Origin of the sequence: Colwellia sp. 12G3, from assembly GCF_002836775.1 — a bacterium.
Lineage (GTDB): Bacteria > Pseudomonadota > Gammaproteobacteria > Enterobacterales > Alteromonadaceae > Colwellia.
On record NZ_PJAQ01000017.1, the window covers coordinates 115,344 to 173,014 of the forward strand.

General features: G+C 38.0%; 48 protein-coding genes and 8 tRNA genes (2 of these 56 cut by a window edge). 25 read left to right on the forward strand and 31 right to left on the reverse strand.

Features of this window, described 5'->3' with window-relative positions; translation table 11 throughout:
- From CXF71_RS05935 to CXF71_RS05945, 3 genes are all read left to right on the forward strand, one after another.
- Nucleotides 1-521 carry the 3' portion of an ATP-binding protein gene (locus tag CXF71_RS05935; protein WP_101232047.1) on the forward strand. Its footprint begins 949 nt before the window's first position, so the window shows 521 of its 1,470 coding nt (coding positions 950-1,470); its start codon lies off the left edge, out of view; the stop codon is at nucleotides 519-521.
- 73 nt (nucleotides 522-594) lie between these two features.
- Nucleotides 595-1,272 (forward strand): response regulator, encoded by a 678-nt coding sequence (locus CXF71_RS05940; RefSeq protein WP_101232048.1) that lies wholly within the window; start codon nucleotides 595-597, stop codon nucleotides 1,270-1,272.
- A gap of 501 nt (nucleotides 1,273-1,773) precedes the next feature.
- A complete protein-coding gene (locus CXF71_RS05945) occupies nucleotides 1,774-2,721 on the forward strand; it encodes an ABC transporter substrate-binding protein (RefSeq protein WP_101232049.1) in 948 nt (315 codons plus the stop codon).
- 260 nt (nucleotides 2,722-2,981) lie between these two features.
- On the opposite strand, the gene CXF71_RS05950 is transcribed toward CXF71_RS05945, so the two are convergent.
- The gene (locus CXF71_RS05950) at nucleotides 2,982-3,968 is read right to left on the reverse strand and encodes an MBL fold metallo-hydrolase (protein WP_101232050.1); all 987 of its coding nucleotides are present in this window, start codon (nucleotides 3,966-3,968) and stop codon (nucleotides 2,982-2,984) included.
- A gap of 375 nt (nucleotides 3,969-4,343) precedes the next feature.
- Here CXF71_RS05950 and CXF71_RS05955 point away from each other — a divergent pair, with 375 nt between their 5' ends.
- A complete protein-coding gene (locus CXF71_RS05955) occupies nucleotides 4,344-5,615 on the forward strand; it encodes a YHYH protein (RefSeq protein ID WP_232771397.1) in 1,272 nt (423 codons plus the stop codon).
- Nucleotides 5,616-5,846: 231 nt separating this feature from the next.
- Entirely contained in the window at nucleotides 5,847-6,290 is a 444-nt protein-coding gene (locus CXF71_RS05960; protein ID WP_101232051.1) for a hypothetical protein, read from the forward strand.
- Nucleotides 6,291-6,610: 320 nt separating this feature from the next.
- Here the strand turns inward: CXF71_RS05960 and CXF71_RS05965 are convergent, their stop codons facing one another.
- Nucleotides 6,611-8,797, reverse strand: coding sequence for an OsmC domain/YcaO domain-containing protein (locus tag CXF71_RS05965; protein ID WP_101232052.1), 2,187 nt, complete (start codon nucleotides 8,795-8,797; stop codon nucleotides 6,611-6,613).
- A gap of 246 nt (nucleotides 8,798-9,043) precedes the next feature.
- Nucleotides 9,044-10,654, reverse strand: a complete 1,611-nt coding sequence (locus tag CXF71_RS05970; protein ID WP_101232053.1) for a SulP family inorganic anion transporter — start codon at nucleotides 10,652-10,654, stop codon at nucleotides 9,044-9,046.
- Nucleotides 10,655-11,337: 683 nt separating this feature from the next.
- Between CXF71_RS05970 and CXF71_RS05975 the strand changes: the two genes are divergently transcribed.
- Together CXF71_RS05975 and hpt are read left to right on the forward strand one after the other, a co-directional pair.
- Nucleotides 11,338-12,786, forward strand: a complete 1,449-nt coding sequence (locus CXF71_RS05975) for an NCS2 family permease (protein ID WP_101232054.1) — start codon at nucleotides 11,338-11,340, stop codon at nucleotides 12,784-12,786.
- Nucleotides 12,787-13,154: 368 nt separating this feature from the next.
- On the forward strand, nucleotides 13,155-13,685 hold the full coding sequence (hpt, locus tag CXF71_RS05980; protein WP_101232055.1) for a hypoxanthine phosphoribosyltransferase: 531 nt from the start codon (nucleotides 13,155-13,157) through the stop codon (nucleotides 13,683-13,685).
- Nucleotides 13,686-13,791: 106 nt separating this feature from the next.
- Here hpt and CXF71_RS05985 read toward each other — a convergent pair whose 3' ends face one another.
- Complete coding sequence (locus CXF71_RS05985; RefSeq protein WP_101232056.1) at nucleotides 13,792-14,250, reverse strand: Spy/CpxP family protein refolding chaperone; 459 nt, start codon at nucleotides 14,248-14,250, stop codon at nucleotides 13,792-13,794.
- 220 nt (nucleotides 14,251-14,470) lie between these two features.
- On the opposite strand from CXF71_RS05985, the gene CXF71_RS05990 reads away from it, so the two are divergent.
- The 3 genes from CXF71_RS05990 (at nucleotide 14,471) to CXF71_RS06000 (ending at nucleotide 18,171) form a co-directional block, all read left to right on the forward strand.
- A complete protein-coding gene (locus CXF71_RS05990; protein WP_101232057.1) occupies nucleotides 14,471-15,199 on the forward strand; it encodes a response regulator transcription factor in 729 nt (242 codons plus the stop codon).
- A gap of 2 nt (nucleotides 15,200-15,201) precedes the next feature.
- Nucleotides 15,202-16,620 carry an ATP-binding protein gene (locus CXF71_RS05995; protein WP_101232058.1) on the forward strand — a complete coding sequence of 473 codons (1,419 nt, stop codon included), beginning with the start codon at nucleotides 15,202-15,204 and terminating at the stop codon, nucleotides 16,618-16,620.
- A 177-nt stretch (nucleotides 16,621-16,797) separates the two neighbouring features.
- Complete coding sequence (locus tag CXF71_RS06000; protein WP_101232059.1) at nucleotides 16,798-18,171, forward strand: serine hydrolase domain-containing protein; 1,374 nt, start codon at nucleotides 16,798-16,800, stop codon at nucleotides 18,169-18,171.
- A 123-nt stretch (nucleotides 18,172-18,294) separates the two neighbouring features.
- On the opposite strand, the gene CXF71_RS06005 is transcribed toward CXF71_RS06000, so the two are convergent.
- The gene (locus CXF71_RS06005; RefSeq protein WP_101232060.1) at nucleotides 18,295-19,098 is read right to left on the reverse strand and encodes a nuclear transport factor 2 family protein; all 804 of its coding nucleotides are present in this window, start codon (nucleotides 19,096-19,098) and stop codon (nucleotides 18,295-18,297) included.
- 227 nt (nucleotides 19,099-19,325) lie between these two features.
- Between CXF71_RS06005 and CXF71_RS06010 the strand changes: the two genes are divergently transcribed.
- Complete coding sequence (locus CXF71_RS06010) at nucleotides 19,326-21,452, forward strand: winged helix-turn-helix domain-containing protein (RefSeq protein WP_101232061.1); 2,127 nt, start codon at nucleotides 19,326-19,328, stop codon at nucleotides 21,450-21,452.
- A gap of 101 nt (nucleotides 21,453-21,553) precedes the next feature.
- Here CXF71_RS06010 and CXF71_RS06015 read toward each other — a convergent pair whose 3' ends face one another.
- A complete protein-coding gene (locus CXF71_RS06015) occupies nucleotides 21,554-22,321 on the reverse strand; it encodes a tetratricopeptide repeat protein (RefSeq protein ID WP_198559842.1) in 768 nt (255 codons plus the stop codon).
- A 195-nt stretch (nucleotides 22,322-22,516) separates the two neighbouring features.
- Nucleotides 22,517-23,734, reverse strand: a complete 1,218-nt coding sequence (locus CXF71_RS06020) for an Nramp family divalent metal transporter (protein ID WP_101232063.1) — start codon at nucleotides 23,732-23,734, stop codon at nucleotides 22,517-22,519.
- A 169-nt stretch (nucleotides 23,735-23,903) separates the two neighbouring features.
- Here CXF71_RS06020 and CXF71_RS06025 point away from each other — a divergent pair, with 169 nt between their 5' ends.
- Nucleotides 23,904-25,457: a mechanosensitive ion channel family protein gene (locus tag CXF71_RS06025; protein WP_101232064.1), complete on the forward strand. Its 1,554-nt coding sequence runs from the start codon at nucleotides 23,904-23,906 to the stop codon at nucleotides 25,455-25,457.
- Nucleotides 25,458-25,573: 116 nt separating this feature from the next.
- Here CXF71_RS06025 and CXF71_RS06030 read toward each other — a convergent pair whose 3' ends face one another.
- The 22 genes from CXF71_RS06030 to CXF71_RS06135 all read right to left on the reverse strand — a co-directional run bounded on the left by CXF71_RS06030 (nucleotide 25,574) and on the right by CXF71_RS06135 (nucleotide 41,933).
- Nucleotides 25,574-26,137 carry a DUF3332 family protein gene (locus CXF71_RS06030; protein WP_101232065.1) on the reverse strand — a complete coding sequence of 188 codons (564 nt, stop codon included), beginning with the start codon at nucleotides 26,135-26,137 and terminating at the stop codon, nucleotides 25,574-25,576.
- Nucleotides 26,138-26,307: 170 nt separating this feature from the next.
- A complete protein-coding gene (locus tag CXF71_RS06035; RefSeq protein ID WP_157826702.1) occupies nucleotides 26,308-26,934 on the reverse strand; it encodes a hypothetical protein in 627 nt (208 codons plus the stop codon).
- A 250-nt stretch (nucleotides 26,935-27,184) separates the two neighbouring features.
- Nucleotides 27,185-27,274, reverse strand: a tRNA-Ser gene (locus tag CXF71_RS06040).
- A gap of 251 nt (nucleotides 27,275-27,525) precedes the next feature.
- On the reverse strand, nucleotides 27,526-28,584 hold the full coding sequence (nadA, locus tag CXF71_RS06045) for a quinolinate synthase NadA (RefSeq protein WP_101232067.1): 1,059 nt from the start codon (nucleotides 28,582-28,584) through the stop codon (nucleotides 27,526-27,528).
- 350 nt (nucleotides 28,585-28,934) lie between these two features.
- A tRNA-Lys gene (locus CXF71_RS06050) sits at nucleotides 28,935-29,010 on the reverse strand.
- Nucleotides 29,011-29,227: 217 nt separating this feature from the next.
- A tRNA-Lys gene (locus tag CXF71_RS06055) sits at nucleotides 29,228-29,303 on the reverse strand.
- Between the two features lie 91 nt (nucleotides 29,304-29,394).
- Nucleotides 29,395-29,470: transfer RNA gene (locus tag CXF71_RS06060), tRNA-Lys, on the reverse strand.
- A 33-nt stretch (nucleotides 29,471-29,503) separates the two neighbouring features.
- A tRNA-Lys gene (locus CXF71_RS06065) sits at nucleotides 29,504-29,579 on the reverse strand.
- Between the two features lie 98 nt (nucleotides 29,580-29,677).
- Nucleotides 29,678-29,753, reverse strand: a tRNA-Lys gene (locus CXF71_RS06070).
- 36 nt (nucleotides 29,754-29,789) lie between these two features.
- A tRNA-Lys gene (locus CXF71_RS06075) sits at nucleotides 29,790-29,865 on the reverse strand.
- Between the two features lie 116 nt (nucleotides 29,866-29,981).
- Nucleotides 29,982-30,057, reverse strand: a tRNA-Lys gene (locus CXF71_RS06080).
- A 173-nt stretch (nucleotides 30,058-30,230) separates the two neighbouring features.
- The gene (gene ybgF / locus CXF71_RS06085) at nucleotides 30,231-31,022 is read right to left on the reverse strand and encodes a tol-pal system protein YbgF (protein ID WP_101232068.1); all 792 of its coding nucleotides are present in this window, start codon (nucleotides 31,020-31,022) and stop codon (nucleotides 30,231-30,233) included.
- Between the two features lie 53 nt (nucleotides 31,023-31,075).
- Entirely contained in the window at nucleotides 31,076-31,636 is a 561-nt protein-coding gene (gene pal / locus CXF71_RS06090) for a peptidoglycan-associated lipoprotein Pal (RefSeq protein WP_101232069.1), read from the reverse strand.
- A gap of 66 nt (nucleotides 31,637-31,702) precedes the next feature.
- Complete coding sequence (tolB, locus tag CXF71_RS06095) at nucleotides 31,703-33,052, reverse strand: Tol-Pal system beta propeller repeat protein TolB (protein ID WP_101232070.1); 1,350 nt, start codon at nucleotides 33,050-33,052, stop codon at nucleotides 31,703-31,705.
- A 97-nt stretch (nucleotides 33,053-33,149) separates the two neighbouring features.
- The gene (tolA, locus tag CXF71_RS06100) at nucleotides 33,150-34,094 is read right to left on the reverse strand and encodes a cell envelope integrity protein TolA (protein ID WP_101232071.1); all 945 of its coding nucleotides are present in this window, start codon (nucleotides 34,092-34,094) and stop codon (nucleotides 33,150-33,152) included.
- Nucleotide 34,095: 1 nt separating this feature from the next.
- Nucleotides 34,096-34,521, reverse strand: a complete 426-nt coding sequence (gene tolR / locus CXF71_RS06105) for a protein TolR (RefSeq protein WP_101232072.1) — start codon at nucleotides 34,519-34,521, stop codon at nucleotides 34,096-34,098.
- Between the two features lie 9 nt (nucleotides 34,522-34,530).
- Complete coding sequence (gene tolQ / locus CXF71_RS06110; RefSeq protein WP_101232073.1) at nucleotides 34,531-35,217, reverse strand: protein TolQ; 687 nt, start codon at nucleotides 35,215-35,217, stop codon at nucleotides 34,531-34,533.
- Nucleotides 35,207-35,641: a tol-pal system-associated acyl-CoA thioesterase gene (ybgC, locus tag CXF71_RS06115; protein ID WP_101232074.1), complete on the reverse strand. Its 435-nt coding sequence runs from the start codon at nucleotides 35,639-35,641 to the stop codon at nucleotides 35,207-35,209. Before ybgC ends, tolQ begins: the two co-directional genes overlap by 11 nt.
- 253 nt (nucleotides 35,642-35,894) lie before the next feature.
- Nucleotides 35,895-37,733, reverse strand: coding sequence for a DEAD/DEAH box helicase (locus tag CXF71_RS06120; RefSeq protein ID WP_101232075.1), 1,839 nt, complete (start codon nucleotides 37,731-37,733; stop codon nucleotides 35,895-35,897).
- A gap of 421 nt (nucleotides 37,734-38,154) precedes the next feature.
- On the reverse strand, nucleotides 38,155-38,760 hold the full coding sequence (locus CXF71_RS06125; RefSeq protein WP_101232076.1) for a hypothetical protein: 606 nt from the start codon (nucleotides 38,758-38,760) through the stop codon (nucleotides 38,155-38,157).
- Nucleotides 38,761-38,879: 119 nt separating this feature from the next.
- Nucleotides 38,880-41,297, reverse strand: coding sequence for a Lon protease family protein (locus CXF71_RS06130; RefSeq protein ID WP_101232077.1), 2,418 nt, complete (start codon nucleotides 41,295-41,297; stop codon nucleotides 38,880-38,882).
- 150 nt (nucleotides 41,298-41,447) lie between these two features.
- Complete coding sequence (locus tag CXF71_RS06135; protein WP_101232078.1) at nucleotides 41,448-41,933, reverse strand: zinc ribbon-containing protein; 486 nt, start codon at nucleotides 41,931-41,933, stop codon at nucleotides 41,448-41,450.
- A gap of 204 nt (nucleotides 41,934-42,137) precedes the next feature.
- On the opposite strand from CXF71_RS06135, the gene leuS reads away from it, so the two are divergent.
- From leuS to lipA, 13 genes are all read left to right on the forward strand, one after another.
- Nucleotides 42,138-44,729: a leucine--tRNA ligase gene (leuS, locus tag CXF71_RS06140; RefSeq protein WP_101232079.1), complete on the forward strand. Its 2,592-nt coding sequence runs from the start codon at nucleotides 42,138-42,140 to the stop codon at nucleotides 44,727-44,729.
- A gap of 14 nt (nucleotides 44,730-44,743) precedes the next feature.
- On the forward strand, nucleotides 44,744-45,247 hold the full coding sequence (locus CXF71_RS06145; RefSeq protein WP_101232080.1) for an LPS-assembly lipoprotein LptE: 504 nt from the start codon (nucleotides 44,744-44,746) through the stop codon (nucleotides 45,245-45,247).
- 75 nt (nucleotides 45,248-45,322) lie between these two features.
- A complete protein-coding gene (gene holA / locus CXF71_RS06150) occupies nucleotides 45,323-46,387 on the forward strand; it encodes a DNA polymerase III subunit delta (RefSeq protein ID WP_101232081.1) in 1,065 nt (354 codons plus the stop codon).
- A gap of 7 nt (nucleotides 46,388-46,394) precedes the next feature.
- The gene (gene nadD, locus CXF71_RS06155; protein WP_232771398.1) at nucleotides 46,395-47,102 is read left to right on the forward strand and encodes a nicotinate-nucleotide adenylyltransferase; all 708 of its coding nucleotides are present in this window, start codon (nucleotides 46,395-46,397) and stop codon (nucleotides 47,100-47,102) included.
- 93 nt (nucleotides 47,103-47,195) lie between these two features.
- Nucleotides 47,196-47,516 (forward strand): ribosome silencing factor, encoded by a 321-nt coding sequence (gene rsfS, locus CXF71_RS06160; protein WP_101232082.1) that lies wholly within the window; start codon nucleotides 47,196-47,198, stop codon nucleotides 47,514-47,516.
- Between the two features lie 151 nt (nucleotides 47,517-47,667).
- Nucleotides 47,668-48,138 (forward strand): 23S rRNA (pseudouridine(1915)-N(3))-methyltransferase RlmH, encoded by a 471-nt coding sequence (gene rlmH / locus CXF71_RS06165; protein WP_101232083.1) that lies wholly within the window; start codon nucleotides 47,668-47,670, stop codon nucleotides 48,136-48,138.
- 65 nt (nucleotides 48,139-48,203) lie between these two features.
- Nucleotides 48,204-50,174: a penicillin-binding protein 2 gene (gene mrdA, locus CXF71_RS06170; protein ID WP_101232084.1), complete on the forward strand. Its 1,971-nt coding sequence runs from the start codon at nucleotides 48,204-48,206 to the stop codon at nucleotides 50,172-50,174.
- The gene (rodA, locus tag CXF71_RS06175) at nucleotides 50,174-51,289 is read left to right on the forward strand and encodes a rod shape-determining protein RodA (RefSeq protein WP_101232085.1); all 1,116 of its coding nucleotides are present in this window, start codon (nucleotides 50,174-50,176) and stop codon (nucleotides 51,287-51,289) included. Before mrdA ends, rodA begins: the two co-directional genes overlap by 1 nt.
- A gap of 45 nt (nucleotides 51,290-51,334) precedes the next feature.
- Complete coding sequence (locus CXF71_RS06180; protein ID WP_101232086.1) at nucleotides 51,335-52,216, forward strand: septal ring lytic transglycosylase RlpA family protein; 882 nt, start codon at nucleotides 51,335-51,337, stop codon at nucleotides 52,214-52,216.
- Nucleotides 52,217-52,412: 196 nt separating this feature from the next.
- Nucleotides 52,413-53,609 (forward strand): serine hydrolase, encoded by a 1,197-nt coding sequence (locus tag CXF71_RS06185; RefSeq protein WP_101232087.1) that lies wholly within the window; start codon nucleotides 52,413-52,415, stop codon nucleotides 53,607-53,609.
- 152 nt (nucleotides 53,610-53,761) lie between these two features.
- Nucleotides 53,762-54,025, forward strand: coding sequence for a DUF493 family protein YbeD (gene ybeD, locus CXF71_RS06190; RefSeq protein WP_101232088.1), 264 nt, complete (start codon nucleotides 53,762-53,764; stop codon nucleotides 54,023-54,025).
- Between the two features lie 83 nt (nucleotides 54,026-54,108).
- Nucleotides 54,109-54,816, forward strand: a complete 708-nt coding sequence (gene lipB / locus CXF71_RS06195) for a lipoyl(octanoyl) transferase LipB (RefSeq protein WP_269800799.1) — start codon at nucleotides 54,109-54,111, stop codon at nucleotides 54,814-54,816.
- Nucleotides 54,809-55,795 carry a lipoyl synthase gene (lipA, locus tag CXF71_RS06200; RefSeq protein WP_101232089.1) on the forward strand — a complete coding sequence of 329 codons (987 nt, stop codon included), beginning with the start codon at nucleotides 54,809-54,811 and terminating at the stop codon, nucleotides 55,793-55,795. Before lipB ends, lipA begins: the two co-directional genes overlap by 8 nt.
- A 95-nt stretch (nucleotides 55,796-55,890) precedes the next feature.
- Here lipA and CXF71_RS06205 read toward each other — a convergent pair whose 3' ends face one another.
- Nucleotides 55,891-56,331, reverse strand: a complete 441-nt coding sequence (locus tag CXF71_RS06205; RefSeq protein WP_101232090.1) for a VOC family protein — start codon at nucleotides 56,329-56,331, stop codon at nucleotides 55,891-55,893.
- A 41-nt stretch (nucleotides 56,332-56,372) separates the two neighbouring features.
- On the reverse strand, nucleotides 56,373-57,671 hold the 3' portion of the coding sequence (locus tag CXF71_RS06210) for a protein kinase domain-containing protein (RefSeq protein WP_101232091.1). Its footprint extends 546 nt past the window's final position; only the last 1,299 of its 1,845 coding nucleotides appear in the window; the start codon falls outside the window, past its right edge; its stop codon occupies nucleotides 56,373-56,375.

The following is a 57,671-nucleotide window of genomic DNA, read 5'->3' on the forward strand; positions in this document are numbered from 1 at the left end:
TAATCGATGACTTAAACTTACTGACCAGCGCAGACATCGGCGGTATGCGCTACCGTAAAAAAAACGAAAACTTAGTGTCATTAATGCAAAGCGAATTTGAGAAATATCGTGGTTATTTAGCGGATGCTGACATTTCATTAACGCTTGAGTTTAGCCGACAAGAAGTCAATATTTATGCTGATACAAACCGATTAGTTCAGCTATTTGAAAACATTATTAACAATTGTATTAAATACTCATCGGCCACTCAACTGAACATATCAGTCAAACTAGACGAGTTAACAGCTAGGCAAGTTGTTATCGTCTTTGAAGACGATGGTGTTGGCGTAGATGGTAAACATTTGTCGCATTTATTTGAGCATCTATACCGCGTTGAAGATTCTAGAAACCGTAAAACAGGTGGCTCTGGTTTAGGTTTGTCTATTTGTCGTCATATTGTTGTTGCCCATCAAGGTGAAATTAGCGCTGAACATTCTACGCTTGGTGGTTTAGCTATTATGATTAAATTACCACTAGCGTAAGTAGTAACCATTATTTAATTATCTATAATTTAATTATTTATAACTTAATAATCCATAATGTTTAGAGTGTGATATGTCAAATTCGATTTTAATAGTAGAAGATGAAGTTAAGTTAGCGAGTTTATTAGCCGATTACTTTGCCCTAACTGAATATAGTCCGCATCTAATCCATCATGGCGATGAAGTAATCGACTGGGTTAAAATCAATCACCCTAAAGTCATTTTGCTCGACATTATGTTACCAGGTAAAAATGGTATCGATTTGTGCAAAGAAATTCGACAATTCTCGAATGTCCCCATCTTGATGGTTACTGCCAAAGTAGAAGAAATTGACCGCTTACTTGGCTTAGAGTTAGGCGCAGATGATTATATTTGCAAACCCTTTAGTCCACGTGAAGTTGTCGCGAGAGTGAAAGCGGTACTAAGACGGACAGAAAGAAACACACAAACACTTGAAAACACCTCAGATATGATAATACTTGATGAACATCGTTTTACAGTGAGTTTTCATCATCAAGCAGTGTCGTTAACTACGGTCGAATTTCAGTTACTGAAACCATTAGCACAAAACCCCGAACGTATTTTCACCCGTGAGCAGTTGATGCAAAATATGTATTCCGATCACCGTATTGTTAACAACCGCACCATTGATAGCCACATAAAAAAACTGCGAAAAAAGCTCAGTGATATTAGTAATGGTAAAGACTGGGTACAATCGGTATATGGCACTGGATATCGTTTAGTGTTGTAATTTTTGTATAATACCAATTTGATTAAATTTCTTCCCAACTCAGAGCTCTGCTCGATGTTCAATAACAAGGCAAATTTGTTTCGGTTTAGTCATTCTAAATCAAATAAACTTAACGATGTTAGTGAACATCGAGAAAGCTCCCAGAGGGCGAGTTTAAAAGGTTTACATGCTGCGTTATTGATTTTGATAAGGACGCTGCATATATGCAGCTTATTAGAGAATGCAGGAGCTTATTCTCCTGAATAACCATTCTCTTCAATCAATGCCTTGCCTCTAAGCCTTTTAATTCTGGCTGAGTGGGAAAGAACTTAATCAACTTGGTATAACAGTTAACGTCTCCATCTTCCTTGATATTTTCAACTTAGCGCAACGGTATTTTGTTAGCCTTACTTTTAAAAGTCCTAAGTGAAATAAAATTGAGTGTTTTTAATCCTATTCTATTTATTGGCATTATTTTGAACTAGACTGACATTATCTCTTCCTTGCCTAGTTGAGGGCTATATGAAAAATAGCATTCTTTGCCTAGTTATCCTGCTTTTCAGCAACGTTGTCGTTGCACAACAAATAGTCACTCCTCTAGAGCCCATCAAAATAATTTTGAACAATTGGACTAGTCAACTTACCGTTGCGCGAATTGCTGGTTCACTATTTCAGCGGCAAGGTTTTGCTGTAAAATATATTAGGCTTCCTACCGCTGGCCAATGGTATATGCTGAAACACAACCGAGCAGATGTTCAGGTTGAAGTTTGGCAAGGTACTATGGCTGAAAAATATGACCAGATGTTAAAAGCTAATTGGCTAGTTGATGCGGGTACCTATGATGCAATAACAAGAGAAGAATGGTGGTACCCTGAATACGTCGAAGAATATTGTCCTGGTTTACCTGATTGGCGAGCTCTAAAATCTTGTTTTTCCGTATTTTCCAAACCAGGCAGTCAAGGATTTGGAGTCTATATAGGCGGTCCTTGGGAAAAACCCGATAAAGCAAGAGTACGAGCATTAGGATTAAAATTTAAAATAACTAACACGACGACAGGCAATCAACTTTGGGAAGAGCTTGAAAGTGCCATTAAGGATAAGCTCCCAATTGTTTTATTTAACTGGACGCCAAACTGGGTAGGCTCTATTCATAAAGGAAAATTTGTAGAGTTTCCAGAACACAGTATTGAATGTGAGACAAATCCACAATGGGGGATAAATACTTCATTTCTTTATGATTGCGGTAATCCCAAAGCGGGTTGGCTGAAAAAAGTAACGTCTACTGAATTTCCCACTAAGTGGCCTTGCCCCTTTGAAATATTAAAAAATATGAATTTTTCAAATGCTCAGTTGGAATATATTAGTACATTGGTTGATGTAAAAAAGATGAGCTATCAACAATCGGCTGATGTCTGGCTCAAAGAAAACCAGCAAATATGGCAAGATTGGATCCCAAAAGAATGCTCGTAAAAGTTATATATAAATTAAAGCCCTAATCATTTAATAAAAGGGTGACTGAGCTAAATAACCTGAACTTCGGATAAGCGAATTTGCCCAATAACGCTATTTAAGCGCCTATCAGCGTTATTTTTACTCCCAATAACCAGTTATTGGTTTGTAAAAATATCTTAATAGACACTTAAATTTCGTCACTGGAACTTTAAGTTAATTTGTTCACCTAACTTCAATAAGTTACAAAACTCTTATCCAAACCTCAGGTTAAATAGTCCCTAGATAAACCAGCTGACTATATTACTAATTAATTTTGGTAACGTACCTAATGGTTCAACAATAAAACCATCCAATACTATTTTAGTCGGTTTATCATCGAGATTTAACTGGCTACTTAAGGTCAATAAATCTGCGGCCATTAAAGGTAATGCTGACTCTTCTGGTTGATAAATTGTGCCTATTTCATAATATTCACCAGCCCTGTTGGTCATTTCAATATGCGCGCCTAATATTGCGCTTACTTTATGCTTACTGGAAAACTCAACCAAACGAGTAATACTGTCTTTGTAATCTTGCCAATCCTTAACATAGATAACGCCGGGATAAAGTGTATCTCCGGTAAGTAGCCACTGGGTTTGTGTATCATAAATTGAAATAGCTTCGCCTTGGTGACCAGGCGTTGGGATAATAGTTATGCTTCGTCCGCCAAGTTCAATAGTTGTCTGTTGTTCAGGCCAGTTTTTAAACGAAAAATATTCTTTAATAGCAACACTATTAGCAGCCACTACCGTAACCCTAGGCTGATTTTCAAATTGAGGGTCTACGCTGTAATGATCACTATGACTATGTGAATGAATCACTAACACTTCTCGATTACTGCTATTGTCTTGCTCTGCATGTTTTTGATTTAAAGTTTGTATGGTTTTATAAAGAGGAAACTCCTGTTCACTTGCCGTTGCGCCTGTATCTAACACCAGTATTTTCTCATCTCCCACTAAGACATAGATAAATGGTGCTTCATAACTGAGGCACTTATTTTGGCGAAGTATGTAACTCGATTTATCATATTGGAATACTTCAATAGCCGGATCATTGTTAGATTGACAGTCTGGTGAACCATGCTGCCACTGCTTATTCTGTAGTGATTCTAATCGTTCAAATGAAGCTTTATTTGAGCTGTCATTACTTAGCTCTTTATCTTCACCCGCCCGTACCTCACTTGCTAAAAAAACTAAAAGTATTGCGAATAGTAAAAGGTTTTTCATCATATTTCCTTAGGTAAAAAAACGTAATAAAAGCAGCTAAGCTGTCTATTTAATCGTTACAGGTTTATTGAGTCTACCCATTACATAGGAAGATCCATGCCAGTTTCCCTCTAGATAAATTACCGATTATTATCAATAACTTAGATGAACCGCATTAATTGATTATTATTCGCGCTTTGAAGTTGTTCGATTTCATCATGAAAATGTTCGAATCTAAGTGATACAAATTATTTTTACTTCCTCAATTGCTGCACACTTCCTGCACATTAACGTTTTAAGCTCACTATACCCGTTCCACTTAAAGATTCAGGATTCAGCGGGTATATATCAACGCAGCATAGTGACAGGTGAACTCACCTAACAGGAAACTTAACAATGAAAAATAAATTTAGCCTTTGGAATAACTCAAACTCAGTATTTTTGAGCCTATTAGTGGCATCGACATTGAGCGCTTGTGGTGACAGTACAATGAGTGAAGAGAGTAGTGAGATTATAATCACTAATACTGTACCAGTCGCTAATGCAGGTAGTGACCAAACCGTATTCGTCAACAATACCGTTGTGCTTTCTGGTGAACTCAGTAGTGATGCTGAGGGTGATACACTTGGTTATGCTTGGACTCTATCAACTCTACCCAGTGGCAGTGTTGCAACTTTGTCGAGCGAAAACACTATTAGCCCTTCATTTGTCGCAGATGTAATGGGTAGTTATATTGTTCATTTAACCGTTGATGACAGTCAACTAAACAGTGAAGTAGATAGTGTTGAAATTTTAGTATCAGAGATGAGCGAGGGCTCTACCTCGGGCATTTTGTGTGATTATAATTATAACGAGTTTAATGATTCAATTTATATACTTGAGAACAGTACGGCGCAATGGATCTGCACAAATGGAGAACGTTTACTCAGCGCTAATGGCATACCAGATCATGAAGTAGGAGAATTTCCAAATGCGCATAACCCCAATACAATTACCGAACAATTAGTATCTGCCAACCTAACGTTATCACCACTAGCATCAACAACCGCGACTACCTTGGGTGGTCCAAGTGGCGCTACCGGTTATGTACTTAATGGCGTTAAAATTGATGCCAACACTGCAGGAAGCTGCGATGACAGCGGTAATAACTGCAGTCTCATCGGCAATACAGGTAATTGGCATATTGAAGCACTAGGCCAAACGAGCTTTAACTTTGGTACTGATGACAATAATGCCCATGTACAACCTGGCGGCACATACCATTATCATGGCATGCCAGAAGCTTTTGTGACTAAACAAGGTGGCAATAGTACCAACATGACCATAATAGGCTGGGCTGCCGATGGTTTTCCTATTTATGCACGTTATGGCTATAGCATTGCTAGTGATTCAACGTCTGCCCTCAAATCAATGACAGGTAGTTATCAATTGATCAGCGATGTCAGTAACACTAGACCTTCAGCATCTATTTATCCATTAGGTACTTTTGGTGAAGATTGGCAGTATGTTGCTGACTCTGGTGACTTAGATGAATGTAATGGACGAGTAGGCGTAACACCTGAATTTCCTGAGGGTATCTATCATTATTATGCAACCGACAGTTATCCCTACTTTCAACGCTGCGTAAAAGGAGAAGTTGAAGTAACGGTTGGGATGCCGCCACCTTAATTCAGCACTCTATTTACTTTCTCAATATATATGGAGAGGCTAAGGACATTGTTTTTATTAGCACTGTCTTTATTAATAATAGACCTATTAATGAGCTTCTTATAAATAAGGGCATTAGTCCATTCGTCTCACTAGGAACTACTCGTATGAATAATATAAACAGATCAAATTTTACAACATTATTAATACTATTAAACATACTGTTTTTCTCAGCAGTTATATGCCCATATAATGGTTGCCCAACAGGGTATATTAAACGTTGTTGATGATGGTGTATTTATGGTGCTGTCACTACCAGTTTCCGCTTTTTCAGGCATTGATGATGATAAAGACGGTAAGCTATCTGCCAAAGAGTTTGCTATACATCGCGCAGATATTAGTAAAGTAATTCACAGCAAAGTAGTATTAAAAGACAACGGTGACAAACTCCCCCTGCAAGGCATGATGTTATCACCAGTGACCTCTCACCAGTCACCTAAAGCGCCCGCGTCACAACTAATGATTATGGGACATTACACAATAGTTGAGCCAAATAGTGTTCTTGAATATCAAGTGGGTATTTTTGGTAAAGGGGTTACAGAAAAAACACTAACAATCACCGCAACCAAAAAAGAGTTTGGTCACAAACAAAAAATAACGTTGTCGCCAAAACAATCATCGGTGCTACTTTTTTAAAAAGCACCACAGGGAAAAATAAAGCTATTGATTAAATTGATGTAAATATTCTACCCATATATCAAACCTTACTTAGCTTTATAATGCTCAAATATTTGACTAAAATAGAGCAAAGGAACGTAGCCATTAGTTCTGTTAGGTTTAAAGTGGTTATGGTACCAATTACATCGATTCTCTGACAATGCAATATTACGACCGTTGTTTCTGTTTTATATAAAGCAAAAAAACCAATACTCATTACAAATATTGGCTTTTTTTCTCATTTATATTTGCTACCAGATAAGTTTTCTATCAAGTACCTTTATTAACTGAGATGCTTTTTATTTTTCCGCTGCAAGTTTTCGTGCTTGATGCAATTTCTTATAACTTTCAATCAATCGCTGGTGCTTGTCTAAGCCTTCAAGGTTCATGCTGGTTTCAGTTAAGCCAAAGAATCTTACTTCACCAAATACCGAGCCAACCACTTGTTCCATGTTTTCTTCACCAAACATTCTATTGAAGCTATCCATATAATCTTCAAGCTCCATTTCTTCGTCTATGGTCACTTCCAATACAGCATGAATGGCTTGATAGAATAATCCACGCTCAACGGTATTGTCGTTGTACTGTAAAAATTCGCCCACTAATTCAATAGCATCTTCAAGTGCACCAAGTGCTAAGCAAATAAGAATTTTCAATTCAAGAATAGTTAGCTGTCCCCAAACGGTATTTTCGTCAAATTCAATACCAATTAAGGTTTTAATATCAATGTAGTTATCTTGCTGACTCTCTTCTAAGCGGTCAAACAAACTGGTTAATGCATCTTCACTTAAACGATGAAGATTTAAGATATCTTCACGGTAATCAAGTGACTTATTAGTATTGTCCCAAATAAGATCTTCAACTGGGTACACTTCTGAATAATCAGGAACTAAAATACGACAAGCGGTAGCGCCAAGTTGGTTAAACTCTGCAATATACACTTCTTTACCTAGGTCTTTTAAAATAGCCATTAAACCGGTATTTTCTTCTTCATTGGTGCCAGAAAAATCCCACTCAACGAATTCATAATCGTGCTTGGCACTAAAGAAACGCCATGAAATAACACCGGTTGAGTCAATAAAGTGGTCAACAAAGTTTTCAGGCTCTGTTACTGCCATGCTATTAAAGGTCGGTTTAGGGACGTCATTTAGGCCTTCAAAACTACGACCTTGTAATAATTCAGTTAAACTACGCTCTAATGCAACTTCAAAACTTGGGTGAGCACCAAATGAGGCAAATACACCACCATTTTTTGGATTCATCAAGGTAACGCACATTACTGGGAATTTTCCGCCTAACGAGGCATCTTTAACTACCACAGGAAAGCCCTGCTCTTCTAAACCTTTAATGCCAGCTAAAATAGCAGGGTATTTTGCGATCACGTCTTTAGGTACATCAGGTAAAACAATTTCTTCGGCGATAATTTGCTTTTTAACAGCACGTTCAAATATTTCTGACAAACATTGCACTTGCGCTTCAGCTAAGTTATTCCCTGCGCTCATGCCATTACTTAAAAATAAGTTTTCAATTAAGTTTGATGGAAAATAGACCGTTTCACCATCAGAATGACGCACGTAAGGAATTGAACATATTCCGCGCTCTTTCATGCCTGAGTTGGTGTCAATAAGATGTGAACCGCGCAACTCATCTTCTGGATTGTAAATAGCTAAACAATAATCATCTAAAATATCGCTTGGTAGTTCGTCATTATCGCCCGGTTTAAACCATTTTTCATTGGGGTAGTGAACAAAATCACTGCTGGCAATGTCAGTACCGAAGAATTGATCGTTATAAAAGAAGTTACAGTTAAGTCGCTCAATGAATTCACCTAAGGCTGAAGCAAGTGCACTTTCTTTCGTTGCACCTTTACCGTTGGTAAAACACATAGGTGATGCGGCATCGCGAATATGCAATGACCAAACATTCGGCACAATATTACGCCACGAAGATATTTCTATTTTCATACCAAGATCGGCCAAAAGGCCTGACATGTTGGCAATGGTTTCTTCTAAAGGTAAATCTTTACCTAAAATAAAGGTACTAGTGCCGTCATCAGGCTGCTGCATCAGCATAGCTTGGGCATCGTCTTCAAGACTTTCTACGGCTTCAACTTTAAATTCAGGACCTTTTTGCACGACTTTTTTCACTGTGCATCGATCAATAGAACGCAAAATACCTTTTTTATCTTTTTCAGAAATACTCTCTGGTAACTCAACCTGAATTTGGAATATTTGGTTATATCGGTCTTCTGGATCAACAATATTATTTTGTGATAAACGTATATTATCCGTTGGAATATCACGAGAATTACAATATACCTTAACGAAGTACGCAGCACACATAGCCGATGAGGCTAAGAAATAATCAAAAGGACCGGGCGCTGAGCCATCACCTTTATAACGAATAGGCTGATCAGCTATGACGCTAAAATCGTCAAACTTGGCTTCAAGTCTAAGGTTGTCGAGAAAGTTAACTTTGATTTCCATTGAATAATTTCCGGAGTTATTTGCGGCCAATCGGCAGAGTAATCTTAATGATGCTAATTATCGGATTTTTTGCGGCAATAGTCTTGGAAAAGTTGTATTAATTCTCTAAATAACTGCTGATGGTGAAACCATGATGATTTTATTTTACAAAAAGTCCCTAAATATCAATAAAAAAGCCCCCTACCAGGCCGTTTTAATAGCTAATAGGGCTCTATTTAATCACTTACTATAACTTTAGGTAAGCGTTCAGGTTGAAGCTCGGTCTGATAAATAAGTCAATGCATCTAATCTTGTAGCAAAGACATGTTCTTGGGGGATTTTATCAAGTAATTTCAATTTATTAAAATCATCTTTCACTCGGTCACAAACACTAGAGAGTAAAATATCTCGACCTTGGCTTTGATAACTAACAATAATTTCTTCAATGGCAATAGTACTGGTAATGCCGACAAAACGTGCATCAGTTAAATCGATTAATAAGGTTTTGTTTTGATCCGTCTCTGAAACACTTTGTTTTAAGCCGCGAGCCACACCAAAACCAATAGGTCCTGAGATATTAAGTAATAATACGCTATCATCCATGGCTTCTAATAATTGCCTTTCTGGCGGTGATAAATGTTCAGCCTCCTTCGCGGTACACAATTTAATGTTATCCAGTTGGATTTCAGATAAGCGGCGAATAGTGACTAAATTCGCTAAAAACACACCAACTAAAACGGCTGTTACTAGGTCAAATGCCACTGACATGAACATAGTTAATATCATTAAAGCAACACTAAACAAAGGTACTTGATGCAGTCTTTTAAGGAAGTTCCAATCAATAATACTAATACCTACGTGAGTCAAAATAGCCGCTAAAACAGCAACAGGAATATACGCAGTGTATTCCCCTGCCCATAAAACAATGGCTAAAATAAAGAGAGCATGCAGAATACCCGACAAAGGTGTAGTCCCCCCCGCCCTTAAATTAGTGACTGTGCGCATAGTCGCGCCACCACCGGGTAAAGCACCAAACAAACCGGCAACAATATTACCGATACCTTGGCCAACAAGCTCTTGGTCAGAGTCATGTAATTCGTTAGTAATACTATCAACGGTTAGTGACGTCATTAATGAATCTAAGGTACTTAATGTGGCAATTAATAACGCCGATTTAATCATTTCACTGGCTAAGGCATTGTCCCATACAGGCATGCTAAATGAAGGTAATTCACTGGCAATAGCGCCAACTACAGGCATATCACTGCCTGAGAAAACATAAAATATTGTCGCGCCCGCTACCGCAATAATACTGGCGGGTACCACTCGACTATATTTTTGCGGCCATAAAAAAAGTATGACTAAACAAGCCAATCCCAATAAGGTGTTAGTGCTAGTTAGTGTGCTTAATGACAGTTGTAATTCTGGTAATGAATGACCAAATAAAGGTTCAATTTGGGAGAGGATGATCAGTACACCAATGCCTGAGGTAAAGCCTGAAATAACGGGGTATGAGACGAGAATAAAGTACTTACCCAGTTTAAAAATACCAAAGAGCATTTGAAATAGCCCCGCTAAACTCACCACAGTAAATGCCGCCGCAATACCATTTTCAGGCGACTGAGCAACAAAGCTGGTTAGTATGGCAACCATAGCAACGGTTAAACCGGTATTAGGACCCGAAATTTGTTGGTTAGTACCGCCAAATAAAGAGGCGAATAATCCAGTTAAAATAGCACAATAAATACCCGCACTAGCACCCGCGCCTGAGGTAACCCCAAAAGCCAATGCAAAAGGGAGAGCAACGATTGTCGAAGTTAGCGCACCAAAAATGTCGCCTTTAATGGTATTTCGGTTAAAGTGGGATAAAGAAAGCATGGCTACCTAATTTAAATTTATTGGTTAGTGGAAATATTAATCACGTTTGTGATATCGCGGTTTGATATCAAATTCGAAATAACTATCGCCATGAAAAATACGCTGTGGAACAATTTTTACTATTTGCTCCAATGTCTCGTTAGAGACCAAAGTATAGATTGTACACTAAAAAAAACCATTTCTTGACACTATTGACAAGTTTTCTACTTTAGGTATAGGATTAATGATGCTCATTTTAAGATAAGCATCACCAAGTACCAATAAAGACATTAGCAAAGTAAAATGTTCTGGGAGCTATACTGAAACCTTTATATTATTGATAATTAACGTTAACTTAATTTCACTAGGTGAAATTAAACTGTTTTATTTTTCACCATGCTCTAGTTATCTTTAATTTTGTAGGCTATAGCGTATATCCTACAGTCCAGACTGGTTTCACTATATGGAATTGACAAAATGGTTAACTTGTTAACTTTGCTTTTTATTTATGTATTAATAAATCAGCTATGCGGAAATTGGGTCCAACACAGCCTCTTTCTTAGCATTAGCAACCGCTGGCATTATCGGTTTTATCGATGTAGCCGCGGCTAGAAGGTCAAATTTTTAAAATTATTACAATCAGGTCAAACTTAAAAAATACAAATAAACGACCTTAAATATAAATCAACGAGAGAACTGTAGTTATGGAACAGGTTAGCAAATCTTGCGAGAATCAAACTGAAGAGCAAACAGATGACGTAGGTCTGTTGGAGCGTCTTTTTAAACTGACACAACATAATACCACGATAAAAACTGAGCTCATGGCGGGTCTCACCACCTTCGTGACTATGTCTTATATTATGTTTTTAAACCCTATCATTATGTCTAAAACAGGCATGCCATTTGATGGTTTGTTCCTAGCCACCTGTTTAGGTGCTGCAATTGCTACCATCATAATGGGTATGTACGCTAACTGGCCTGTAGGTCTTGCGCCTGGTATGGGGTTAAATGCCTTTTTTACTTTCTCCGTTGTTGGGGGCATGGGCTACAGTTGGCAAATAGCCCTAGGTGCTGTATTCCTGTCTGGTGTTATCTTTGTATTGATGAGTGTCACTCGCCTTAGGGAGTGGATGCTTGACAGTATCCCCATGAGTTTACGGCTCGCCATGACTGCAGGTGTTGGGCTTTTCTTAGGCTTTATCGGCTTGCGTTTTACCGGCATTATTGTTGCTAACCCTGATAATGTTGTAGCCCTTGCTGACATGACCCATTTTGGTTTTGGTGCGTTTGGCCCTGAAGCGCCAGCATTAGGTTTTCTAAGTTTCTTATTAATCGCAGTGCTTAGTTACCGTAAAGTATTTGGCGCGGTATTGATTGGCATTGCTGTAACAACCTTCATTGCTTTTGCGATGACTTGGTTACTTCCTACTGATTTCTTTGTGGTTGCTGAAGCAGCTAAATCATTTGCACCTGAATCAGGCTTTGTTGCCTATAAAGGACTATTAGCTATTCCTGATTTCGCTGCCCTTGAACCTATCTTTTGGAAAGCTGATATTGTTGGCGCTTTTGAAGTCGCATTAATTCCTGTCATCGTAACCTTCTTATTCGTGAATATTTTTGATACCGCAGGTACCTTAATGGGCGTTGCTGAACGCGCTAATCTACAAGACGAAAATGGTAAAATTGAAGGTTTAAGCAAGTCGTTAAAAGCTGACTCTATTTCATCTGTTATAGGTACCGCTTTTGGTTGTCCACCGGTTACATCGTATGTTGAATCTGCTGCTGGTGTTGCTGCGGGTGGTCGTACGGGTCTGACGGCCGTAACTATCGGTTTGTTATTTGCTGCGGGGGTATTCTTCTTACCGTTAGCACAAATGTTACCTGGTTTTGCCGTTGATGGTGCCCTTATTTATGTCGCCATGTTAATGATGAGCTCGCTTAAAGGCTTAGATTGGGACGATTTAACCGAATATGCTCCGGCAGTATGCACGACAGTTATGATGGCATTCACCTTCTCTATCGCTAATGGTATTGCCTTTGGTTTTATCACTTACACGGTATTAAAAGTAGGTGCAGGAAAATCTAATCAAGTATCTAACGGTGTTTGGGCGTTAACCGTATTATTTATTGCTAAGTTTATCTTCTTAAACTAAACATTACGTTAATGTTAATAAAAGCCTTTGTTCGCAAAGGCTTTTTTTCGTTTAAATACCCTTTTAGTTTTTAATCATTAACTTATACCAATTTGATTAAATTTCTTCCCAACTCAGAGCTCTGCTCGATGTTCAATAACAAGGCAAATTTGTTTCGGTTTAGTCATTCTAAATCAAATAAACTTAACGATGTTAGTGAACATCGAGAAAGCTCCCAGAGGGCGAGTTTAAAAGGTTTACATGCTGCGTTATTGATTTTGATAAGGGAATAACCATTCTCTTCAATCAATGCCTTGCCTCTAAGCCTTTTAATTCTCGCTGAGTGGGAAAGAACTTAATCAACTTGGTATTAAATAAAAGAGATAACTATGAAACATACCATTGAAGTCATGATCTCAGAAGAGAAAATTAAAAAACGCGTCGCCCAATTAGGGCTACAAATTAGTGAGCATTATCAAGACAGCGATAATTTAGTTATGGTGGGCCTATTACGCGGTTCATTCGTGTTCATGGCTGATTTGACCCGAGTTATTACCGTTAATCATAGCGTTGATTTTATGACAGCATCGAGTTATGGCAATAACACAGAGAGCTCTCGCGATGTGCATATACTTAAAGATCTTGATGATAATATTGAAGGTAAAGATGTTTTGTTGGTAGAAGATATTATTGATACCGGCAACACCTTAAGTAAAGTGCTGCAAATTTTAAATTTACGTGCACCTAATTCCATTCAAATTTGTACTTTGTTAGATAAACCAAGTCGCCGAGAAGAAGAGGTAGCGGTCAAATGGGTAGGTTTTGAAATCCCTGATGAATTTGTCGTGGGTGTCGGTATTGATTACGCACAAAAATATAGAAACCTCCCTTATATTGGTAAGGTCATTCCAACTGAATAAATAAAATTTTGAGTATATTTACAACAGAAAAAAAATCCGACACTAGGTCGGATTTAATTTTCAAAAACATTTAATTAGAATACTACTCGTGCTTTTCCCAATAAAACTAACGACGTGAACGTTTATGTTTCATTGCACTAAATTTCTCTAGTTGCTCCTCAGTTAAAATACTTTTCATCGCAAATTTATTTTTTGCTTTAATCAACGCGGCAGCAGAAAATACATCCTGGTTACTTGCTTGTAATTGAACAAAAGCTTGTTCGTCAAAGCTATCTGCTGACATTAAGGTTTTAACTTGCGCGTGAAAAGCTTTCATTGCTGGCTTTAATGCTTGAAGTTGAATTTTTTCTTCTGCGTTTAGCGCTTGAATATCCACTTGCTGGCTTTGAGATAGTCCTAATTTACTGGTGAGCTTAGCCAGCTTTTTTTCACTCATTTGTTGATGGTTTTTCTCCTGATTACCTTGATGGCTTGAGCTGTCATTACCAGCAAAACTCGCCTGTGACAAAACCAATACTGAACACAGTGAAGTGGCAATGGCTATATTTTTGAATGTAATTTTCATTGGAAATTCCTTTATGGGTAATGTTATTTTATTAATAGAGAGTTGAGTTACGCTTAATTAAGTTCATAGGTAGTATATCGAGGCTTTTTGCAAAGCAGTGCAAGGCTGTGTAAAGCTATGTAAAGTTATATTCTGCTTTACAAAGATCACGTAAACTAATAGTGAGTCAACTATTGCAAACTAGGCAGCTATGCCTCCCTTTCTCAAATCGGCCACTCTTATGACACAATTATCACCGAAAACTAAACACATTTTATTAATAGATGATGATGCTGAGCTTGCTGAACTATTAACCGAGTACCTTCAAAGCGAGAATTTCAAAGTTACTTCATGTTTTGATGGCGCAAGTGGTTTAGCAAAAGCTTTTGATGATACTTTTGACCTGATACTACTTGATGTCATGATGCCAATACTAAATGGCTTTGAGGTATTAAAGGCGTTGGGGGGTAACCATAAAACGCCTATTTTGATGTTAACGGCGAAAGGGGATGATAATGACCGAATCTTAGGTCTTGAATTAGGCGCCGATGACTACTTAGCTAAACCTTTTAAACACCGGGAATTATTAGCACGTATTAAAGCGATATTAAGACGTATATCTATTGTGAAAAGTCAAAATACTGCAGACGTAAATGCCTCGACAGAGCAACTGAGCATTAATCAAGTCAAAGTTAATCAAGCAACCCGTGAAATAACCTGTCGAGGTGATTTACTTGAATTAACCGGTACTGAATATTTGGTGCTGGTTTATATGCTAGAAAATAATGGCAAAATACTCAGTAAGTCTGAAATTTCTGAACAAGTCCTACAACGTAAACTCACGCCATATGATAGAACTGTGGATGTTCATGTGGGTAATGTACGTAGAAAACTACTCGCTATTGACCCAATAGATAAGATGAAAACAGTACGTGGTGCTGGTTATGTCTTTTTGCAAGGAGAACAATAACGATGCCGACATTACCTTCCTCACAGCATAAAAAATTTTCCTTAGGCATTAGCTTAAAACTATTTATTACTTTTTGGCTAGTTATACTCACCTCAGTACTTATTAGCTACCTAATCACTATGCAATTTAGACATAGTCCGAGTCAAGAACAAGCCAATCCTCAGCAGTTAAAACTATTAAACCAATACACAAAAAAGTTAGCGAACAAAAAACAGGTAAAACTTAAAGCCATACAGCTTAATTTTGACCGAAAACACCATCAGCACTTAATCATAAAAAACATAAGTAACAACAGAATACATGCGCCAAGACAACGCGGCTGGTCAGAAATAAAAGACTATTTAAGCAAACACCCTCTCGATAATCCCGTCACCATTGACTTTGCTTTTACAAAGGTTACTTCCTCTGAGCCTATAATCATTAATGGTGAAAAATTTCAATTGTTCATTGCTAATGAATTACACCGTAAACGTATTGTTAGCTGGGTTAATCAACTGCCTTTAGCTATGCGTTTAATCTTGCTGTTAATGATTAGCTTCCTATCATGCTGGTTGCTCGCCAAAAGCTTTACAAAACCCTTAATAGCCATACAAAAAGCCAGTAAAAGTATTGGTGAAGGTAAGCTAGCCACGCGCATAACAAAGTTTGACCAGCGATCTGATGAGTTTGGTGCCCTTGCACGCAGCTTTAATCAAATGGCAGAACAATTAGAAAATAATATTACTGCCCATCAACGTTTATTAGGTGATGTATCCCATGAACTAAGATCGCCATTAACTCGCTTACAACTTGCTGTTGCTTTAGCCGAAAAAAATATGGGCAATAACGTTGAGCAACAAAAGCATTTAAATCGCTGTGAAACTGAAGTTGATCGATTAGATGAAATGATAGCTGATGTATTAACGCTTTCAAGACTAGAGCATAACCAGAATGCCTTTACTGTTGATGATATTGATTTCATGCACTTAGTAGAGCACGTTGTGAACGACTGCCAATACTTTGCAAGCAGTAAAAACGTTACCATAGCGCTGCAAGGGAAAATTAGCTGCATTCTTTTAGCCGACAGTAAACTGCTCGCCAGTGCAATCAGTAATGTTGTGAATAACGCGGTGAAGTACTCACCAAAAGACCAAGTAGTGACGCTTGCATTAAGCGAGAAAAATGAGCGGATAACGCTCACAGTTTCTGATAATGGCCCTGGTGTGCCTGATGAAATGATAGAACAACTGTTCACTCCTTTTTTCCGTGTTGCCGATGGCAGAGAAAGAAACAGCGGCGGTACTGGCTTAGGATTAGCAATTGCCCAGCAAGCTATCTTCTTGCACCAAGGTAAAATAATCGCACAAAATCAAGTGCATAGCGGCCTAAAAGTTATAATTACCCTGCCGACATTATTAAAGCACATTACAAAAAATACTTAAGTAACTCCTCCTGCTACTGCAGAACAAAAGCACTTAATTAATTAGGTGTTTTTGTTCTCTACTTTCTTTAAATACCTAATAAGAATGAAATATTTAGCAACAATACACGCATTGAAAATATGCATCATAATGTGACACTGTTAGTCGTTTTAAAATCACTCACATGGAACTCATAATATGAAAAGAAGAATAATAACATTATGTACAGTACTCGTTCTCAATATGAGCACCGTATCTGCAGCTGAGCAGGAAAAAGTGGTAAGCAAAGCGAGCTACGATAAAGTTTTAGCTTCATTCGTCGATGCCAAGGGTCCTGGGGCAGCAGCTATCGTTAGCCAACACGGTAAAATACTTTATAAAGGTGCACTGGGCATGGCTAATATAGAGCTGAAAGTCCCCTTAAAAACTGACAGTATTTTTCGTCTAGGTTCAATAACCAAACAGTTTACCGCTGCCGCTATTGTGATGCTTGCTGAACAAGGTAAACTATCTATTGATGATGATATTCACAAATATGTGCCTGACTTCCCCACAGAAGAGCAAGTGGTTACTATTGCCAATCTATTGAGCCATACTTCAGGCATAGCAAATTACACCGAAGATGAACATATATGGAACAAGCTTATTCCAACAGAGACAACGTTAGATGAGATGCTAATCGAGTTTGCCAAGCACCCAATGCCTTTAAAAACTGGCGAAGCTATGCGCTACTCCAATACAGGTTATGTGCTGTTAGGAAAAATTATCGAAGTTGCCAGTAAAAAATCTTACCCTGACTTTATTGAGCAAGATATATTTGCCAAACTCGGCATGAAAAACAGTCACTTTGGCGGCTCACAACTGATTACTAACAGAGCTTCGGGTTACTCTCGAACTGAGCTAGGAGTAGTTAACGCTGCGCCTATTAATATGATGTGGCCACATGGCGCCGGCTCATTATTATCTACCGTTGATGACTTAAATATTTGGTTTAACGCGTTGCGAAGTGGTACGTTAATTTCGAAAACCAGTTATAAAAAAATGGTTACTCCCTTTTTACTTAATGATAAAAGTAGCTCAGATTACGGTTTTGGCCTAGGTGTGTACAACATCAATAAATATAAAGCCATTGGGCACGGTGGCGGTATTCACGGTTTTGTTACCCACGCTTTTTATATTCCAGAGAAAGATCTTTATGTTGCCGTATTAAACAACAGCGACTCTGATGGCAATCCTCAAGATATTGCCTTACTTCTTGCGGCTAAAGCCCTAAACATTGATATTCCAGAGTTTACAGCAATAAAACTCTCGGACAATAAAATCAAAGCAATGATGGGGTCTTATCAAGTTAACGATGAATCAAAGCGCACATTAACGTTTGAAAATAACATCACTTATTCACAACGTGATGATGGTCGTAAATGGGTAATTAAACCTATGTCTGATAATAGCTTTTATTATGAAGGCAGCCTCTCCTATTTCACTATTGTTCAGAACGAGCAAGGTAAACAGGTTATGAATTTCTACAGTGATTTATCTACCGTGCCGAGCCCTGCACTAAAGGCTGATTAATATGTAGCTAAGTTATGCTATAAAAAAAGGATGCTAGCGCATCCTTTTTACTTTCAAATATACTATTATTTTCTGTTAATAAAGCTAAATTTACTCGATATAAAATTACTCTTCCATTAGCTTTTAAAAAACATCCCAGTGTTCAACAATTTTTTTAATATTGTTATCAAAACGCCATAAATCGACCGTTTGTAAATTATAGGTGCCCGCCCCAGAAAACGTCCAAACCATGTCATCTTCCGCCAAAGTCAAAAATATTGTTAAACCTTGGGTACCTCCACCACTAACGTAGTTATACAAACCGTCACTACCATTAGGCACCCAATAATTATGTTGCAAGTAGTTTGGGTCGACTAACTCATCGATTAAATCAAGATTCTGGTTATTGAATAAATCCAAATAAAAATCTTTAACGATAACTTTATTTATTTCTTCAATGCTAATATTCGTATTAGCATATGTATTTTCAGGGTAAATGTACAAATCGCTAAAAACAGAGTTACCACTTGCTGTGTTCATATTAGGTGTCATAATGACATCCCAATGTTCCGTGATCAGATTGTCTGCCAATTTATACAAGTCAACTCTAGCACTACCGACATACTCATTATCAACATCTTCACCATAATGCCAATGTACGGCAACATAATCGCCATCAGCAACAATATGTTTAATCGTTGCGATATGATTAGGGTTGTTAGTAATCATTGCATCGAAATATTCTTCTTGTCCTGCAATACCCTCCCCAATAGCAGGATTATGCTGAATAAAGTCTTCGGCATATAAGGAATTAACTAACCCGGTATTTAAACCATTAATCACATCATTATATATTTGCTCAACAACAACTTTATTATCTTTTTCTTGTTCCACACAGGCTGTAAGACCCAATAACAACATGATACTGATAAGTTTAACTATGTTCATTTAACTTCCTTTTTTAAACTATTCTTATTTAATAAATAACGAATAAACATTTTGATTTTTTATAAAAACCAACGAATAAAATATTATCTATGTGTATTTATGTGAATGACTTTTAAAAAAATAATGTCACAATTTGATTTTGTGTTAATGTATTGTAAAAATACATAATGAAAAAATAAAAGAAACATCATTATTTTATTTCACTTAAATTCAACTGGTTATAGACATTGACAACTAAACTTTCACATGAAAAATTCAGCTTCAGCGAGTTCGAAGCCATCCCACAAGCCAATTTGTTAATTAAAAGATCAAGAGAAAAACGCGTTGAGCCCAAAGTAATGTCGTTATTAATATTACTCGCCAGTAAAAATGGAGAGGTTGTTACGCGAGGAGAAATTTTAGCCGCGCTGTGGCCAAATATAGTGGTAGGCGATGAGGTAATTTCTCAACTCATCTATTCATTGCGAAATGCGTTAAATGATGATGCAAAAAACCCGAAATACATCGAGACTATTCCCAAAAAGGGCTATCGATTTATTGCCGAAGTAAAAGTGACTGATGACGCAACAGAATCAGGTGTTGATAGCAACGAAAGTACGGATATTTTGCATAAAAAAAGCCAAATCACTTTGACAAAAAAATTACTAGTCAGTAGTTGCTTACTCTTAATTTCAGTCGTTGTTTGTACTTGGCTCTTGAGTAATATTATTTTACAGAAAAAGGTGAATAACTTTAAAATTAAGAACATTTTGCCCATCACTCACGATATTGGTGTTGAAGGTGATTTTAGCTTTCATGAAAATAATAACAAAATGGTATATATCAGCTCACAGGTCCAGCAGGTTGATATCTACCTAAAGACTTTAGGTAGTAACCTATCTGAACAAATTACTCATGATGAATGGGTCGAATATTCTCCTTTATGGCTAGATGAGCAAACAATTTCCTATATCAGAAAAAAGTCGGGCCTATTTCAAATTATTCGTCATGATTTACCAGGAAAACCGGAAATTATTTATGAATCTAAGATCGCCATTTTTAATTTAACCTTAAAAACAGATGAACCTTCTTCAATTAGCTTTATTGAGTATGATGATTACCAACATAATAAATTACATGAAATTAAATCTATAAACTTAGTTACTAATAAAGTGACCTACTTACATAAATCTACATTAAATTTACCAAGTGATATTCGAAATCAAGTCTATTCATTAGACGGTCAGACACTTTATTTTTTCAACAACAGTAATCAAGTAAAAAATATTGTCTCTTTAGATCTAAAGAGTAACCAATATAAAACAATTACCAACCAATTCTCGTGGGTAGAATACATTGCGTTGCTTGATTCAGGAAACTTGCTAATTGCGGGAGAAGTATCGGCAACTAAAGGTATTTGGCAACTCAATATAAGTGACAGTTCGATAAAGAGCATACTACCTAGCTCTGGTGGACAACGCATTACCCAGGCACAATTCAAACAAGACCATATTTATTACGCCACTTATAAAGCTTCAACTAATCAGGTAATTGCCGACATTAGCCAACAAACATTTGATGTTTTGCCAAAACTCAATAGTGATGCCAACGAATATTATGGTGTTTATTCAAAAGACAATAAAACAATATATTTTGTTTCAAATCGCACTGGCTTTTATGAAGTATGGTCCTATAACCTTAAGACTGAAACAACCAAACAAGTAACGCGATTACAGGCAAGTTTTATCTATAAACCCTCATTGTCTAATACAGAAGAATTTTTTGCTGTGGTTTATGAAAAAGAGGGGCTAACGCTGTCAATCATTTCATTAGTTACGGGAAAATCCGTTAAAGAAAGTACCATTCCCAGCATGAAATACCCCTTAGCATGGAGTGAAGACGATAGCAGCATCTATATTAGTGAACACATCAAAAGCGTTAATATATACCAATACGACAGCACTACATTAGAGCCCAAATTAGTACAAAATAATGCCGGACTTTTTGCCAAAGAAAGCTCAGACGGCAAGAGCCTGAGGTTAATCGATTATAAGGTAGGTGGTTTAATTAGCAAAGATGTCACCCATGGTAAAACATCGCAACTTAGCGATGCAATTTCTAATTTAGAGTTTCTCCGTCCTGGTGAGCTCAAAGCGGTTGGCCAGTCCCTTTTTTCGGTAATAAAAAAAGGCCCTTCAAGAAAAATAAAAAAATACACATTAGGCAATGATGAACAAGGTTCTACTAGCACGTTGTTAATGGACCTTCCTAATTGGTCTCGCGTCACCGACTTTAATATCGATGGTACTAAGGCTATTTTTTTTAAAACTAATCCCCCTGAGGGCGATATTATGACGATACAATTAAACCTATAAAGCCGCTCTTTAAACTACAAAAAAGAGTTAACCCATGTAGGGTAAACTCTTTGTTAAGGTGCATACACACTAAACTTATAATAAGCATTATTTCATTTACGCTATTGAGCAATACTGCCCGATTGTGTGTTCACATAACGCCAAAAATCTTCTTTATCCACCTTGTAGCAGCTAAATATTTTCTCGCACTTCCTTCCTTGAATTCTTGTGCCTGTTGCAAGGTTCGATGCAGGAGGGGCTGTTTTAAGGTTAGCTAACTCATAATCAAAAACGTCTCCAAGTGTCGGCGAAGAAATAGTAATGACCTCACGTTGTGAGTCACTAGGCCATTGAATATCAACTTGGCTTTGCGCTGTTTTTCCTTGATCCTTTTCTGTGCCATGACTAATAACGTCCAGCTCTATAATAAAGTCATTTACCCTTGAATAATAATTTCTATCAATCTGGCCACTTTTATTTAAATAACCAGCATACTTCTGAGCAACACTGTGCTTACCAATCAACGCTTTTTCTAACCACTTATCTGACTCACCAACATCCTTAATGCCCAGTTCACCGGTACCAAAAATAACGCCGAGTAAAAAGGCTGATTCAGTATGACCATTTCTTGCCGCTTTTTTTAAGTATTTAATGCCCTCTTGATTGTCAATAAAGTCATCTTCCATTAAATAAAATATCCCTGTACGGTATTGAGCATACGCAAATTGATATCTTGATGCCTTGCGAAAATATCGAATAGATTGAATGAGGTTCTTTTTAGTACCATAGCCTTGGTAATAAAGTTCAGCTACTGCGGAAATAGCAGTAACACGCTTGGCAATAGCCATAATTTTCCATTTATTAAAATAGGCAATACATTTTTCTTCCATGCAGGGTTCTATCGGTATGGCTTGAGCTGTCGGTGGGGGAATAAGGGGAGAAAGTAGAAAAAAAAGGATGTATATTTTCCTATAGTACATTGTTATTATTCCATTAATACAATTAGTGACTAAAAATTATACTAACCAAATTGTAACAAGACTACAAGACTAAAAAAAAATAAAATAAGTATAAGACAATACCTTTTACAGTAAGCCAAAGGCAGAGAGTAAACTACGCCCACTAAGCATCAAGGTGACAGCCACAACTATGCCTGCCAAAATATTTTGTTGACGAGTATTACGCTGCTCGCCTAGTGCATCACTATTCATCATCCATACTAAAAAGCATGCTATTAACGGTAGCAAAATACCATTAGCTACTTGGGCAAACCAAATAACTGACATCGGTTTATAGCCTAAACTAGAGATCACTACGCCGAGCAATAAAATAACAAACCAAATAGCTTTAAAGGAAAGTGAATTAAGTGCTTTGTTTAAGTTTAATATACCGCTTAACGCAAAAGCTGCAGCTAACGGTGCCGTAACGGCCGAGGAGATGCCCGCAGCAAATAAACCAACAGCGATGAAGATACCCGCAGCGTCGCCAAAAACAGGCTGTAAAGCTGGCGCTATATCCGCGGCATTAGTAATTTGAATTTGTTGACCAAAAAAAGCACTTGCCGCTGTTGACACAATAGCGATTGAGATCAAACCGCCTAACGGAATGGCAAAATATAAATCTTTTCGAGCATCGCTAAGTTGCTCAATTTTCTGCCATTTTTTACTGGCACTAGCGCTATGTAAAAACAAATTATAAGGTACAACTGTAGTACCAATTAACGCAATGACGGTTAGTGTTGCACCTGAAGGTAAACTTGGAATTAATAAACCACTAAAGAAATGAGACCAATTGAAATCTATCAAGAAAAAGCTGGCGAGAAAAGCAATGCTCATGATACCTACTAAGAAAATAAGTGACTTTTCGATAATACGATAACTGCCTGTAGCTAAAATACTCAAGGCAACTAATCCTATGAGTATTGGCCAGATTGAAGCTAAGCCAAGCCAGTGTTGATCACCAAAAAGGTGAGTTAAACCTAAACTTGCACCTGAAATATTCCCTCCTTGATAAGCGGCATTACCCACGACAATAGCTCCTACCACAAGAAATATAGATAAGTACTTACTTAACGGGGTCGTACAAGCTGAACGAATATTTTCACCTAAACCTTGCTGTGTCACTACGCCCAACCGAGCTGCCATCTCTTGTAAGATGATAGTGGCAAAGACAGAAAAAACTAATGCCCACAATAAGCTAAAGCCGTAATTTGCGCCCGCCATCGTTGCAGTAATAACCGTGCCTGGTCCGATAAAAGCCGCAGTAACTAGAACTGCAGGTCCAAATTGAGGAAACTTGATCATATTGTTCTTATTATATTTATTTAAATAAAGGGGGAGTGATTTTTAATATAATACCCATATTCACTAACCTTAACAAATTAGATATTTATTGTTATATTCTCACCTACGGTACTATCTTTATTAAGAAGTTAACCCATTAATAAATCAAGGACATAATTAGGTTTCTATCATGACAAAATTCATTTATTTAGAAAGCTTTCATAAACTGTTTTTTACTTTATTTAGCATAGTTATATTATTACTAAACTTAAATGTACCCAACGCTTTGGCAACTAATAATGAAAAAGCATACCAAGCTATTACCACTAAAGATGCGAACATTGATCTTGTCGAACTAGAATTTGCACTGACTCCCTTAACCAAAGATGAATTAACGGTAGAAGTTCATGCTTGGTTAGCCATTTTAAAAGCAAAAGCCACCATTGTCAGTGAAGCAGAGATTCATGTCAGTCAAAAACAAAGAAGAATTTTAGCTGCGCGGGAGATCTCTGATATCAGTGCCGACAGTGCTGAACTTATGAAAACAAGTAATACAGATAAAACTGCTGCCGCCGAATTGATAGAAGATATAGCTGAGATTAAGAAACTTACACAAGACCTAGAACATAGAAGCGCTGAAAAAGCAGTTAATACTATGGCAAAAACGCCAGAGTCTCTTAACGAGCTATCTCAAAAAGCAGAGCAATATAGTGATAAACTGCAAGAAAGACGCGAGCGTTTAATCAATAATCTCACGCAATTACGTGAAGAAAAAAATGATGCCTTAGAGCGTTTCCAGCTAGTACTTAACAACTGGGAGAGCAAAGGTGCTGATGGGACTGAATTACATCTTTATGCCAATGCGCTATCGGGCACAAACGTTGATTTAACCGATAGTGATGCCGCATGGTTAACCATTAAAGGCTGGCTATTATCGCAAGATGGAGGCTTACGTTGGTTAGCCAATATCATCAAGTTTACTTTGGCCTTACTCTTTATATATATACTTTCTAGAACGGCCGGAAAAATAACCGATGCGGCACTTAATCGCAATAGCAACTTATCAACGCTACTAAAATTATTTATTAAAGTATCAGTCCGCCGAGTTATTATAATTATAGGTTTTATTGTTTCGCTGACATTAATCGAAATAAATGTCGCCCCTGTCTTAGCCTTAATTGGTGCCGCAGGCTTAGTTGTTGGCTTAGCGCTACAAGGTACCTTAAGTAACTTTGCTAGCGGCATGCTCATTTTGATTTATCGCCCATTTGATGTCGGTGATATTATTAAAATAGATGGGGTAACTGGTACGGTTCATTCAATGACCTTATTATCAACATCGATTAAGACATTCGATAATCAACATCTTGTAGTGCCTAATAATAATATTTGGGGTACAACTATAGTCAACGTAACAGGTAGTATGACTCGTCGAGTCGATCTTGTGTTTGGTATTGGATATGGCGATGATATGGCAAAAGCAGAAAAGATCATGCTTGAGGTTGTTAGTAAACACGAACTAGTCTTAGAGAACCCTGCCCCTGTTATTAAAGTGAATGAATTGGCAGATTCATCTGTTAATTTTGTTTGTCGCCCATGGGTGAAAACAGAGAATTACCTTGATGTTTATTGGGACATTACTCGTCAGGTAAAAGAAGAATTTGATAAACAAGGCGTTTCAATTCCATTCCCACAACGAGATGTTCATGTACATCACGTTCCAGAAAACATTAAGCAACCATAAAGTTTGCTATAAAGAGAGTGAACTTACAGCTTACTCTCTTAAACAAAAAAACCGCTAATTAATAATTAGCGGTTTTTAATATAGAACAAACCTTATCGATAAACGTAAGTTAAGCGTTAAACTTTCGTCTCAACATAAGCATTTAAGTCATGCATAGATACTTTAGTTACGAACTCGTCGTTCATATAAAAGCTGACCATTTCGCCGTCTTTCTTACCACGTAAAAGCGCAGTTTCACCGGTATTGTAGGTGATATTAAATTCTAAAGTGTTTGCATCAATAGGTGTTACTTGTGCAGTAAGAACTTCTTTCTCAACTGCGTCCGTTTTAGTGATTGGGTCAAGGGGTGCTTCGGTTAATGAAGGGTCTAAATCTTTATTAATTTCATACATAGTTTTCATCTTTGAATCAAAGATGTGTGGCTTACCATTTAATGGATTTTTACCCGCCCAAAATTCAATCGAGTTAAAAATTATTGCATCTGCAGCAATTGTAAGTGCATACACTGGAGCTAAAAGCATATTGACACCACCACGTGCATAGCGGTTATCAACAACTTCTACATTGAATTTCATCACTTTAGCCGTTACCGCATTACTTCCGATACAACCCGTAAGCGTACCTGCAAGACCAGCAGTTAATGTTGCCATAATAGCCATTCTTACGAGATTTTTTTTCATCTATATTCCTTAAGTATGCTTGAGTTTATTACCATTATAACCACCTATAAAATAGCAAGTTATGTAGTAAAGTCAATATCATAAGGCGACATTCACCGTTACTTTGATGCTAAAGAACTCTTTACTCTTCGTCATTAACTTACCTTTAGTGAAAGAGCAAAATGGCTTAACTAGTTGTTATTTTGTATAAACAGCTTTTGTTCACATTCAATATTATAAAAGAAACCGATTTTTGCATTATGCACCGAGCTTTCAGAAAACTGTAACCTTAGCTGTTGATCGTCGCTTAACCCGCTTTCTGATAAGACTAAGTTGTCACCAAAAGCGTAATCGACTCGATTTTTTAAGACAAGTTGCAGCCCTTGCTCTATGGATTCAACATAAACCATTTGCATACCTGCATCTAAGAAGCTTTGATGCATTATGCCGATAACGTTAGGACGTAATAAGGCAACAATCTTTCCTTTTAGCTCCTTAAGTTCCGCCCATTTAAAACGCTCATTTTTCCTTAATCTATAAAAACCAATTTTAACAATACTGTCTGATAAGGACACAAAGCGAGCATACTTATCATCTTTTTTCGGGGGATAAAAGGACAAACACCAATGCCCATCTTTGATGACTCTGTTAGCTCGTGCTGGTGGTAAAAAAAGTGGGATGGGTGTCACACTAAAATGAGACTGTGCATATTGACTTAGCAATGAAAAACTTGATCCATAGCCAGGGAGCTTTAGGCTAGTATAAGGAGGGTAATCGACTGCGATAACATCAACCTTTAGTCGCTCGTTTGCTGACATAACAAAAAAGCTTAATAAGCAGAATAATAAAAAAGTAATTTTTTTCATAATCCAATATAAATCGATGATCGATTACATAACTTAACATATCACTATGGCACTGACTAATAGAGTATTTAGGGGGAGACAAAAGAAATTCAAAGCGTAACTTTACTAAAGAAATAAAGTAAATAATTGTTGTTTATATAACCTTCTGATATTTATTCAAAAAAAATGGGCACCTCTTATGAGGTGCCCATTTTATAGAATATGGCGGTGAGCGAGAGATTCGAACTCTCGAAAGGGATAAACCTTTACACGCTTTCCAGGCGTGCGCCTTCAGCCACTCGGCCAGCTCACCAGATTTAGTCTGATATTTTTAGGTGTTATCCTCACCATTAGCGTCTGATATGAAATTGGCTTTTGATCACGTAATACGTGTCAATAAAACCTTTCCAGCCAATTGACTAGTTCACCTCATTCTCAACAGGCGCTATGGTAAAAAAAAAGCCCTGCTGGTGCAAGGCAATTTTAATTTAATCTACAAAAAATGGTTTGATTGCTGTTTATTTATTCATAAAGCGATGAGAATGAATAAATTACACCACAATGCTATGCATTACCTTTTACTTTCAACTTATTTTCAGCAGCAAAATTAAGCATTCTATTTAAAGGAACTAATGCTTTTGCAGCTAAAGCCTCATCAACGTGTATTTCTTTACCTACAGGGCTCACTAACGCATCATGAATCGATTTTAAGCCATTCATTGCCATCCAAGGGCAACTTGCACAACTTCTACACGTAGCGCCGTTACCACCCGTAGGTGCTGCTACAAAGGTCTTTTCTGGGTTAGCTTGCTCCATCTTATAAAAGATGCCTTTATCCGTTGCGACGATAAAGTGTTTATTAGGCATTTCTTGACTGGCTTTGATTAACTGGCTGGTTGATCCTACTGCATCGGCCATTGCAACTACATTGGCAGGTGACTCAGGGTGAACAAGAATAGCGGCATCTGGGTATAGTAATTTTAGATCACGAAGTGCATTCGCTTTAAATTCATCATGAACAATACAAGCGCCCTGCCACATAAGCATTTTAGCACCTGTTTCTTTTTCTATGTATGAACCTAAATGACGGTCAGGCCCCCATAATATCGGCTTACCTTCACTCTCCAGCATATCAACAATTTCTAATGCAATACTTGATGTTACCACCCAATCAGCTCGCGCTTTAACAGCCGCAGAGGTATTTGCATAGACAACGACGGTATGATCGGGATGTTCATCACAAAAAGCTGAGAACTCTTCTATAGGGCAACCTAGGTCGAGCGAACATGTTGCTTCAAGCTCAGGCATCAATACTCGTTTTTCAGGTGTTAAAATTTTAGCCGTTTCGCCCATGAACTTAACGCCAGCAACAATTAACGTTTCTGCAGCGTGCTGTTTTCCAAAACGAGCCATCTCAAGAGAATCAGCTACACAGCCTCCTGTTTCTTCAGCAAGTGCTTGGATTACAGGATCAGTATAATAATGGGCAACCAATACGGCATTTTTTTCAATCAAGAGCTGTTTGATTTTCTCTATGTATTGCGCCTTTTCTTCATTGGCTAAAGGCTTAGGCTTAGCTGGAAATTGAAAATCAAAATCTACCGCGGTATTACTTACACTCATGGGTTCTCTCTAATTCAGGACTCGTAAAAACGTGGCAATTATAAGGGAAATCGCTACTAATGTGTAGTAGATATTAGTCGGTATTGATTGAATTAGGAATCGTCGGCCCTGAAGGATTTGAACCTTCGAGTTAATTAGATTAAACGGTTAAAAGCCTTGTCTGATGAACGTACATAATTATTTTTTAGGGATGATTTAACAATGGAGATTTATTTAATTAGGAGTGGTCGGCCATGAAGGATTTGAACCTTCGAGCTAATTAGATTAAACGGTTAAAAGCCTTGGCTGATGAACGGACATTAATTATTTTTTAGGGATTATTTAACAATGGAGATTTATTTAATTAGGAGTGGTCGGCCGTGAAGGATTTGAACCTTCGACAAATTGGTTAAAAGCCAACTGCTCTACCAACTGAGCTAACGGCCGTTCCTAATAATTATGGCTTATAAGCCATTTACTATTTATTGCTACTATATTTATTCAGGTAAATATTTACTGGTCTATATTTAATTAGGAGTGGTCGGCCGTGAAGGATTTGAACCTTCGAGTTAATTAGATTAAACGGTTAAAAGCCTTGGCTGATGAACGTACATTAATTATTTTTTAGGGATGATTTAAAAATGGAGATTTATTTAATTAGGAGTGGTCGGCCGTGAAGGATTTGAACCTTCGACAAATTGGTTAAAAGCCAACTGCTCTACCAACTGAGCTAACGGCCGTTCCTAATAATTATGGCTTATTAGCCATTTACTATTTATTGCTACTATATTTATTCAGGTAAATATTTACTGGTCGATATTTAAATAGGAGTGGTCGGCCGTGAAGGATTTGAACCTTCGACAAATTGGTTAAAAGCCAACTGCTCTACCAACTGAGCTAACGGCCGTTCCTAATGATACAAACTTTTACTTTCTTGAACTGGTCGGCCGTGAAGGATTTGAACCTTCGACAAATTGGTTAAAAGCCAACTGCTCTACCAACTGAGCTAACGGCCGATTCAAGATTTATTCTTTCAATTTACATGCTCTAGTATCTATTCTGATAAAGAGACTTTTTTAATTCAAACTTAACGTCATTACTTTAAGCTTAAAAGTGGTCGGCCGTGAAGGATTTGAACCTTCGACAAATTGGTTAAAAGCCAACTGCTCTACCAACTGAGCTAACGGCCGTTTTATCTGGTAAGTAGATTATAAATATTCTTGAATTGGTCGGCCGTGAAGGATTTGAACCTTCGACAAATTGGTTAAAAGCCAACTGCTCTACCAACTGAGCTAACGGCCGATTCAAGCGTACATTTATAAATTTACTTGCTCCATTATCTTTAACAATAAATCAATTTACGATTTACTACATGGAGACTTTTTTCAAACTAAAAGTTATTACTTTACGTTTTAAAGTGGTCGGCCGTGAAGGATTTGAACCTTCGACAAATTGGTTAAAAGCCAACTGCTCTACCAACTGAGCTAACGGCCGACGTTGTATTGAGTCACCGCCTCAATGCGGGGCATATAATACTCAAAATTTATTTAAGTGCAACAATAAACTTCGTTTTTCTTAATATAATTTCCTGTTAGAGTAAATTCCCAGCAATACGCTAGTTTTATCAGCAATAAAAAGTATGCCAATGCAATTTACACTAAAATAATTTAGTTAGTTAAACTGGCTAACCTTGGTTTAGCTAGTTTTGCTGCCGTTGATTCTGGGTACTCTTTTAGTAACTGTTGATAGGTAGCTATCGATTTTTTTACATCATTTTGCTTTTGAGCAACCATGGCAAGTTTTAATAAAGCGTCAGGACGTTTAGTCGAGTCTTTATATTTGTTAACAACAATTAAAAACGCTTGGTTAGCTTGTTCAAGTTCGCCTTGATTAAAGAGTAACTGACCTAACCAGTAATGAGCATTGGGCGCATAACTAGAATTTGGAAAGCTTTTATTAAACGCTTTAAACTCAAGAATAGCTTGTTTATAACGTTTATCTTTTAAGACTAAGTTAAGTGCACGATCATAGGTTTCATTTTCAGTTAAATTATCACTATAACTCGCACCGTTTACCGATTCACTAATAGTAGCCATTGGGCTTGTAGTCACTGACGCGGCTTTACTTGTTGATGAAAGTACCTCATTGACTCGCCTATCAATTTCTTGATAAAGCTCTCGTTGACGCTCTAATACTTGGCCTAATTGATGAGTATGTAACTCTGTTACACCACGAAGTTCATTCACTTCAGTTTGTAACAGTTCCAACTGACGCTGGATATTGACTTGTGCCTTATTACGAGAGTCGAGCTTTCGTGACAAAGTTGCTAATTGTTCGGTTAACGCTGAAGAGTCGATAGAATTGGCGTTAACATCAATGACTGGCGCTTTAGCTACAGCTAACGCACTAAAGGCGCTAGCTGTAAACATCATGCCAAACAAAACTTTTTTTAGTTTCATTCAGTTACCTGCTTAGTTGAGACTGATTAAGTCTTAGTAAGTATTAGTAAATATTAGTAAACTAGTACGGCACGACGGTTTTTAGCGAAAGCATCTTCACTACGGTCTTTAACCATTGGCTTTTCTTCACCGTAGCTAACTACAGTAAGTTGGCTAGCGGCAACACCCATATTTTCTAAATAAGTAGCAATAGATTTAGCACGACGCTCGCCTAATGCAATATTATATTCAGGTGTACCACGTTCATCGGCATGACCTTCAACTAATACTTTTACATCAGAGTTAGCATTTAAGAATTTAGCATGAGCATCTAAAATTGCAGCATACTGATCATTTACATTTGAAACATCAAAATCAAAATAGATAATATGTTCAGAACGTAACGTCTCTAATTCTTGACGCTTTTGCTCTTCAATTTCAGCAGCGCGTTTTGCAGCAGTAACTTTCACTGCTTCTGCGTCAGCTGCTTTTTGAGCATCTGCTGCATTTTGAGTTATTTGGGCATTAGTATCTACTTGGCTGTTCTCATCGGTATCTGAGTTTGAGCTACAAGCTGATAAAACGGTAAGAGGTAAAGCTATTGCTAGGCATTTTACTATGTTATTAAAGCGCATTTTATTTTCCTTTGTCCTAAAAATTATAAGTTAAAATTCAATTAGTTTTTGTTGTGTATCTTATTATTATAAAAATGGCGACCAAGCAGGTGCTTTTACTTGACCATCAAGTGCAGGCAATCTTGCTTTAAAGCGACCATCTACCGACACTAAACCCAAGACTTGTCGATTATTATGTAAGGTACTGTATATAATCATTCCACCATCGGGTGACACACTTGGCGACTCATCTAAACGAGTTTCAGTTAACACCTGAAATAACCCAGACGCTAGCTCTTGTTTCGCTAGACGATATTTACCATGAGTTCTATTGACCATAATCAGTTGTTTACCATCTGGTGTAAGCGAACCTCCTAGGTTCATCTCACCGTCAAAAGTTAAACGTCTTACTTTCCCCCCGGCTAAATCTACGCGATATAGCTGCGGTTTTCCACCCCGTTCTGAACTAAATATCAATGATTTACCATCTGGAGTCCAACTTGGCTCTGTATCTATCGCTCTATTTCGTGTAATGCGACGCACTTTCATTGTAGCTAAGTCCATCAGATACAAATCTGGGTTACCATCTTTTGACAGTACCATTGCCATACTTTTTCCATCAGGGGAAAAACGTGGCGCGCTATTAATGCCCATAAATGAGCTTATTAATTTTCGTTCACCCGTATAAATATCGATAGTATGAATTTGAGCTTGGTGATTTTCAAACGAAACATACGCCAATTGTTCACCATTAGGACGCCAAGATGGTGACATTAACGGTTCTTTGGAACTTAACAATACATGTTCATTAAAACCATCATAATCGGCAAAAGCCAATTGATATGGATACTTTCCTTGATCACGAACAATAATATACGCAATTTTACTTAAAAAAGCGCCTTTAGTTCCGGTGAGCTTTTCATAAATAACATTACTGATGCTATGCCCATATCGACGTGCTTGGTTAAGTTCGATATTGGCACTACTTTGCGCCAATATATGGTCCTTAGTGTTAACTAACTCGCCATTACTAAGCATTGAGGTTTCACCGCCAGTAATCTGCCCACGAATCACATCAATAAGCTGATAACTGACTAAATAACGGCCTGGTGTCACTTCACTAATTTTACCGACGACTACAGCTTCTGCACCAAGGTTTGCCCAAGCGCTGTAATCAATACTTTTAGCATCAGAAATAGCTTGTGGAAATTTATCATGAGCAATAGGACTAAACTTACCACTACGTAGTAAATCATCACTGATAACTTTTGATAAAGACTCTGGACGTTCACCTGCACCTGTCCATTCAAAAGGTACTATGGCAATTGGTCTGGCACTATCTACGCCACCGGTGATAATGATTTCTAATGCTGCTATTGCATTAGTTGAGCTAAGCGCAATAAAAGCGCTCAGCAACACCTTTGATAATAATTTCATATAGTTGGGTATTTTCCTTTAAATAACTTCATTCGTTACTTTCTAGATTAAATATCATGCCAGTAACTGTCTAACAAACACATGATAATGACTTACATTAAAATTCTGGTATAACGGTCACTGATAGATTTTTCATTTCTTTAAACACTTCAGGATCTTTAGAAACAGGTAAATTACCGGCTTTACCAACCGCTATTTTGGCGGCATCACACACCACTTTATCACCTTGACCTATTTTTACTGCGATAACAAAGCCAGATGGCGCCAAAGTAATATCTAACTTACAAGATTTACCATCCATAGTACTGCGATCTTTAATCATACGTTGATTAATACTTTGGGTGATTAAGGCTGAATATCGTTGTGTTTCAGTCATAACTTGCTGATGTCTTGCTTGATTACGGCTCGCCATCTCATTAGCCATTTGCTCAGCTAGCATTGCATCTTGCATCGCTTGCTCTTTCGCGGCAATTTCATCCCGTTTGCGGTCTGCAATTTTTTCAAGGCGTAAGTCCTCTGCTTTTTTTGCATCGGCTTCTTCTTTTAAACGTTTAGATCTAGCTTCAGCAGCCGCTTTTTCAGCAACTTGTTTTTCTTGTTCTTTTTGCTTACGTATTTTTTCAGCTTTAGCTGCTTTAGCATTAGAAGATTTAGCCGCTTTATCAGCTTTAATTTTTTCTTGCTCTTTTATCATACGCTGTTTTTCTAGCTTCTTGATACGTGCTTCTTCCTTAGCACGACGATTCTTAGCGTCTACTGCACGCTTTTCAACCGATTTAAGGCGCTTTTTTTCAGCATCGAGTTGATCCGTTTTTTGCTTCTTTATCTTATTTACAGCTCGCTCAAAGGTTGCTTTATCAATCACTACCGCTTTGATTGGATCACCAGACTGCTTTGCCGGTGTTGGTTTTAGTTTAGGTGTGGAAGCAAAGTCGCCGGCAAGTAAACCAACCAGTAAAAAAACATGCAATGCGATACTTAACCACAACGCTTTAACGTAAGGTGATTTCGTAGTAAAACGAGAAATTAACTTCTGGGCCACGCTAATCCTCCACCGAATCTGTCATTAAACCGACTGAAGGTACGCCTGCTACTGTTTGCAGTAAGACCATAAGTTGTATAACAGCATTATACGAAACTGCGCCATCGCCATTAACAACAACAGGCGTGCCCGGCTCAACGGCCAAGTGTGCTTTAACTAATACTGCAACTTCTTCAGCTGACATAGGCTCTTTGTCATTGGCTCCAACGGTCAAGTAATAACGCCCTTGAGCGTCAACACTGGCAACCAGTGGTGTTTTACTGTCTGCATCGAGCGGCTCTGCTTCTGCTTGCGGCAAATCGACTTTAACACCTTGAGTAATTAAAGGTGCGGTAACCATAAAAATAATTAATAACACCAACATCACATCAATGTACGGAACTACATTTATTTCAGCCACTTTACGGCGTCTAACTCTTTGGTACATAGTAATGCCCTATTTAGTAGATTGCTCAGCGGCTGATTGACGTTGTAGAATACTAGAAAATTCATCCATAAAGTTGCCATAACTATTTTCTAATTTCTCAACTTTATGACTAAAGCGGTTAAAGGCAATTACTGCAGGTATTGCTGCAAACAAGCCCATTGCTGTGGCAATTAACGCTTCAGCTATACCCGGTGCAACCATGGCAAGTGTTGCTTGTTTTACCGCACCTAAAGCAATAAATGAATTCATGATACCCCATACTGTACCGAACAAACCAATGTAAGGACTAATAGAGCCAACGGTCGCCATAAAGGGCAAATGCGTTTCTAAACCATCGACTTCTCGTGATAAAGCAACACGCATAGCTCTGTGTGTACCATCAACTATGATTTGTGGGTTATCTATATGACTTTTTCTTAACCGAGCAAATTCTTTAAAGCCTGCAACAAATAAATTTTCAATACCCTGTACTTGAGGTTTAGCGCACGTTTCGCTATAGAGTTTACTTAAATCTGCCCCGCTCCAGAATTTATCTTCGAATGCTTTTAATTCTGCAGCCGCTGTACGTAAAATCTTTCTGCGTTGAAATATCATCGCCCAACAGACAATAGAAAAAGTAAGTAAAACAAGCATTACAAATTGCACCAAGATGCTTGCTTCTAAAAATAAATGGAAGATTGATATTTCAGCTGACACGTTTAAACGCTCCTAGTATTAATTCGGGGATAGCACAGGGTTTATTCTGACTAAAATCAACGCAAGCAATACGTATTTTGGCCGTACATAACACTTGCTTTTCTTGATTGGTAATTTGTTGTTGAAACACTAAACTTGCGCGTTTCAGAGTAACAATGCTTGAGCTCACCTCAAGTAAATCATCGAGCTTGGCCGAAGCAAGATGATCCATTTCAACCTTTCTGACCACAAAACCTAGCTTTTGTTGCAAAAATACTTCTTGGTTTATCCCTATTTCTCTAAGCCACTCTGTTCTAGCTCGCTCAAAAAATTTTAAATAATTAGCATAATAGACAATACCGCCCGCATCCGTATCTTCGTAATAAACACGAATAGCACATTGATGGGTTGTTTCAGTGTTCGATTGAGATGCTACTTCAGACATGACTATTAGTATTATTATGTTGGGGTTAAATGATTGATGGTACTAAGTAGCTCTATAGTAATAGATAAAGCATTGCGCAAACAAGGTAACAGAGATAAAAATGTACCTTTTTTCGCATAAAAAACACGAAAATAGCTTTAATAATACTGAAAAAACAAAAAAAGCGCCATAAGGCGCTTTTTTAAGGTAATACCAATGAGTATAAGTAAGTGTTTACTTCTTTATACTAAAGGGTACAAAACTACCGCATCAATTAGTTATGACGTGGTGCTTTTTCAGTACGACGAGCTGGGCGTGGTGCTTGGCTAACAACTGCTTCATCTGACGTAGTGATTGAAAGAGGTTGACGACGAACGCGCACGCCTTTCAATTGGTTAAACAAGTCAGTTGGGATACCTTTAGGTAACTGAACGAAACTATGCTTATCATGTAAGTTAATAGCACCAATATAGCTACTATCTAGTGATATTTCATTAGCTATAGCGCCAACAATATCACCTGGACGTGCACCATGTTCTTTACCCACTTCTAAGCGGTAAGTTTGCCAATCAACATCTGTGCGGTTTACTTTAGCTTTACGTGGTTTTTCATCACGAGCTGGACGGCTATCACGAGCTGGACGGCTATCACCACCACGTGAGTCTCTACGGCTATCGCCACCACGAGAATCTCTACGGCTATCATTGCCACCACGGTCATTGCGTTCAGTACGTTCACGCGCATCACGACGAGGCTTAGGATCTTCTTTTGGTTGAAGTGGTTGCTTCATTTGCTTTTGGTAAAGCAATGCTGCAGCAAGGTCAATCATAGAAACTTCAGATTCAGCCGCCATGCCTTCAACAATTTCACGCATGCTTGAGATATCTTTCTCTGCCACAATACTTGCAACTTCAACACGAGTACGCTCAATACGGATTTTACCAATATCTTGGATATTTGGTAAATCGTAGTTAAGAACAGTACCATTCGTTAAACGCTCATAATGACGAATTGAGTACATTTCACGTGGACGTACAAAAGCAATTGACATACCTTCACGACCAGCGCGACCAGTACGACCAATACGGTGAACATAAGCTTCGTTATCACCAGGTAAGTCATAGTTAATTACCAAAGAGATACGAGGAATATCTAAACCACGAGCAACAACGTCTGTCGCAACTAGGATAGATGATTTACCCGATTTCATTTGGTCAATACAACGTTCACGTTGTGCTTGGTTCAAATCACCATTTAGTGCTAATGCCGGGTAGCCCGCACGCTCTAATTTTTCTGCTATATCAACAGTATCGTTACGAGTACGAACAAAGATAATCATTGCATCGTATTCAACCACTTCAGCAATACGCTCTAATGCAGTCATTTTAGTGATACCACTAACTTTCCATGCGTACTGAGTAATGTTGGCTTTTGCTTTTTTAACAGCGGCAACTTTAATGTGCTCAGGATCTTTTAAGAAACGGTTAGCAATTTTACGAATAGCTGGTGGCATTGTTGCTGAGAATAAACACATTTGTGCAGTTTTTGGGATGTGATCCAAAATCCACTGGATGTCTTCTAAAAAGCCCATGTTTAACATTTCATCTGCTTCATCAAGCACACAAACGCGTAAATCATCTAATTTAAGGCTTTTACGACGTAAATGGTCCATTAAACGACCAGGAGTACCAACAACAACTTGTGCTCCACGCTCTAGTTGTTGAAATTGTGGTCCATAAGATTGGCCACCGTACAATGTAGCAACACTTAAACCTTTCATGTCTTTACCGAAAGATTCAATTGCTTCAGCAACTTGCATTGCTAATTCACGTGTAGGTGCCAAAACCATTAATTGTGGTTTTCTAAGTGATGTATCAATTTTTGCTAAGGCTGGTAAGCCAAACGCAGCGGTTTTACCCGTACCTGTTTGTGCTTCACCTAATACGTCTTTACCTGCAAGTAATGGCGGTATAGTTAATGCTTGAATATCGGTAGCAGAGGTAAAGCCAATGGAAAGTACAGCGGATAATAAGTTTTCAGGTAAGCCTAAAGAGGCAAAAGCTACAGCTTCAGGTTCAGTTACAGTTTCGGTTTCAGTTTTTTGATCAGTCATAAATAATTTTCATCTTCGCAAGGCAGGCGCATTACTTGAGCATAATTACTTGGGCGTAATTATAAAAATCAATCGCAAAGCTGCCGCCAAGTTAACTGTTCGTTAATTAGCTGCACTTTATAGCATTTGATTTAAATTGCTAAAGTCTTAACCTGCGTAAAATATATACGAGGAAACCACCAGGAAGACTTTAGGCGCATAGCGTTCTATTGACGCTATATTTCTTGCTAATTCTAGGGGCGAATTAGCTGGCAAGTCTATTGGGCGGTAAAACCCCACTCATCTCGATAGTCTTATACATCCATTAAACTATCACTAGTTAGTATAAGTAAGTCGCTTATCGGACTAACTTCGGCTGAAATTCATTCAACCTGTTATCGAGGCGCGCATTATACAGAGATCTGATGAGTTGGCAAGAAGTTTATAAAATAATGTCTTGGTAAAAGTTAGCGTATTTTACTTTGTGCGAATTAAATATAAACTTTCTTAAGGATTCCCTGCCCTCTTGTAAGTTGTTAAATTTAGCTGCAACAATATTATCCTCGTGCCTGACTAGTTCGAGCTCAAGTTTTAAAGGCTTATCGCCAGCTAAACTCATTTCAAATGAAGACTGTTGCAGATCAATATAATTACTGTCTGAACTAGGTACTTTAATCGTTAACCCTGTCGCCGAAAGTGACAACAACTCAATTTTTTCACCATGATAAAGATCAGTGATAGCAACATTTTTAGGCGTATTTACTCGCCAACTACGCTCACTGCCATTAACATCAATGATTTCAGGAGTGCCAAATTTAGGCGAGAAATCACCTTGTTCACTTATCGATAGAGAGACAGGAAACCATAATTGATAATGGCTAATTTCTGCCAACAGCGTTAGTTTACTATCCACTAAAACTTGTCTTAAATAATGTGGTACAGCTGTTTTTACACTAAGTTGGTGTTGCGAATTACTAACCATACTGTCATTTGAGGTTTCAGTAAAAATATTACTGAAAAAATCTAATTCTTCCGTCGAAAATTCCACTTGAATTTCATACCGCTTGTTGTTTTTATGTTAACAACTTTAACAAGAATATTATGTAAGTGCAATTATCGACCAATTAAGGTTGTTTTTTCATCCAAAAAAGCAACTGACCACTCATATTACTCTTCATCGCCATTAAGTATATCAGCAAAATTTTCAAGTTTATCTAGCGCTAAACCATGAATAGATTTACGGGGGTAGCGTCCTGTTTTACTCATAACACCGGCCTCAACCTTCATCAATAATTCTAATGATTGATCAATTGTTTCAACCGCATGTATGGAAAACTCTCCGCGAGATACCGCATTAATCACTTCATCATTTAGCATTAAGTTAATCACGTTCGTTTTTGGAATAATGACCCCTTGTGTCCCTGTTAAACCTTTATCTTTGCATAACTGGAAGAAGCCTTCTATCTTCTCATTAACACCGCCAATCGATTGCACTTCACCGTGCTGGTTGATTGAACCTGTTATCGCAAGACTTTGATCTATCGGTAATAAGGTAATAGCAGAAATAAGCGCACAAAGCTCTGCCATTGAGGCACTATCACCGTCTATATGACCGTAAGATTGCTCTATAGCAATATTTGCAGAAATACTAACAGGGAATGTTTGCCCATATTTATGACCTAAGTAGCCAGTTAAAAGTAGAACACCTTTAGAGTGAATAGACTTGCCTAAATCGACTTCTCGTTCAATATCGGTAACGCCTTCACTACCGGCATAAACAGTTGCGGTTATACGTGCAGGGGTACCAAAAACACTATCACCAATCTCAAGTACCGTTAAGCCATTCACTTTACCTATAAACTCACCTTCCGTACTGATTAATACCTGTTGCTCTTTAATCTCACTGAGCCAGGTTTCACTTAATCGTCCGATACGTCGTTTTTTCGCTGCTTGTGCTAAAGCGATATGCTGGGCGGTTAGTAATCCTTTACCTCCTTGCTTTTGCCAACAGTAATTGGCTTCATCAAGTAGATCGTTTACTTGAACGATGTTTGCTGAAATTTTATGCTTATGCTCGCCTCGCCTAAGGGCATAACGAACTAACTCTAATACGGCTTCATCACTCACCACAGGATAATTATGTTTATCAGCCCGTTGCCTAATCAATTGCCCAAACGCAATTAAATTACTATCTGTTTTATCAAGATGACGGTCAAAATCGGCTAAGACCCTAAACAGCTCAGTAAACTCTTGGTCATAATCTTGTAAGGTATAATAAATTTCGGCATCACCTAATAATATCACTTTAACCTGCAAGGGAATTTTTTCTGGCTGTAAACTATAGCCACTAGATGGACTAAATTCAGAATAGGGATTCTCAATGGTGATTTGCTGAGTCTTCAAAGCGAGCTTCAAACGCGACCAAACCATAGGTTGACTTAACACCTTTTCGGCATCTAATAATAAGTAACCGCCATTAGACTTATGTAATGCACCAGGTCTAATTAGTCGATAACTGGTATAACTACCGCCTTGAAAGCTAGTATAATCTACATGCCCAAATAAATTTTGATACGTTGGGTTCTGCTCATAAACCACTGGCGCTCCTTGATTTTCCTCACGTGGCACAAGTAGTTTTGGTAAAAAATATTCCACCATTAACTTACGTAATTCTTTGTCTGTTGGTGTATCGTCAGATTCGTTTACTAAAACCTCTAAGATTACATCTACCACATGGTTTTTCACTTTAGCTAAATATTTTAATACACCTTCATTTTCACTAAATTCATTTTCTAATTCTTCTATATAAGGTTTGATAACCTTCTCAGCAGTGTCATTTTTAAGTTTTCGTAATTGCTCAAACGAAAGCCGCTTCCATAAAGGTAGCTCTAATAATTGCTCCGAAAGTACTTCTTCTAAGTCACTTAAACATTTATAAAACTTAGTCCGTTCCTCTTCAGTTAACTTAGAGAAGTCTTTATCACTCAATGGCTTACCATCGACCAAAGGCGCAAAACCTACTTCACCATCTTCTTCATACAAAACAACGTTATCTTTGAGGGCAAGCTCTTCAACAACGGCGATGGCTTGGTCGTATTTTTGATTAAATTCTCTATCAATGGCTGACTTTTGTCTTTGGTAGCCTGGATTATCAAAAACCTCAGGAAACAAACTGAGTAAACCATCAATAAATTTATTCATGCTCATCAATAATTGTTTGCCACCACCTGGCTTAACTGACAAGGTTAATGGAATATGGCTTTCGTCAAAATTATTGGTATAACACCATTCATCTGGTGAGGTTTGCGCGGCGGCAAGAGAGGTTAACATTTGCTTAATTAACGTTTGTCGGCCGGTGCCATGCTCACCTAGCGCAAAAACATTAAAGCCGATTGCAGACATTGACAAACCAAATTCTAATGCTTCTTTTGCCCTTTCATGGCCAACAAAACTTTGAGCGGTAACGTCATCGAGCTTGCTGACTAATTTTTTATCATCAGAAAATAAGGAAGCTGACAAAGGAGAAGTTAGATCATCAGCAACTAGGCGAGTTTGATCAGCAAGGCAAGCTGGAGTTTTAGTCATGTAAATCCTTTAAAGAGCGTTTTTGAGTCTCGCTCTTAATAATAAAAGTATGAACGTTTACGTATCAACATCAATGTATCGAAACTAACGTATCGAAATTTTGGCGATAGTGTACTTGTTAACATTTTGGCTAACAAGTTGATTGTAATATTACGGGTTGAGTGGGAGACGAATAAAGTCTGTTGAACCGCAGTGAACACACTCACCAATCTGACTAAAATGCACTATGGTAGTTATTTCATCGCATTGTTCACATTGCAATTCTCCAAAACCAATGAAGTCGCCACTTTTGTATAAGCCATCATGGTTAAAGTCATCAACCAGCTCTGCCCATTCCACTTGTGATTTATCTGTTAACTTAGCGAGGTTATCCCACAAGGTTTCATTTAATAAACCTAGATAGACTGAGTTTTCGGCTTGTGTTCGATTTAGTTGATAAAAGTCATGCAGATCATATTTTAAATTATCAATAAATTGCTGTAATTTTTCTTCAGACATTGTTTCAGCGGCACTCGCATATAACTTAGCCTGTTTAATAAACTCGTCAATGTGTGGCTTTTGCTCAACTTTTACTTCAACTAACCAGTCATTAAGTTTTCTATAAATATCAGCAAAGTAATCATTTTGTTGTGACATTAGTATTCTCCCTTAAAAGTATTACTTTAACTATAGGTTCAAGTATAGGAAAAGTTATAGCTTACGCTTAATTATGCTTGTTGTTACCCCGTTACATAAGGTATTCTACTGCGATAAATCACATCGATTGTCCTCTGTTTATGCCGCTTTACGTCGCGAAACAAGCAATTCGGTAACACCTTAAAAGCATTAGAGAAAGTCTTAATGGAAGCCATTTATAATCCCCAAGCGATTGAAGCAACAGTACAAAAATTTTGGACTGATAACAACACCTTTCAAGCTATTGAAAATCCAGATAAAGAAAAATTTTACTGCTTAGCTATGTTTCCTTACCCAAGTGGTCGATTACACATGGGTCATGTACGCAACTACAGCTTAGGTGATGTAATTTCTCGCTACCAACGTATGCAGGGCAAAAATGTCATGCAACCTATGGGTTGGGATGCCTTTGGTTTACCCGCTGAAAACGCTGCAATTAAGAACAAAACCGCGCCAGGAAAATGGACATACGAAAATATTGACTACATGCGTAATCAATTACAATCACTTGGTTTTGGTTATGATTGGGGCCGTGAATTAGCGACATGTAAACCTGATTACTATCGCTGGGAGCAGTGGTTTTTCACTCAACTTTTTGAGAAAGGTTTAGTCTATAAGAAAAATGCCACGGTAAACTGGGATCCAGTCGATCAAACGGTTTTAGCGAACGAACAAGTTATTGACGGTAGAGGTTGGCGCTCTGGTGCGCTAGTAGAGCGTAAGCAAATTCCACAATGGTTTATTAAGATTACTGATTACGCTGAAGAGTTACTTGATGATTTAGATAAATTAACCGAGTGGCCTGAGCAAGTAAAAACTATGCAACGTAACTGGATTGGTCGCTCTCAAGGTGTTGAGATGACTTTTGAGGTTGCCGAGTCCACAGAAAGTTTTGATATTTATACTACCCGACCTGACACGTTAATGGGTGTGACTTATGTCGCACTTGCTGCTCAGCATCCATTAGCAGTAGCTGCCGCGATAGATAATGCAGATTTAGCGGCTTTTATTGATGAATGTAAAAACAGTAAAACCACTGAAGCCGATATGGCTGCAATGGAAAAGAAAGGTGTCGATACCGGTCTTAAAGCTATTCACCCACTTACCGGTAAATTAGTGCCTGTCTGGGCTGCTAACTTTGTGCTAATGGATTATGGCTCAGGGGCTGTAATGTCGGTACCAGGTCATGACCAGCGAGATTATGAATTTGCGATTAAATATGGTTTAGCCATCGAGCAAGTCATTGCAGGCCAAGAATCTGATGATATTAACAAGGCTGCTATCACAGAAAAATCTACGTTAATCAATTCTGGTGAATTTGATGGCTTAGATTTCGAAGCCGCGTTTAAAGCCATCAGCGATAAGTTGATCAGCGAAAGCAAAGGTAAAACGACTACTAACTACCGTTTACGTGATTGGGGTGTTTCTCGCCAACGTTATTGGGGTACGCCAATTCCAATGCTTAACCTTGCCAACGGTGAATCAGTACCGGTACCAACAAATGAATTACCGGTAGTATTACCAGAAGACGTGGTAATGAATGGTACTACGTCACCGATTAAAGCGGATCCAGAATGGGCCAAAACCACTTATAACGGTGAAGAAGCTTTACGTGAAACAGATACTTTTGATACCTTTATGGAATCATCTTGGTATTACGCACGTTATTGTTCACCAAATGATGACACCCAAATGATTGATCCTGCTAAAGCAAACTATTGGTTACCAGTAGATCAATATATTGGTGGTATCGAACATGCAATATTGCATTTATTATACTCACGTTTTTTCCATAAATTATTACGTGATGTTGGCTTAGTTGACTGTGACGAACCGTTTAAAAAGCTTTTATGTCAGGGCATGGTTTTAGCTGAGACATATTATCGTGAAGCTGACAATGGTGGTCAAGAGTGGATTGCACCAACAGATGTTTCAGTAGAACGTGACGACAAAGGCAATATCACCTCATCAATTAGTAAAATTGATGGCCTACCTGTGTTATCTGCCGGTATGAGCAAAATGTCTAAATCGAAAAATAATGGTATTGACCCGCAGGAAGTTATCGAGAAATACGGTGCTGATACGGTACGTTTATTTATCATGTTCACTTCACCACCAGAGCAAACTTTAGAATGGTCTGATGCCGGTGTTGAAGGCGCACATCGTTTTGTTAAACGTGTTTATAAATTAGCGCATGACTTTGTTGAAAGTACGAGTAACTCACCTGTTGTTGATATTGCGACGTTAACATTAAATGCTGGTCATAAAAAATTACGTCGTGAATTGCATAAAACGATTGCCAAAGTAACCGATGATATTGGTCGCCGAAATACGTTCAACACTGCAATAGCTGCCATCATGGAATTAATGAATCACTTGGGTAAAGCTAAGCTAGACAGTGATGAAGATAAAGCAATAATGCAAGAAGCTGTTCGCGCCGTGGTATTAATGCTAACGCCAATCACCCCACATCTTTGTCACAATTTATGGCAATTAGTTAGCGGAAGTGATGTTAATGTAGAAGATGCTAACTGGCCGGTAGTTGACGAAACAGCTTTAGTTGAAGACGAGAAACTTATTATTGTACAAGTCAATGGTAAGTTACGCGCAAAAATTACTGTTGCCGCCGATGCAAGTAAAGAAGTTGTTGAAGCGCTTGGCTTAAATGATGAAAGTGTATTGAAATTTACCGAAGGTAATACCATACGCAAAGTGATTTATATCCCAGGTAAGTTACTTAATATTGTTGCCAACTAACAGGTACATGATAAATGTATAAATTAAGCCTTGCCATTAAGAGCTTAATTATCGCCCTGTTAACCACAAGCTTATTAACCGCTTGTGGTTTTCAACTCCGCGGTGATTATCTACTCGATGATGACTTACAAACACTTTATCTTAGTTCTACTGATGTTCACGGTGAGTTGACGCGATTAGTTAAGCTCAACTTAACGCACAACCAAGTTAACGTGTTAAAACATTCGAAAACTGACATTCCTGAATTACGTATTATTTCAGATAAGTTAGATAGACGAACATTATCATTATTTACTAATGGTCAAGTGGCTGAGTATGAGCTGATATATTCAGTGCATTATCAAGTACGCTTCGCTGGTGAAGATGCCAAAGACTTTCGCTTTGAGCTTTATCGGGATTATCAGGACGATCCTAATTTAGCCCTAGCAAAAAGTCGTGAGTTGTCGTTATTGTTAAGTGAAATGAGAACGTCTGGTGCTGATAAAATATTACGTGATTTAGCAAGAATTCAACGCTAATACTTCGTGATTTTATTTTGTTAACATTAACACTCGCTGTAAAGCTTGCATTTTATAACTAATTAAAAGGCCTTCATGAAAATTTACCACAACCAGCTAGACAATACTCTACGACAGGGTTTTAAACCTGTTTGGTTGGTTTTTGGTGATGAGCCTTGGCAAAAAAACAACAGCTTAACGGCTATTAAAAACCATGCAAAAAGCCAAGGTTTTAGTGAAATTATTCGATTTAGTAGTGATACTAGTTTTGATTGGCAACAACTACTTGATGAATATCAATCGTTAAGCCTGTTTGCCAGCCAACGTATTATTGAAGTTGAATTAACCTCTGTTAAAGTGGGTGATGCCGGTAATAAAGCACTACTCGCATTAGCTGAACGACTAACACAAGACGCTAATAGTGGTCATGCTCCACAAGATGTCATTTTTATATTACATGGCGAAAAGTTGGATGCCGCGAGTGCCAATAGAAAGTGGTTTAAGAGTCTGACCCAATTAGGCTGCTATTTGCCCTTATATGATATTGAACTAAAGGCTATGCCTCAATGGTTAAATAATCAAGCAAGACAGTTGCAACTCAATATATCACCTGAATTAAATGCGCTACTTATTGAACTATTTGAAGGTAATTTACTTGCCCTTACCCAAGAGTTAGATAAGCTTGTACTTCTCTTTGGTTCTCAACCTATTAGTATTGAGCAAGCTGAGCAGCTAATCATTAAACAGGCGAAGTTTAACCCTTTTCAAGTTATCGATGCTTTATTGCGAGGGGATTGTGCTAAATGTATCACTATGCTTGATCAGCTGCAGCAAGAAGGCATGGCACCAGCCCAATTAATTTGGGTCTTCCATAAAGAAATAAACCAGTTATACCTCATGTTAAATCAATTAGCTCAAGGTGAAAGTGTTGCTAATATTTATAAGCAATATCGTATTTGGGATAAACGTAAACCTTTGTACCAGCATGCCTTAACTCACATCAAACTTGATAATGTAAAGCGTGCTATGGCACGCATAGCAGATATTGATTTATTAAGTAAAACCAGCAGTGAATTTAATATTTTCATCTTATTAGCTGATTTATGTATTACCTTATATCACGGTGAAAAAACAGCAGCTTTTAGCCTTAACTATGGCTGATGTTATTATGAAAAAAGTAAATATAGCAAATAAGAATAAAGACATGACCTCACAAAATTTTGACCCACGAAAAGGTATAGGTATTTTAGGCGGTACCTTTGATCCTATTCACTTAGGTCACACTCAATCAGCCCAAGCGGTTGCCAATGAGTTGGGTTTATCTAAAGTACTGTTAATACCCGCTCATATTCCCCCTCATAAAGTTTCTGCTGAATTAGTGCCACACGCAAGTGCAGAACAACGCGCTGCTATGGTGGAAATTGCCTGTCAAAAAAGTGAACTTTTCATCTGTGATCATCGAGAATTAAAACGCTCAGGACATTCTTATACTGTTGATACGCTCAAAGAGCTAAAGCAACAATACCCTAAACAGCCTTTATTTTTTATTATTGGTATGGATTCACTACATACTTTTACGACTTGGCATCAATATCAAGAAATTTTATCTTTATGCAACGTAGTGGTGAATACTCGACCAAACTTTTCCATTGAACAATTGAATGATGAAACAAAGACACTACTCCGTAATTGTCAAACAACTGATATCAATCAGCTAAAGTCTTCTGACTCAGGAAAAATATTTTGTGCAAACGAGTGTTTATTTGATATTTCATCAACGCATATACGACAACGTTTAGCGCAAAAACAAAGTTGTAATAAGCACTTATTACCCTCAATTTCAGAATTTATTCATAAAAACAAGCTTTATCGTTAACCCTGAGCGTAAAAAGTGTTAATATCGCACTATTATTTATTGTGCTCGTTAATGAGTGCATCAAAAGTTACGATTAACGATAGGAAGAACACCTTGCAAACTGAACAACTTAAAGCATTTGTCATAGAAAAACTTGAAGACATGAAAGGCAGAGATATCATCGCTCTTAATATTACTGATAAAGCAAGCTTTGCTGATTACATGGTTATTTGTTCAGGTAATTCGAACCGCCATGTAAAATCTATTGCTAACTCTGTTGGTATGGAGTGTCGCGCTCAAGGTTTAGAACCCCTTGGTATGGAAGGTAACGATATCGGCGAATGGGCATTAGTCGACTTAGGCGATATCATTGTTCATGTTATGACTGATGAACAGCGTGATAAGTATAATCTTGAGCAACTTTGGGCTGAATAATCTACTTATTCACCTTGCCGAGTAAAAAGACGAGAGCTATGTTAGTTTCATTCGCAATTGCGAACCGGATCACTATTAACTGTATCGCTCTCGTTACTTTTCTAACGCAATTTCGATCTAGTAGACTTCAATCTAATAAACAAAAATATTTATGAAACTCACCTTATATGCCGTCGGCAGTAAAATGCCTTCATGGGTTAGCCTCGGATTTGCTGAGTACAGTCGTCGATTCCCACGTGATTTAAGCTTTCATCTAGTTGAAATTCCTGCTGGAAAACGTGGTAAAAATGCTGACATCGATCGCATACTTGCTAAAGAAGGTGAGTTATTACTTGCTGCCATTCCTAAAGGAAACCGTATTGTCACTTTGGAAGTTGAAGGACAGCCATGGACAACACCAAAGCTTGCCAAACAACTACAAAGCTGGCAACTTGATGGTAGGGATGTTGCTTTACTCGTTGGTGGACCAGAAGGTTTAGCACCTGCTTGTATTAAAGCTTCAGAGCAAAAGTGGTCATTATCAGCGTTAACACTACCTCACCCAATGGTACGTATACTCATAGCAGAAAGTTTGTATCGCGCTTGGAGTGTAAACACTAACCACCCTTATCATAGAGAATAGCTTTTGTTAATGACTACTTTGGCCATACTTTTTGTAAATACTCTTGTTTTTAATAGCGTACGCTAATGTCTCCTCGTCGCATCGTTATTCGAAATCAATCCGCTGAAGCAAATTTATTTGCTCGACGTGCTTTTATCGCTTTTGCTGGCGTAGTCCTTGTTTTACTCATACTTTTTGGCAATGTATATAACTTACAAGTTGAATCTTTCGAAAAGTATCAAACACGCTCTAACTCCAATCGCATTAAAATACTTCCTGTCGCGCCAAATCGTGGATTAATTTACGACAGAAATGGTGTATTACTTGCTGATAACAAACCCGTATATAGTTTAGAAGTGATTGCTGAAGATGTAGAGGATATTAAAAACAGCATTGTTCAAGTAAGCAAATTACTCGATATTACCCCAGAGCGCCAAAGTCAGTTTTTTAAAGCAATGAAACGAAAACGTCGTTTTAAACCCGTTGAACTGCACTCTCGTTTAAGTGATCAACAAGTTGCTTTATTTTCAGTTAATCAGCACAAATTCCCAGGCATTTTTGTTAATGCTCGTTTAAAACGCTATTATCCTTTTTCCGACTTAACCACGCATACTCTTGGATATGTTGCCCGTATCAACAGAAAAGATTTAAATAAATTAGAACTTGAAGGTAAGTCTGAAAACTATGCTGCAACCTACGGTGTTGGCAAGCTAGGTGTTGAACGATATTATGAAGATATGCTGCATGGCACCATTGGCCATCAAGAAGTAGAAATTAATAACCAAGGAAGGGTTATTCGTACCCTTAATTATACGCCACCAGTGCCAGGTAAAGACCTGACATTAACCTTAGACATTGAATTACAGATGATTGCTAAACGCGCCTTATCTGGAAAACGCGGCGCGGTAGTTGCGATGAACCCTCGTACCGGTGGTATTTTGGCTATGTATTCAAACCCAAGTTATGACGGTAACTTATTTGTTCATGGTATTAGTAGTAAAAACTATAAACAGTTACTTGATTCAAAAGATTTACCATTAATTAATCGAAGTGTACAAGGTTATCCACCCGCATCTACTGTTAAGCCTTTTTTGGCCTTAACTGGTTTAGAGGAAAATGTAGTGACCCCTAGTACTGAAATTAACGATCCTGGTTGGTATCAGCTAGAAGGCTTACCCAATAAATATCGTGATTGGAAACCTTGGGGACATGGCAAGGTTAATTTAACCAAGGCGATAGAACAATCTTGTAATATTTATTTTTATGAGCTCGCCTTTAAATTGGGCATTACCAAAATCAGCAATATGATGGAAAAATTTGGCTTTGGTGACTATACCGGCATTGATATCCACGAAGAAAGTAGAGCCATTATGCCTAGTGTTGCCTGGAAGCGCGCTCGATACAATAAACCTTGGTACACAGGCGAGACGCTTTCTGTTGGTATTGGGCAAAGTTTTTGGACAGTAACGCCGCTGCAATTAGTACAAGCGTTGACCACTTTGGTAAATCATGGTGAACGTAAGGTTCCGCATTTATTAAAAGCGAATAGTGAGTTGATCATTGAGAGTAGTGGCAATGCTTATCATCAAATTACACCCACTATCTATGAGCCACGTGCACCTTTAAAGCTAAAGCAAGATAAGCATTGGGATGTAGTGCTAAATGCCATGCACAACACGGTACAAAAATTTGGCGCTACCGCTTATACCCCATTTAAAGGCTCTACCTATGATGCTTCGGGTAAAACTGGCTCAGCACAAGTTGCTCGACTTAAGCAAGGCGAGGAATATGATGCTAAAACAACCAGTGAAAATCAACGTGATAATGCGATGTTTATTGCTTTCGCCCCTTATGACAACCCTGAAATAGTGGTTGCTGTTGCTATTGAAAACGTTGCAAAAGGTGGTGGTGGTACTAATGCAGGACCTGTTGCTAGACAAATAATGGATCAATATTTCGGCGATAGAGTTATTACGAGTCAAACACATAAGGCTAAAGCTAAAGCTAAACAAAAAACAGATTCAGCCATAGTAACAATACCTCAAGAGGCTGACTGATGCGCAGTAGCGGACAAGACCAACAAAAAATACAAACTTTTTGGCAGCGACTCCATATAGATGTACCGTTATTAATCGGTATATTATTATTATTGGCGTTAGGCTTATTCCTTGTTTATAGCGCTGGCGGTCAAGAAACAGCCATTGTTTACCGTAAAGCAAGGAGTATTGGTATTGCTCTTTTTGGCATGTTTGTTGTGGCACAAATTCCGCCATTAGTTTATCGAAAATGGGCTGTTCCTGTCTTTGTTTTAGGTTTATTAATGCTGGTTAGCGTATTGTTATTTGGCCATGTTGGCAAAGGTGCACAGCGCTGGCTTGATTTAGGTTTTATAAAGTTTCAGCCTTCAGAAATTATGAAGCTTATTGTACCTATTATGATTGCCTGGTATGTGAGTCAAGAAAATTTACCGGTAAAAATATCAACCGTAGTACTCGCCTTTATATTAGTGCTGTTACCAACGTTGCTTATAGCTAAGCAGCCCGATTTAGGTACTTCACTGCTTATTGCCAGCTCTGGAATATTTGTTATTTTTCTTGCTGGTGCTAGTTGGCGACTCATTACTGTTTGCGTTGGTTTAGCCTCTGCCTTTGTACCCATTTTATGGATGTTTTTGATGAAGGATTATCAAAAACAACGCGTGCTAACTTTTTTAAATCCAGAGCAAGATCCTCTTGGCTCTGGCTACCATATTATTCAGTCTAAAATAGCCATTGGCTCTGGTGGTATTGAAGGTAAAGGCTGGCTACAAGGTACACAATCACAATTAGAATTTTTACCTGAACGCCATACTGACTTTATCTTTTCGGTATTTAGTGAAGAGTTTGGCTTAATTGGCGTCGCCGTATTACTTACCCTGTATTTATTTGTGGTAATGCGCGGCTTATGGATTGCGGTTAATGCTCAACATGCCTTTACTAAACTTCTGGCAGGAAGCCTTACCCTAACCTTTTTTGTTTATGTTTTTGTTAACATAGGTATGGTATCAGGATTACTACCTGTTGTTGGTGTACCATTACCTTTGGTTAGTTATGGTGGTACTTCTATGGTGACATTAATGTTAGGTTTTGGCATATTAATGGCTATTAGTACACACCGACGTTTCCATGTTTAACGTTTCCCGTAAAAAATTCACCCTATTTTAATAACGATGAACTTTATGACTCAACGATTCCTTTTATTCTGTTATGTATTATTTTTATCACTGTTAAGCGCCTGTAGTTCTGACCGCTATCAACAAAAACATGACAGTACACCTACGCGTATTCCAAGCCAAGCAGAGCTAAAAGATGCCATTGCCCGCGCGGAGCCTTATAGTCGAGGAGGCAATAAAAATTATCAAGTTTGGGGTAAATCTTATCAAGTATTAACGTCTGCACAAGGTTTTGAACAAACGGGAACTGCTTCTTGGTACGGTAAGAAATTTCATGGCCATCTCACCTCTAATGGTGAAATTTATGACATGTATAGCATGAGTGCCGCACATAAAAACCTACCTTTGCCCACGTATTTAAAAGTCACCAACACCGCCAATAATAAATCAGTCATTGTACGCGTTAATGACCGAGGTCCCTTTCATCAATCCCGTGTTATTGATTTATCGTATAGCGCGGCTTATAAACTTGATATGTTAAAAACGGGTACTGCCCATGTTAAGATCACGGCGATTACTGACTTTGATAAAAATACAGGTCAGGTTATTACCGCTGTAGAAAAACCTGTTTCTCCTCTGATTAGTTCAACAGCAACTACTCCTGCTAAAATTGAGAGTAAAAAGCAACTCTCTACCCAAAAGACCACAACGATGGGTATTGCTACGCCTTACATTCAAGTTTTTGCCACCAGTAAAAAAGATCTTGCCATTAGCACTGCTAATAAGTTGAAAAATCAATATAAGCAACAAACCAGTTATCCTGAAAACCAAGGGCTTTTTCGTATTCAGATAGGTCCTATTAGTGATCTTGCGACATTGAACGCCTTATTATTGGCATTAAAAGAAAATGGCTACCCTAATGCTTACCCGCGAACCGCACCACAATAAAATTCAAGCACAAATGTCCAAAAGAAAACGCAATAACGACACACAAAACGAACTATTATAAACGTTGTTACATTTTTAACGGTTTTTATTCGATAATATTGACCCTATCTGTTTGTTGCCCATAGCCAAGCTATTTAGAAGTGGTATACTTTCGACCAGTTGATTTTCCTTAATTCCCCCAGATACGACTAATACTATGACTAAAAAAACAAACTCTTCACGAACATATGCAACAAAAAAATTATTTACTTTTTTAAGTAGTGCTCTATTTAGTGTCGCAATTGTTATCCCAACCGCACACGCGATTACGATTATTCCTGATGCGCCGCAAATTAATGCTAAAGGTTTTATCTTAATTGACTACACCACAGGTAAGATCATTGCTGAAGAAAATGCCGATACCCAGCTAGCACCGGCTAGTTTAACCAAGATAATGACCAGTTATATTATTGGTAAAGAGCTTGAAAACGGTAATATTAAAAACACTGATAAAGTAATGATCAGTGAAAAGGCTTGGGCTAAAAAATTCCCTGACTCGTCCAAAATGTTTATTGAAGTCGGTACCGAAGTACCTGTTAGTTTATTAAATCAAGGGATTATCGTTGCCTCAGGTAATGATGCTTGTGTTGCCATGGCTGAGCATATTGCTGGTAGTGAAAGCGCCTTTGCAGATTTAATGAATGCTCATGCTGAACAATTAGGCATGTCGAGTAGTTTTTTTGAAAATAGCCATGGTTTAGATAGTACGTCTCATATGACTACCCCAAGAGATATGGCAACGCTAGCGATTGCGCTTATTCGCGAAGTACCTGAAGAATATGCCATTTATAAGCAAAAATCTTTTACTTATAACAATATTAAGCAGTATAACCGTAATGGTTTATTGTGGGATAAAAGCTTAAATGTAGATGGAATGAAAACCGGTCACACATCAAATGCAGGTTACAGCTTAGTTACCTCAGCAACTAAAGGTGATATGCGTTTAGTAACCGTTGTGATGGGCACCGCAAGTGAACGCGCACGTAAAGTTGAGAGTAAAAAATTATTAAACTATGGCTTCCGCTTTTATGAAACAATTACCCCTTATAAAGCAGGTGAAAAATTTATTGCTAACCGTGTTTGGATGGGTGACAAAGAAAATGTCGATTTAGGTATTATCTCTGATACACCAATTACTATTCCACGTGGTCAACGTAAAAACTTAAAAGCAAACTTTGAGCTAAACCAACAACTAACTGCACCATTAGCAAAAGGTACCGTTGTGGGAACATTATTTTTGCAACTAGATGATCAAGACATTGCTCAATACCCACTGGTAACCTTAGAAGAAGTTAACGAAGGCAGTTTATTCAGCCGTTTAGTCGATTATGTTAAATTGCAATTTGCTAACTAAAAAATACTAGAAAGCGCATCAAAAAGAGCCTCTTTAGTGAGGCTTTTTTGTTTTTGGCTAAGAGTTATAAACAAAATAATATCAGCCCTGAATATTTAATGATAAAATGATGTCATTATGTCGCAATATCGCTGATACAGAAGTAGATAAAGATGAAAACCAAGTTTGACGAATTATTAGAATTTCCTACGGTATTAAACTTTAAAGTTATGGGCGTTGCCTGTGACGAGTTACCTGATTTGATCATTGCTGAACTACAAAAGCATAGCCCTGGTGATTACTCGCCTAAGATAAAGCCAAGTTCAAAAGGTACTTATCATTCGGTTTCTATTGCGGTAACAGTTACCAGTAAAGACCACATTGAAACTATCTATAAAACGTTAACTGCGATTGAGCAGGTACGATACGTTTTATAATACCTATTATAAAAACAGTATTCGTGTATATACCCATTTGATGCGATTAGCTTTCAATACTCTAGATTTTTGAGGTTTGCCTAGTGCTTTCAAGTTCAACAGTCGAGCAAGATATTATTAACCTTGCTGACTCATTGGTCATCCGACAATTAAATACCATGGATTACAGCCAAGCTTGGCAAGCCATGAAAAACTTTACTGATAATCGTGATGACACTGTCGCTGATGAATTATGGCTAGTCGAACATCCTGCAGTTTTCACCCAAGGTCAAGCGGGTAAATCAGAACATTTACTCGTACCGGGTGATATTGAAGTTGTAAAAGCTGACCGTGGCGGTCAAGTGACTTATCACGGCCCTGGCCAACAAGTGGTCTACGTGATGATTAACCTACGCCGCAAGAAAATTGGTGTTAGGCAATTAGTAACCTTGATCGAAAATAGTATCGTATCGGCTTTAACTGATTATAATATTGCTGCATACGCTAAAGCCGACGCACCGGGTGTTTATGTTGATGAGAAAAAAATTGCCTCATTAGGATTACGCGTTCGCAAAGGTTGCTCTTTTCATGGTTTAGCCATGAATGTGAATATGGATTTATCACCATTTTTACGTATCAACCCTTGTGGTTATGCTGGTCTAGAAATGGTACAAACGGCTGATTTACAAGGCCCACAAGATACCGCTAGCGCAGGTACTGCGTTAGTGAAACATTTAATAAACCTACTTAAAGCTACCAATGTTAGCTATCAATCAGGTTTACCAAACGAGAATAACACGTATCATGAGTAGTGATTTAACCTCTGAAGCAAAAACAGCCAATCGTGCTGCCGGCGAAAAATTTCGCGATGCAGATAAATTAGCTCACATCCCAATTAAAGTTGTTAGTTCAACAAAAGCCACTATGTTACGTAAGCCAAGTTGGTTACGTATCAAGTTGCCTCGTTCTAGTGACCGTATTGATAGCATCAAAGCTAATTTACGTAAGAACAACCTTCACTCGGTATGTGAAGAAGCTTCATGTCCTAACTTATCTGAATGTTTTAACAACGGTACCGCCACCTTTATGATTTTAGGTGATATTTGTACGCGTCGTTGTCCATTTTGTGATGTTGGCCATGGTCGCCCACTGGCACCAAATAGTGAAGAGCCTAAAAAATTAGCGAATAGTCTTAAAGATATGGGCTTAAAGTATGTCGTTATCACCTCAGTTGATAGAGATGACCTACGTGATGGTGGCGCACAGCAATTTGCTGATTGTGTTAAAGAAATTGGCGAGCAAGCACCCAACACTAAAGTTGAGATTTTAGTGCCTGACTTTCGTGGTCGTATGGACAAAGCGCTTGAAATCCTTAACCAAAATCCACCGCATGTTTTCAACCATAACATGGAAACTGCACCACGCCTTTATACTAAAGTGCGTCCCGGTGCTAACTACCAATGGTCTTTAGATTTATTGAAGCGTTTTGGCGAAGCAAACCCAACCGTAACCACAAAATCTGGTTTAATGGTTGGTTTAGGTGAAACTAACGAAGAGATTCTAGAAGTAATGCAAGACCTACGTAACCATGGTGTAACTATGCTTACCGTTGGTCAATACCTTCAACCAAGTAAAGATCATCTTGCTGTTGAGCGTTATGTTCACCCTGATGAGTTTGCTATGTTTGAGCGTGAAGCAAAGAAAATGGGTTATGAACATGCTGCTTGTGGTCCACTTGTTCGTTCAAGTTACCATGCTGACAAACAAGCCGCTGGTGAAGAAGTTAAGTAGCCTGGCTAGTCTAGACTGCCCATAAAAAAGCCAGCGTTCATGCTGGCTTTTTTAATTAATACATAAGACGACTATTAGAAAGTATTATATAAAGTTTACTTTTCAACTTTTTGATAGATAGCTGCCATAGCCCCTGCGGGATCTTTTATTACTACATAACGATCAGCACCAATATTTTTTATCTTCGTCGCTAAAGTACCACCATTATCCTTTACCTTTAAAATTGATTCATCAAGATTTTTAACTAAGAAATAAGGTAACCAAACGGCTGGCATATCTTGGTTTTCACCTTTTGCATGACAGATCCCAGTCACTAAACTCTGTATTGCTGATGCTGGTTTTTCTTTGTCAGTTTCATCAAGTACTAACGCTGTTGGTGAAGTCATAACAAAGTCACTGTATGTATCATTATCCAATGTCATTTCAACCGGCTCACAGCGCCAACCTAAAACAACTTGATAGAAATCACTGATAGCCTTGGCATCAGGTACAGATAAATCCATCCATGCCATTTCGCCTAATTTATTTCCATACATATTGAGCTCCTAGGACGTAATGGTAATTAAATATTAATCTATTAGTTTGTCAGCAATTTAGGGTTTTTCGGATAAAATTTATCCGGCATACTACTAATATGTTCAAAAAAACGTGTGTCTTTATAGGGTAACTTCATAAAACCAGAAATACCAATACCGTCAATCGTGGGTAATAATGTCAGTATCTTCGCTAAACAGGCTTTGAATTCAGCTTTTTTCTCATGATTGAGTAACATCAAGTAGCTATGAATTTTTAAATGTTTAGGTAGTACTTCAAAAATAATACAGCCGGTATGATGAATTAAGTTCAGCTCAGCCAAGACAGTCATTAACTCATCGGGTAAATATAAATACTCATCGGGATCTTTGCCATCTTCAAAATAAGAATGTAATCGCGTTATATCGTCAACGTCAGGCACATCACTAATGTCAAAATTTATCTCTTGAGAAGGTATAGCAATAAAAGGCTGGCTTTCACTAATACGTTCAACGTGAAGAGTATTACGAGCGTTAAATAAACAACTTTTAAAAACACCGACACGAAAGATACCCTGAGCCAAATAAATAATATTGTTTACCGCACTAGTAAAAGAAGTTTTAAGGGTCTCATCAAATAACGTCAAATTAGAATCGATATAAACCCCTTCTTTAGCCCAACGAATGGCAATCCCGCCAACAACAGGGAAATTACCTAATCGGCTTAATGCAGCAATAAAGGCTTTTTCATTATCCCCCATGCCCATCAGATAGTTTTTATAATATTTATCCAATTGAGCGTCATCAATCTCCGATAAACTATCAGGACCTGTTTGCTCACGTAAAAACGATTTACGCGAGCCATAAACTACGGTATCAATTTGCTCGCTTTGTGGTTTAACCCACACAGGAATGTGGGCAATAACGCCAAGTTGCGTTGGTTTATCTGCTAAAACAACTTGTCTAAGGTAGCTAAGATTATTAAAAAAGTAATCCCCTGCTTGGCTTCGTAGTTTTTCATCATCACTGAGCATGCCTGTTAATACTTGTGCCAGTAATTTAGGTAAACCTAAGGCATTTGGTGGTATTACTTTTATACCATATCGGCATGATTGTCCTGACGCTAGTGCATATAAAGTGGCAGCTAAGCCTTGTTCATCAAAACGAGGCGTCGATAACCCGCCATTAAGTTGCTCAGGACCTATAAAGTAAACGTCTCCTAAACGTGCATTACTGTGCTGTAAGTCACTACTCATTAACTCCATCACATTGGTACTGGTGCTTTGCTTATTACAATCTAGCTGGGCACTTACCGACGAACCCCAATCTATGAGCTGAACTTTGCCCGTATTTTTATCATAAAC

Excerpts from the sequence above, each read along its gene's own strand:
- CXF71_RS05940 (WP_101232048.1), top strand. The coding sequence starts at position 595 with ATGTCAAATTCGATTTTAATAGTAGAAGATGAAGTTAAGTTAGCGAGT.
- CXF71_RS05945 (WP_101232049.1), top strand. The coding sequence starts at position 1,774 with ATGAAAAATAGCATTCTTTGCCTAGTTATCCTGCTTTTCAGCAACGTT.
- CXF71_RS05950 (WP_101232050.1), bottom strand. The coding sequence starts at position 3,968 with ATGAAAAACCTTTTACTATTCGCAATACTTTTAGTTTTTTTAGCAAGT.
- CXF71_RS05955 (WP_232771397.1), top strand. The coding sequence starts at position 4,344 with ATGAAAAATAAATTTAGCCTTTGGAATAACTCAAACTCAGTATTTTTG.
- CXF71_RS05960 (WP_101232051.1), top strand. The coding sequence starts at position 5,847 with ATGGTTGCCCAACAGGGTATATTAAACGTTGTTGATGATGGTGTATTT.
- CXF71_RS05965 (WP_101232052.1), bottom strand. The coding sequence starts at position 8,797 with ATGGAAATCAAAGTTAACTTTCTCGACAACCTTAGACTTGAAGCCAAG.
- CXF71_RS05970 (WP_101232053.1), bottom strand. The coding sequence starts at position 10,654 with ATGCTTTCTTTATCCCACTTTAACCGAAATACCATTAAAGGCGACATT.
- CXF71_RS05975 (WP_101232054.1), top strand. The coding sequence starts at position 11,338 with ATGGAACAGGTTAGCAAATCTTGCGAGAATCAAACTGAAGAGCAAACA.
- hpt (WP_101232055.1), top strand. The coding sequence starts at position 13,155 with ATGAAACATACCATTGAAGTCATGATCTCAGAAGAGAAAATTAAAAAA.
- CXF71_RS05985 (WP_101232056.1), bottom strand. The coding sequence starts at position 14,250 with ATGAAAATTACATTCAAAAATATAGCCATTGCCACTTCACTGTGTTCA.
- CXF71_RS05990 (WP_101232057.1), top strand. The coding sequence starts at position 14,471 with ATGACACAATTATCACCGAAAACTAAACACATTTTATTAATAGATGAT.
- CXF71_RS05995 (WP_101232058.1), top strand. The coding sequence starts at position 15,202 with ATGCCGACATTACCTTCCTCACAGCATAAAAAATTTTCCTTAGGCATT.
- CXF71_RS06000 (WP_101232059.1), top strand. The coding sequence starts at position 16,798 with ATGAAAAGAAGAATAATAACATTATGTACAGTACTCGTTCTCAATATG.
- CXF71_RS06005 (WP_101232060.1), bottom strand. The coding sequence starts at position 19,098 with ATGAACATAGTTAAACTTATCAGTATCATGTTGTTATTGGGTCTTACA.
- CXF71_RS06015 (WP_198559842.1), bottom strand. The coding sequence starts at position 22,321 with ATGGAAGAAAAATGTATTGCCTATTTTAATAAATGGAAAATTATGGCT.
- CXF71_RS06020 (WP_101232063.1), bottom strand. The coding sequence starts at position 23,734 with ATGATCAAGTTTCCTCAATTTGGACCTGCAGTTCTAGTTACTGCGGCT.
- CXF71_RS06025 (WP_101232064.1), top strand. The coding sequence starts at position 23,904 with ATGACAAAATTCATTTATTTAGAAAGCTTTCATAAACTGTTTTTTACT.
- CXF71_RS06030 (WP_101232065.1), bottom strand. The coding sequence starts at position 26,137 with ATGAAAAAAAATCTCGTAAGAATGGCTATTATGGCAACATTAACTGCT.
- CXF71_RS06035 (WP_157826702.1), bottom strand. The coding sequence starts at position 26,934 with ATGTCAGCAAACGAGCGACTAAAGGTTGATGTTATCGCAGTCGATTAC.
- nadA (WP_101232067.1), bottom strand. The coding sequence starts at position 28,584 with ATGAGTGTAAGTAATACCGCGGTAGATTTTGATTTTCAATTTCCAGCT.
- ybgF (WP_101232068.1), bottom strand. The coding sequence starts at position 31,022 with ATGAAACTAAAAAAAGTTTTGTTTGGCATGATGTTTACAGCTAGCGCC.
- pal (WP_101232069.1), bottom strand. The coding sequence starts at position 31,636 with ATGCGCTTTAATAACATAGTAAAATGCCTAGCAATAGCTTTACCTCTT.
- tolB (WP_101232070.1), bottom strand. The coding sequence starts at position 33,052 with ATGAAATTATTATCAAAGGTGTTGCTGAGCGCTTTTATTGCGCTTAGC.
- tolR (WP_101232072.1), bottom strand. The coding sequence starts at position 34,521 with ATGTACCAAAGAGTTAGACGCCGTAAAGTGGCTGAAATAAATGTAGTT.
- ybgC (WP_101232074.1), bottom strand. The coding sequence starts at position 35,641 with ATGTCTGAAGTAGCATCTCAATCGAACACTGAAACAACCCATCAATGT.
- CXF71_RS06120 (WP_101232075.1), bottom strand. The coding sequence starts at position 37,733 with ATGACTGATCAAAAAACTGAAACCGAAACTGTAACTGAACCTGAAGCT.
- CXF71_RS06130 (WP_101232077.1), bottom strand. The coding sequence starts at position 41,297 with ATGACTAAAACTCCAGCTTGCCTTGCTGATCAAACTCGCCTAGTTGCT.
- CXF71_RS06135 (WP_101232078.1), bottom strand. The coding sequence starts at position 41,933 with ATGTCACAACAAAATGATTACTTTGCTGATATTTATAGAAAACTTAAT.
- leuS (WP_101232079.1), top strand. The coding sequence starts at position 42,138 with ATGGAAGCCATTTATAATCCCCAAGCGATTGAAGCAACAGTACAAAAA.
- CXF71_RS06145 (WP_101232080.1), top strand. The coding sequence starts at position 44,744 with ATGTATAAATTAAGCCTTGCCATTAAGAGCTTAATTATCGCCCTGTTA.
- holA (WP_101232081.1), top strand. The coding sequence starts at position 45,323 with ATGAAAATTTACCACAACCAGCTAGACAATACTCTACGACAGGGTTTT.
- nadD (WP_232771398.1), top strand. The coding sequence starts at position 46,395 with ATGAAAAAAGTAAATATAGCAAATAAGAATAAAGACATGACCTCACAA.
- rlmH (WP_101232083.1), top strand. The coding sequence starts at position 47,668 with ATGAAACTCACCTTATATGCCGTCGGCAGTAAAATGCCTTCATGGGTT.
- mrdA (WP_101232084.1), top strand. The coding sequence starts at position 48,204 with ATGTCTCCTCGTCGCATCGTTATTCGAAATCAATCCGCTGAAGCAAAT.
- rodA (WP_101232085.1), top strand. The coding sequence starts at position 50,174 with ATGCGCAGTAGCGGACAAGACCAACAAAAAATACAAACTTTTTGGCAG.
- CXF71_RS06180 (WP_101232086.1), top strand. The coding sequence starts at position 51,335 with ATGACTCAACGATTCCTTTTATTCTGTTATGTATTATTTTTATCACTG.
- CXF71_RS06185 (WP_101232087.1), top strand. The coding sequence starts at position 52,413 with ATGACTAAAAAAACAAACTCTTCACGAACATATGCAACAAAAAAATTA.
- ybeD (WP_101232088.1), top strand. The coding sequence starts at position 53,762 with ATGAAAACCAAGTTTGACGAATTATTAGAATTTCCTACGGTATTAAAC.
- lipA (WP_101232089.1), top strand. The coding sequence starts at position 54,809 with ATGAGTAGTGATTTAACCTCTGAAGCAAAAACAGCCAATCGTGCTGCC.
- CXF71_RS06205 (WP_101232090.1), bottom strand. The coding sequence starts at position 56,331 with ATGTATGGAAATAAATTAGGCGAAATGGCATGGATGGATTTATCTGTA.